The 56,254-nt window shown below is 63.4% G+C and carries 56 protein-coding genes and 1 tRNA gene; 42 read left to right on the top strand and 15 right to left on the bottom strand.

What is annotated here, in order from left to right:
• Positions 1–53 precede the first annotated feature (53 nt).
• Positions 54–443, bottom strand: coding sequence for a helix-turn-helix transcriptional regulator (locus IBJ82_RS30365; RefSeq protein WP_194829425.1), 390 nt, complete (start codon positions 441–443; stop codon positions 54–56).
• A 379-nt stretch (positions 444–822) separates the two neighbouring features.
• Here IBJ82_RS30365 and IBJ82_RS30360 point away from each other — a divergent pair, with 379 nt between their 5' ends.
• From IBJ82_RS30360 to IBJ82_RS34925, 28 genes are all read left to right on the top strand, one after another.
• On the top strand, positions 823–1,515 hold the full coding sequence (locus IBJ82_RS30360; RefSeq protein ID WP_194829424.1) for a hypothetical protein: 693 nt from the start codon (positions 823–825) through the stop codon (positions 1,513–1,515).
• A 751-nt stretch (positions 1,516–2,266) separates the two neighbouring features.
• The gene (locus tag IBJ82_RS30355) at positions 2,267–2,836 is read left to right on the top strand and encodes an ImmA/IrrE family metallo-endopeptidase (protein WP_194829423.1); all 570 of its coding nucleotides are present in this window, start codon (positions 2,267–2,269) and stop codon (positions 2,834–2,836) included.
• A 275-nt stretch (positions 2,837–3,111) separates the two neighbouring features.
• Positions 3,112–3,879: a PE-PPE domain-containing protein gene (locus tag IBJ82_RS30350; RefSeq protein WP_194829422.1), complete on the top strand. Its 768-nt coding sequence runs from the start codon at positions 3,112–3,114 to the stop codon at positions 3,877–3,879.
• Positions 3,880–3,911: 32 nt separating this feature from the next.
• Positions 3,912–4,142, top strand: coding sequence for a hypothetical protein (locus IBJ82_RS30345; RefSeq protein ID WP_194829421.1), 231 nt, complete (start codon positions 3,912–3,914; stop codon positions 4,140–4,142).
• 19 nt (positions 4,143–4,161) lie between these two features.
• Positions 4,162–4,416, top strand: a complete 255-nt coding sequence (locus IBJ82_RS30340) for a hypothetical protein (RefSeq protein WP_194829420.1) — start codon at positions 4,162–4,164, stop codon at positions 4,414–4,416.
• Between the two features lie 229 nt (positions 4,417–4,645).
• Positions 4,646–5,422: an N-acetylmuramoyl-L-alanine amidase gene (locus tag IBJ82_RS30335; RefSeq protein WP_194829419.1), complete on the top strand. Its 777-nt coding sequence runs from the start codon at positions 4,646–4,648 to the stop codon at positions 5,420–5,422.
• 167 nt (positions 5,423–5,589) lie between these two features.
• Entirely contained in the window at positions 5,590–6,201 is a 612-nt protein-coding gene (locus IBJ82_RS30330; protein WP_194829418.1) for a hypothetical protein, read from the top strand.
• Between the two features lie 572 nt (positions 6,202–6,773).
• On the top strand, positions 6,774–8,960 hold the full coding sequence (locus IBJ82_RS30325) for a hypothetical protein (protein ID WP_194829417.1): 2,187 nt from the start codon (positions 6,774–6,776) through the stop codon (positions 8,958–8,960).
• 1,015 nt (positions 8,961–9,975) lie between these two features.
• Positions 9,976–10,839: an immunity 49 family protein gene (locus tag IBJ82_RS30320; RefSeq protein ID WP_194829416.1), complete on the top strand. Its 864-nt coding sequence runs from the start codon at positions 9,976–9,978 to the stop codon at positions 10,837–10,839.
• Between the two features lie 91 nt (positions 10,840–10,930).
• The gene (locus IBJ82_RS30315) at positions 10,931–11,413 is read left to right on the top strand and encodes a hypothetical protein (RefSeq protein ID WP_194829415.1); all 483 of its coding nucleotides are present in this window, start codon (positions 10,931–10,933) and stop codon (positions 11,411–11,413) included.
• Positions 11,414–11,484: 71 nt separating this feature from the next.
• Positions 11,485–12,072, top strand: coding sequence for a hypothetical protein (locus IBJ82_RS30310; protein ID WP_194829414.1), 588 nt, complete (start codon positions 11,485–11,487; stop codon positions 12,070–12,072).
• A gap of 110 nt (positions 12,073–12,182) precedes the next feature.
• Complete coding sequence (locus tag IBJ82_RS30305; protein ID WP_194829413.1) at positions 12,183–12,473, top strand: hypothetical protein; 291 nt, start codon at positions 12,183–12,185, stop codon at positions 12,471–12,473.
• A gap of 74 nt (positions 12,474–12,547) precedes the next feature.
• Positions 12,548–12,850 carry a DUF5361 domain-containing protein gene (locus tag IBJ82_RS30300; protein ID WP_194829412.1) on the top strand — a complete coding sequence of 101 codons (303 nt, stop codon included), beginning with the start codon at positions 12,548–12,550 and terminating at the stop codon, positions 12,848–12,850.
• Positions 12,851–12,945: 95 nt separating this feature from the next.
• A complete protein-coding gene (locus IBJ82_RS30295) occupies positions 12,946–15,099 on the top strand; it encodes a hypothetical protein (RefSeq protein WP_194829411.1) in 2,154 nt (717 codons plus the stop codon).
• A complete protein-coding gene (locus IBJ82_RS30290; RefSeq protein ID WP_228537900.1) occupies positions 15,096–15,992 on the top strand; it encodes a phage tail protein in 897 nt (298 codons plus the stop codon). Before IBJ82_RS30295 ends, IBJ82_RS30290 begins: the two co-directional genes overlap by 4 nt.
• Before the next feature lie 654 nt (positions 15,993–16,646).
• A complete protein-coding gene (locus IBJ82_RS30285) occupies positions 16,647–18,683 on the top strand; it encodes a hypothetical protein (protein ID WP_194829410.1) in 2,037 nt (678 codons plus the stop codon).
• Between the two features lie 772 nt (positions 18,684–19,455).
• Positions 19,456–19,743 (top strand): hypothetical protein, encoded by a 288-nt coding sequence (locus tag IBJ82_RS30280; protein ID WP_194829409.1) that lies wholly within the window; start codon positions 19,456–19,458, stop codon positions 19,741–19,743.
• Between the two features lie 55 nt (positions 19,744–19,798).
• The gene (locus tag IBJ82_RS30275) at positions 19,799–20,218 is read left to right on the top strand and encodes a hypothetical protein (protein WP_194829408.1); all 420 of its coding nucleotides are present in this window, start codon (positions 19,799–19,801) and stop codon (positions 20,216–20,218) included.
• 48 nt (positions 20,219–20,266) lie between these two features.
• Positions 20,267–20,821 (top strand): hypothetical protein, encoded by a 555-nt coding sequence (locus IBJ82_RS30270; protein WP_194829407.1) that lies wholly within the window; start codon positions 20,267–20,269, stop codon positions 20,819–20,821.
• 79 nt (positions 20,822–20,900) lie between these two features.
• The gene (locus tag IBJ82_RS30265; RefSeq protein WP_228537899.1) at positions 20,901–22,454 is read left to right on the top strand and encodes a phage tail protein; all 1,554 of its coding nucleotides are present in this window, start codon (positions 20,901–20,903) and stop codon (positions 22,452–22,454) included.
• Positions 22,455–22,480: 26 nt separating this feature from the next.
• Complete coding sequence (locus IBJ82_RS30260) at positions 22,481–23,536, top strand: hypothetical protein (RefSeq protein WP_194829406.1); 1,056 nt, start codon at positions 22,481–22,483, stop codon at positions 23,534–23,536.
• A gap of 213 nt (positions 23,537–23,749) precedes the next feature.
• Positions 23,750–24,619: a hypothetical protein gene (locus tag IBJ82_RS30255; protein ID WP_194829405.1), complete on the top strand. Its 870-nt coding sequence runs from the start codon at positions 23,750–23,752 to the stop codon at positions 24,617–24,619.
• Positions 24,616–25,656 carry a hypothetical protein gene (locus IBJ82_RS30250; protein WP_194829404.1) on the top strand — a complete coding sequence of 347 codons (1,041 nt, stop codon included), beginning with the start codon at positions 24,616–24,618 and terminating at the stop codon, positions 25,654–25,656. The genes IBJ82_RS30255 and IBJ82_RS30250 overlap by 4 nt, the downstream gene beginning before the upstream one ends.
• 38 nt (positions 25,657–25,694) lie before the next feature.
• Complete coding sequence (locus tag IBJ82_RS30245) at positions 25,695–26,978, top strand: hypothetical protein (protein ID WP_194829403.1); 1,284 nt, start codon at positions 25,695–25,697, stop codon at positions 26,976–26,978.
• Complete coding sequence (locus IBJ82_RS30240) at positions 26,978–27,205, top strand: hypothetical protein (protein ID WP_194829402.1); 228 nt, start codon at positions 26,978–26,980, stop codon at positions 27,203–27,205. Before IBJ82_RS30245 ends, IBJ82_RS30240 begins: the two co-directional genes overlap by 1 nt.
• A 3-nt stretch (positions 27,206–27,208) precedes the next feature.
• The gene (locus IBJ82_RS30235; RefSeq protein WP_194829401.1) at positions 27,209–27,646 is read left to right on the top strand and encodes a hypothetical protein; all 438 of its coding nucleotides are present in this window, start codon (positions 27,209–27,211) and stop codon (positions 27,644–27,646) included.
• Positions 27,647–27,757: 111 nt separating this feature from the next.
• Positions 27,758–28,327: a hypothetical protein gene (locus IBJ82_RS30230; RefSeq protein WP_194829400.1), complete on the top strand. Its 570-nt coding sequence runs from the start codon at positions 27,758–27,760 to the stop codon at positions 28,325–28,327.
• A 538-nt stretch (positions 28,328–28,865) separates the two neighbouring features.
• Positions 28,866–29,384 (top strand): carbohydrate-binding protein, encoded by a 519-nt coding sequence (locus IBJ82_RS34925; protein ID WP_228537898.1) that lies wholly within the window; start codon positions 28,866–28,868, stop codon positions 29,382–29,384.
• 85 nt (positions 29,385–29,469) lie between these two features.
• On the opposite strand, the gene IBJ82_RS30220 is transcribed toward IBJ82_RS34925, so the two are convergent.
• Positions 29,470–30,051 carry a cysteine hydrolase family protein gene (locus IBJ82_RS30220; RefSeq protein ID WP_194829399.1) on the bottom strand — a complete coding sequence of 194 codons (582 nt, stop codon included), beginning with the start codon at positions 30,049–30,051 and terminating at the stop codon, positions 29,470–29,472.
• A 74-nt stretch (positions 30,052–30,125) separates the two neighbouring features.
• Here IBJ82_RS30220 and IBJ82_RS30215 point away from each other — a divergent pair, with 74 nt between their 5' ends.
• Entirely contained in the window at positions 30,126–31,100 is a 975-nt protein-coding gene (locus IBJ82_RS30215; protein WP_370585546.1) for a GlxA family transcriptional regulator, read from the top strand.
• A 168-nt stretch (positions 31,101–31,268) separates the two neighbouring features.
• On the opposite strand, the gene IBJ82_RS30210 is transcribed toward IBJ82_RS30215, so the two are convergent.
• Both IBJ82_RS30210 and IBJ82_RS30205 read right to left on the bottom strand, forming a co-directional pair.
• Positions 31,269–31,637: a hypothetical protein gene (locus IBJ82_RS30210; protein ID WP_194829397.1), complete on the bottom strand. Its 369-nt coding sequence runs from the start codon at positions 31,635–31,637 to the stop codon at positions 31,269–31,271.
• A gap of 8 nt (positions 31,638–31,645) precedes the next feature.
• Positions 31,646–32,095: a hypothetical protein gene (locus IBJ82_RS30205; RefSeq protein ID WP_194829396.1), complete on the bottom strand. Its 450-nt coding sequence runs from the start codon at positions 32,093–32,095 to the stop codon at positions 31,646–31,648.
• Between the two features lie 153 nt (positions 32,096–32,248).
• Between IBJ82_RS30205 and IBJ82_RS30200 the strand changes: the two genes are divergently transcribed.
• Positions 32,249–32,512 carry a hypothetical protein gene (locus tag IBJ82_RS30200; protein ID WP_194829395.1) on the top strand — a complete coding sequence of 88 codons (264 nt, stop codon included), beginning with the start codon at positions 32,249–32,251 and terminating at the stop codon, positions 32,510–32,512.
• Positions 32,513–32,566: 54 nt separating this feature from the next.
• Here the strand turns inward: IBJ82_RS30200 and IBJ82_RS30195 are convergent, their stop codons facing one another.
• On the bottom strand, positions 32,567–33,280 hold the full coding sequence (locus tag IBJ82_RS30195; RefSeq protein ID WP_194829394.1) for a helix-turn-helix domain-containing protein: 714 nt from the start codon (positions 33,278–33,280) through the stop codon (positions 32,567–32,569).
• Positions 33,281–33,636: 356 nt separating this feature from the next.
• Positions 33,637–35,472 carry an acyl-CoA dehydrogenase gene (locus tag IBJ82_RS30190; RefSeq protein WP_194829393.1) on the bottom strand — a complete coding sequence of 612 codons (1,836 nt, stop codon included), beginning with the start codon at positions 35,470–35,472 and terminating at the stop codon, positions 33,637–33,639.
• A 220-nt stretch (positions 35,473–35,692) separates the two neighbouring features.
• Here IBJ82_RS30190 and IBJ82_RS30185 point away from each other — a divergent pair, with 220 nt between their 5' ends.
• Positions 35,693–36,280 carry an alpha/beta family hydrolase gene (locus IBJ82_RS30185; protein WP_370585545.1) on the top strand — a complete coding sequence of 196 codons (588 nt, stop codon included), beginning with the start codon at positions 35,693–35,695 and terminating at the stop codon, positions 36,278–36,280.
• On the opposite strand, the gene IBJ82_RS30180 is transcribed toward IBJ82_RS30185, so the two are convergent.
• The 3 genes from IBJ82_RS30180 to IBJ82_RS30170 all read right to left on the bottom strand — a co-directional run bounded on the left by IBJ82_RS30180 (position 36,281) and on the right by IBJ82_RS30170 (position 39,005).
• On the bottom strand, positions 36,281–36,952 hold the full coding sequence (locus IBJ82_RS30180) for a bifunctional 2-polyprenyl-6-hydroxyphenol methylase/3-demethylubiquinol 3-O-methyltransferase UbiG (RefSeq protein ID WP_194829391.1): 672 nt from the start codon (positions 36,950–36,952) through the stop codon (positions 36,281–36,283). It lies immediately after the preceding gene.
• A 28-nt stretch (positions 36,953–36,980) separates the two neighbouring features.
• Complete coding sequence (locus tag IBJ82_RS30175) at positions 36,981–38,087, bottom strand: DUF4185 domain-containing protein (protein WP_194829390.1); 1,107 nt, start codon at positions 38,085–38,087, stop codon at positions 36,981–36,983.
• A 168-nt stretch (positions 38,088–38,255) separates the two neighbouring features.
• Complete coding sequence (locus IBJ82_RS30170) at positions 38,256–39,005, bottom strand: crotonase/enoyl-CoA hydratase family protein (protein ID WP_194829389.1); 750 nt, start codon at positions 39,003–39,005, stop codon at positions 38,256–38,258.
• A 114-nt stretch (positions 39,006–39,119) separates the two neighbouring features.
• On the opposite strand from IBJ82_RS30170, the gene IBJ82_RS30165 reads away from it, so the two are divergent.
• From IBJ82_RS30165 to IBJ82_RS30145, 5 genes are all read left to right on the top strand, one after another.
• Positions 39,120–39,437 (top strand): hypothetical protein, encoded by a 318-nt coding sequence (locus tag IBJ82_RS30165; RefSeq protein WP_194829388.1) that lies wholly within the window; start codon positions 39,120–39,122, stop codon positions 39,435–39,437.
• A 93-nt stretch (positions 39,438–39,530) separates the two neighbouring features.
• On the top strand, positions 39,531–40,646 hold the full coding sequence (sfnG, locus tag IBJ82_RS30160; RefSeq protein ID WP_194829387.1) for a dimethylsulfone monooxygenase SfnG: 1,116 nt from the start codon (positions 39,531–39,533) through the stop codon (positions 40,644–40,646).
• Positions 40,646–41,920 carry an SfnB family sulfur acquisition oxidoreductase gene (locus IBJ82_RS30155; protein WP_194829386.1) on the top strand — a complete coding sequence of 425 codons (1,275 nt, stop codon included), beginning with the start codon at positions 40,646–40,648 and terminating at the stop codon, positions 41,918–41,920. Before sfnG ends, IBJ82_RS30155 begins: the two co-directional genes overlap by 1 nt.
• A gap of 27 nt (positions 41,921–41,947) precedes the next feature.
• The gene (locus IBJ82_RS30150) at positions 41,948–42,475 is read left to right on the top strand and encodes an NADPH-dependent FMN reductase (protein WP_194829385.1); all 528 of its coding nucleotides are present in this window, start codon (positions 41,948–41,950) and stop codon (positions 42,473–42,475) included.
• Positions 42,468–42,965, top strand: coding sequence for a flavin reductase family protein (locus IBJ82_RS30145; protein WP_194829384.1), 498 nt, complete (start codon positions 42,468–42,470; stop codon positions 42,963–42,965). The genes IBJ82_RS30150 and IBJ82_RS30145 overlap by 8 nt, the downstream gene beginning before the upstream one ends.
• 58 nt (positions 42,966–43,023) lie before the next feature.
• On the opposite strand, the gene IBJ82_RS30140 is transcribed toward IBJ82_RS30145, so the two are convergent.
• Entirely contained in the window at positions 43,024–43,869 is an 846-nt protein-coding gene (locus IBJ82_RS30140) for a CPBP family intramembrane glutamic endopeptidase (RefSeq protein ID WP_194829383.1), read from the bottom strand.
• Positions 43,870–44,019: 150 nt separating this feature from the next.
• Positions 44,020–44,090: transfer RNA gene (locus IBJ82_RS30135), tRNA-Gly, on the bottom strand.
• Positions 44,091–44,252: 162 nt separating this feature from the next.
• Between IBJ82_RS30135 and dcd the strand changes: the two genes are divergently transcribed.
• Positions 44,253–44,852: a dCTP deaminase gene (dcd, locus tag IBJ82_RS30130; RefSeq protein ID WP_056823535.1), complete on the top strand. Its 600-nt coding sequence runs from the start codon at positions 44,253–44,255 to the stop codon at positions 44,850–44,852.
• Here dcd and IBJ82_RS30125 read toward each other — a convergent pair.
• On the bottom strand, positions 44,771–45,280 hold the full coding sequence (locus tag IBJ82_RS30125) for a hypothetical protein (RefSeq protein WP_370585544.1): 510 nt from the start codon (positions 45,278–45,280) through the stop codon (positions 44,771–44,773). The genes dcd and IBJ82_RS30125 overlap by 82 nt on opposite strands.
• Before the next feature lie 202 nt (positions 45,281–45,482).
• On the opposite strand from IBJ82_RS30125, the gene IBJ82_RS30120 reads away from it, so the two are divergent.
• The 3 genes from IBJ82_RS30120 to IBJ82_RS30110 all read left to right on the top strand — a co-directional run bounded on the left by IBJ82_RS30120 (position 45,483) and on the right by IBJ82_RS30110 (position 49,745).
• Positions 45,483–46,742, top strand: coding sequence for a DNA-binding transcriptional regulator (locus IBJ82_RS30120; RefSeq protein ID WP_082844197.1), 1,260 nt, complete (start codon positions 45,483–45,485; stop codon positions 46,740–46,742).
• A 60-nt stretch (positions 46,743–46,802) separates the two neighbouring features.
• Positions 46,803–48,056, top strand: coding sequence for a pyridoxal phosphate-dependent aminotransferase (locus IBJ82_RS30115; RefSeq protein WP_062987837.1), 1,254 nt, complete (start codon positions 46,803–46,805; stop codon positions 48,054–48,056).
• Between the two features lie 414 nt (positions 48,057–48,470).
• Entirely contained in the window at positions 48,471–49,745 is a 1,275-nt protein-coding gene (locus IBJ82_RS30110) for a YibE/F family protein (RefSeq protein ID WP_194829382.1), read from the top strand.
• Between the two features lie 72 nt (positions 49,746–49,817).
• Here IBJ82_RS30110 and IBJ82_RS30105 read toward each other — a convergent pair whose 3' ends face one another.
• Both IBJ82_RS30105 and IBJ82_RS30100 read right to left on the bottom strand, forming a co-directional pair.
• Positions 49,818–51,176, bottom strand: coding sequence for an Hsp70 family protein (locus IBJ82_RS30105; RefSeq protein ID WP_228537897.1), 1,359 nt, complete (start codon positions 51,174–51,176; stop codon positions 49,818–49,820).
• Between the two features lie 90 nt (positions 51,177–51,266).
• Entirely contained in the window at positions 51,267–52,589 is a 1,323-nt protein-coding gene (locus IBJ82_RS30100) for a UDP-glucose/GDP-mannose dehydrogenase family protein (RefSeq protein WP_194829381.1), read from the bottom strand.
• Positions 52,590–52,842: 253 nt separating this feature from the next.
• Between IBJ82_RS30100 and IBJ82_RS30095 the strand changes: the two genes are divergently transcribed.
• The gene (locus IBJ82_RS30095) at positions 52,843–53,367 is read left to right on the top strand and encodes a YdcF family protein (protein ID WP_194829380.1); all 525 of its coding nucleotides are present in this window, start codon (positions 52,843–52,845) and stop codon (positions 53,365–53,367) included.
• 83 nt (positions 53,368–53,450) lie between these two features.
• Here the strand turns inward: IBJ82_RS30095 and IBJ82_RS30090 are convergent, their stop codons facing one another.
• The gene (locus IBJ82_RS30090) at positions 53,451–54,209 is read right to left on the bottom strand and encodes a hypothetical protein (protein WP_228537896.1); all 759 of its coding nucleotides are present in this window, start codon (positions 54,207–54,209) and stop codon (positions 53,451–53,453) included.
• A gap of 457 nt (positions 54,210–54,666) precedes the next feature.
• Between IBJ82_RS30090 and IBJ82_RS30085 the strand changes: the two genes are divergently transcribed.
• A partial coding sequence (locus IBJ82_RS30085; protein WP_194829379.1) for a (Fe-S)-binding protein occupies positions 54,667–56,254 on the top strand: 1,588 nt, incomplete at its 3' end.

Genomic DNA, 56,254 nt, shown 5'->3' with positions numbered 1-56,254 from the left:
GCATCACCCTGGCGACGAATGCCCCGCCGTGAGCGGGGCATTCGTCGTTCGGCTCAGCTGTGTCTGGCAGCCCGAAGACCGTTGACGTAAGCGGCGACGATCCGCAGATCCCCTTCGGAGAGCCCGGAAAGATCGACGATTCCCTCGGCGGGCTGTGGCCGCGCCGACTCGGTCTCGACCGGGTCCAACCCGGCCTGCGTCAGCAGCGGCTCGGCATCGAGCCCGACCGCCTCCGCCATGGCCTGCAATGTTTCGGCCGTGGTGCTGGCCTGGACCTTCCGGCCGCGCTTGTACTGGGTGCCGTTCTCGACCTGCGTCCACAGACTGGTACTGATTCGGGCTGCTTTCGCGGCGCGGTCCATCGACATCTCGCGCTCCTTGCGAGCAAGCCGCAGGGTGGCGCTGACCTCGGACGGGACCACCGCGCTCCGTTGTCTCACCATACATCGAGGGTAGCAGATTGTTTGCACTGATGCATGAAGTGTATGCAGTCATCGGATGCGAACTTGCGAATCGAGCCTCGCGGCATCCTATAAACCGTAACAGAGCTCGACGAATTTGTTTGTGCGAACTGGCAACTGGGTAAGGCAGTTCGTCGCTTCGGCTTGACAGTCGGGTTGCAACAACGTTGCATACAACGTGTGTTTGATTGTGGGTCCCAGTAGGAGCCACTCCTCGACACCGCCCCGGGCGCGCCCCTCATTTCGGTCGCGTAGCAGGGTACGACCGGGGCTCCGGCCCGCTATCGACCGAAGGAGCAAGTACATGGGCACAAACGATGCCGTTACGGCGTCGAACCGCATGCGGGAGGATTCATGCGGCGTGACCCCATTGGACAGGTGGGCCGACGACAATCACCTGTACCTGGATCGAGAAACTGCGCGCGATCTGGCCCGGATGCTCGGTGACATCCCCGACCTGGCCGAGGACCTGTCGGATGCTCGCACGCGCCAAACCCGATTCGGCACAGTGGATTACCGGACGCGCAACGGCGCACGGGAACAGCGACTCCCGTTCAACCCGGCCGCCGCTCGCGCGGCGGACCATCTCCAGTCGGTCTTGGTGGCGTGGGTTCGGTTGGTCTGCGAACAGCGTGGTGTCACCTACGGCGGGGCCGCGAGCATCAGCGGTCTGGCGGAATGGTTGCAGCGCAACATCGTTGCGCTGGCAATGACAGAAGGTGTGGAGACCGCGCCCGCTGAGATCGCCGCCGCGATCGAGGCCGCGGAGACAGTTGTGTGTCCGCCGGCCGAGATCGCGGCCGCCGACGCCGACCTGGTCCTGCGCGCCAGGGCCGTCCGCCTCCACGCCGCCGCCATCGGCAAGCTCGCGGAGGAGATGGGCGATGGATACCGCAACCTCACTGCCCGGCGCGTGCGCACGCTCCGCAAGGCAGGCCTGATCACCCCGGTTCCGGGACCGTGGGCGGCAGACTGGCCTGAATTGTTCGTTGTCGGAGAGGTTTTGGATGCGCACCGCGCCCTCCCGGCGCGGCTACGGGCGAAAGATGCATAGCGAACAGAGTGACCCAGCGGGGCGTCGGCAGATCATTGCCGGCGCCCCGCTGGCGTTGTCGGCACCACGAATCGGTCGGATGAGAGCGCTCAAAAGGCTTAGGCCACTGCCTGTTCGGGCCCGATCTGGACACGACATTGCTCGAAATATGCACTCCTACCTGCGATTCAGCTGAATCTGAAAGTGTGAGTTGACAAGTTGTGCCGCATGACGCAAACTAGTGCCAGCGGGATTTCGCGTGCCCAAAAGTAGTTCAGAGCCGCGAGATTCGATACCGACGAGTGTCGGGCCCCGCAGATCCTGACTGAGACTCGGTTCACGTCGACGCTAGAATGAGCGCGTGCTCTCGACCGAGAGTTTCTACATTTCGGCTGCTGGGTGAGGTTCTTCTTGTGTCAGATGCATTCGATGCATTAACCCCCGACGACGCCGGTAGGCCGAGCGGGGAGAGGTCTACTCGTGAAGGCGGCGGGCGGCCTCGGGTAGACAACTCGATACCAGGTGGAAGCAGCCGCGTCGGCCACGTCGACCTCTCCGACATCTGTGTGGAAGACCTCCAAGTCGTCGCTGGTGCGGTGGATCGTTGGCGTTCGCTCCGGCCGCCGACCAATGTGACGCGTCCCACCACTCGGTGACCTGACACACGGCATCTGACACCGTCGGGGTGGTGACGATGCGACGGGTTGTGGTCAGTTCCGAGTTGTGAGAGTTGTGTGTTGCCATGGGTGATGAAGGTGAGTCGGATGCTTCGATGCCTGACCGACAAGATATCGCGGTGCAGCGTAATGGGTTCAATGCCCAGGAATCTGCGTTCAACCAAGGAATCCGGGTCGATTCGGCCGTGGTCTTCGACTTCGTGTCGTATTGGTCGGTAGCCGACCGCGCGGTCCTCATCCAAGCGGACCTGTCCGGTCATGTACGAAATGAAGTCATCGCCCATGCCGTCGCCCACATCGAGATGGCCGAATCACGCGAACTAGCGGCAGCACTCGACGGCCAGCGGTGGCGCGGGCGGATCGAGATGCAGGTTCACGACGTTGTCGCACACCGCCTCATCCCCGTCGCCGACCTGCGTGACGCCCTGGAGGTCGTCGACAACCTCACCGATCTCGCGGCGCTCCTGGGTGTCACCGAGTTCCTGCTCGGGTGGCGATTACAGCACCTGGCGAACGAGGAGTTCGCCGTGATTCCGGTACACCTGCTCGACCGCCTGGGTTGGTTGCCCGGGATGCCGTCGGAATACCCCTACCGGTGCTTGTGGCCGACGTCCAGCTCCGGCGAGATGCTTCGCCAGCTGGCGCCCGGCCGACACCACCGATAGTCAAGTCCTACTAAGCCCTCGTTCCGTGAAAACGGCACGGGGGCTTTGTCGTTGGCGCTCACGGCCGACGTCGAACTCATGCGGCAAGCCCCCGGACGCGAACACTTTCATCCTGCGGGTTCAGAGCCCGCCGCATGCCCGCCCCTGACGCGCCCGTCTCCCACAGCTCTCTGTGGTCGAAAGGCGTTGTCGCAGCGCAGGGGCGCATCGGTCCCGCTCCGGAGGAGCACTTCTCCGGAGCGGGACCTCAACCCACGTCCCAGAGAGGTAAGAACATGTCATTGTGGTCTCCGAAAGGATCGCCCCGCACGATCGATGTACTCGTGGTCGGCGGAACCTGGAATCCTGGCGGCGACGGCGTCACCGGTGCCTTCACCGACGCACTGAACAAGGCGATGTTCACCGCTCGGATGGTCCCGTATCCCGCCGACTACGGGTCGCACGTCAGTTACTCCGAGAGCGTCGCCGAAGGCAAACGTGCTCTGCTGGGCGCCATCGACCGATCGCCGAATCCGGTGGTGTTGGCGGGGTATTCGCAGGGTGCGGCCGTTGCCGGTGACCTCGCAGCGGAGATCGGGCGAGGCGAACATCCCGGTCGTGAGGTGATCGCCTGCGCGCTGATCGCCGATCCACGCAGGCCGGCGGGCAAGTACCTCGGCGACACCGATCCCGGCGGCTACGGCGTGGTCGGTGAGCGACCGATCGACGGTATCCCTGCCTATTGGGCGGCGGCGCCCGGTGATCCCATCACCGCCCTACCCGCGGGCAATCCCTTGCGGACCATCGCGGATCTGAGCGCCTTCTTCAGCTTCGCCAGCGCGAACTCGGCGATCCGATGGGCGCAGCGAATGCTCGACACCGCGACTCGAAAGCAATTGCAGCGCTGGTGGTCTCCCTCGAACTGGAGCCACTGGACCGGAGCTGTCGCCTACGCCCGTGGCTACCTGTTCGACGGCAGGCACACCAGTGACTACGTCCGCTACGGCCACGCCCGCGCACTTGCCCAGGCACTGAACCGCGATGTCGCCGAAGGGCGCATCTGACCCCCGCGAAAACCTTTGGGAAGGAACACATCATGAGAATCAGCAAAACCCCAGAGCCCGCGCTGGTCCGGTCGGTCCTCGTCGCTGTCACTGGTGTCCTCGCGTGTCTGCTCGGCCGCGAGATCGATGCCGCCTGGATCGAAACACTGCTCACCCTTTACGGATTGGCGACGCCGCTGATCGCGGGCGCCCTCATCAGGCCGGCTGTTACCCCGGTGACCGGATCGGTGGGTGAACCGGATGGCATCGTGGTTAAGCCCTGAACTCGTACAAGCGACCGGCATGGCTCTTGCCACCGTCATCGGCGCGGTGACAGCGTGGCAGGCCCGCGAAGTCGTTAAGTTGCGTGAGCGGGTGGTCGCGCTCGAGGAACAGGCCGCTGACGATCACCTCCGTTTCCGCGATGCGATACGCCTGATCCGCGCACTTCAGCGCCACATCGACGAACTACTCGGCTTCCTGCGCCTGCACGTCCCAGGCATGGAGCCCCCGGTGGCGGACTACAAGATCCCCGCCACCCTCCAAGAAGAAATCTGACGGCGACTACGCCGTTCCCGAACTGCATGCGGTCGGCCCCCGGAGAACACTCGATACGGTGCGGGATTCGAGCCCGCCGCATGCCGCGCTCCTGAAGCGCGGAGTCTCCCGCAGGTGGTCTGCGGTCGTAGACGTCGCCGCTGCATCAGGAGTGACGGTCCCGCCCTCGGCGCTTCCCCTCGTCCACGAGGGCGGGACCCCGAACTTTCACTCACACAAGGAGATACCAATGGGTTGGACAGGAGACCCGGTATGGCTGGCCGACGTGCTGCGCGCTGCCGGGCTGGACGTCATCGAACACGAGGGCTGGCGCGACCGAGGCCACGGCGACTTCCGTGACCTGCGCGGCGTGCTCTGCCACCACACCGCGGGCGGCGGCAAGAACGACTGGCGCATTGTCCAAGACGGCCGCGCCGACCTCCCCGGCCCGCTGGCCCAACTGGTCCTCGAACGTGACGGCACCTTCCGCGTGATCGCCGCAGGCGTCTGCTGGCACGCGGGCCGCGGCTCTTGGCCCGGCTGGCCCACCGACAACGCCAACTACCACGTGATCGGCATCGAAGCCGTCTCCCGCGGCGACGGAACCGACTGGACCCCAGCACAACTCGACGCCTACAAGCGCGGCTGCGCGGCCATCCTGGCCCGCATCGGCCACGACGCCGAGGACTGCGTGGCCCACCGCGAGTACTCCCACGAAGGAAAAATCGACCCCGCCGGCATCGACATGGACGAGTTCCGTTGCGAAGTGCAGGCATTCATCGACGGAGAGGACGCTCCAATGAGCGCATCCGAAGTAGCCCAGATCCAGGATTTCATCACCGCGTTCTGCGGCCCGATCGGCACCGATGTCAAAGACATCCGCGAGCAGCTGTGCGGTAGCCAGCAGCGCGATGCGGGCATGTTCGCGGGCTGGGAACAGCTCGACGGGATGACCGTGGTCGACACCCTGGCCGACATCCTGGACCGCCTGAAGGCCCTCGAATCCCTGGCACCTGAGAGGAGGTGAATTTCATGCTTCCCGTCCTGCTCGAACTGCTCGAACTGGCCGCGCTGCTCGCCCCGGTGATCCTGCCGCTGCTCGGCCTGTCCTAACTCCACACCCGCAACCACGCACCGGCCCGGCCAGCAGGCACGGGCCTTTTTCATGCCCAAAAGCTCGGGAGGCTCCACCACATGTCCGGCAAGGAAATCATCGGCTCGGTCGACTTCGGCACCAACGAAACGTCGCCTCCGGAATACGTCCAGACCGAATCCGGACAGCTGGTCACTCCCGAGTTTCTGGCGTTCCTCCAGCAGACCCTGTCCGGCAAGCTCGCCGAACCAGACCACAATGACGAGCTCGACCCCCAGGTTCGCGCACTGGCAGAAGAACTCTCGGTCATCCACCTCCCCGAATGGACCAGCCCCGTCGGCCGCAAGCTGGCCGAACCGACCGTCACTTCGATCAAGCAGGCAACCCGGGTCGCCGAGTATCTCATCAAGCGCGGTGTACGCGTGCACGTCGAACTCGAGGAGATCAGGTGGGTTCCGACCCCAGCCGGTGCACCGGGTGCGTTCGACACTGGCGCTCACATCACCCCTGATGCCGAGGGCAACTGGCCGACCCCTGATGCCGAGGAGTTCTACGACTTCGACGAGATCTCAGTGAAGCAGGTCGAGGGAAGCGCTTGGTACGCGACGCATCCCCGCGGGATCGCGTGTGAGGGGAAGACGAAGTCGGAGGCGTATGCGGCGATGGTCGCCGAGCTGCGCCGCCGGATTGATGATGCCGGGGGGGCGAAATGACCGTCGCGTCCGACTGGGTGACTGCCGGTGCCGCATGGCGCGCTTCTCTGACACCGATTGGCGCCGAATCGACGGCTGATCAGGATCGTCAGCCCCGGGTCGTCGACATCAACTCGATGACGCCTGCTGCCGCTGCGCGTGCTTACAGCCGTGTCCTGGCAGGTCGTCAACTGCTGGACACCACCAGCGACTCGACTGCCCAGCAGATTGCTGGACCCAGGATCTTGACCCCGCCAGAATTCAATCCGCGCTACTCAGAGCTAACAGGCAATGAATCGCCGCAAGGCGATGTCTCACCGCCACCACCCCCGGTTACGCAACCATCGCCTACCCCATCACTGCCCTCGACAACCACTCCCACACCGCAGGCCAATACCCCACTGGGAGTAGTTCCCGAGTCGTCATCGCCGATCCCCGCGCCGTCTACGGGTACGGAAGGTAGTGGTCCGCTCTTCGATCGCCCTGACATTTCAGGAAAGAAGGAGGGCGACAGTTGGACCGTAGTACGCGACGGATTCACTCACACGTACACCATTCCAGTCGGTAACGGGAACAAGAGTGTAGACCAGCAAGTGACCCGTGATGATGTTCTGATCGGAAATTCGCGAGTTGCCTACGGAGAGGACGGCGGAGCGCAGCAGTGGGTCGACGTGGTCGGTAGCGCCTCAGTCTATGCCGACCAGGATTCCGCGAACTCGAACCAGTACACACAGGTTTTCAATAGCGGTTCTCCCACATCCGGGACTCCGGACAATGTTCTAGGGACATTGCCCGACTTGAAGACGACATTCACGCTGGTTGACAATGGAGTTCCGGTCGGGAGCCTCGAACAAATTGACGCCGAGCCCGGCCTATATCACACGGCGTACATCAACAAAGATGGCGATATCTCAGTTTGGCGTACCAACGAGACTGAGCAAGGTGGACTGGTAACCAACCCGATAAATTATCTAGACCACACCGGTCGCGGTTGGTACGGCGGAATCCTGTCTGGTGGACCGTTGTGGGAGGTTACACCGAAACTCGATGGTTCGAGCCTATTCACGAATACTGAACTAACAAATAGCGGAACTCACGTTCGAGTCTGGGACCCAGGCAATGAAACCAGGTCGGACAAGTTCTACTCGAATTCTGGGACAGGAGGATATCTCGCCGCAACCAACGCGAACGGAACGACAATTGACGGCGACGACGGGTCGCATACGCGATACGACCGCCTGGGCAAATTAATTGAATCCCGAGGGCCCACTAAAAAGGATCCAAAACCGGATCTTCGCAGCAACTACGAGAGATTTACCTCCTTCAGTCGCGACGTTGCTACCGGATTCGAAGCTGCATACAGCGAGACAAAAACAGGAATAATAGCACTCCTCGGCCAGCAGGACCGTGACGATGGCATCGCTGAAAACTGGCCTGGCGCTCCGAAACTTGCGTACCGACTCTGGGCGAGCGCTATGGATGGCAGCCTCAAAGATGCATGGCTTGGACTGGCGACGAGCGGCGTGGGAATCGGTGCGGGGTTGGCATTCACCGCGATAGATCTCGCAGCGATTTCAGTTGGCCAAGGAAGCTGGGGCCAACTGAGACGCGATATTTTGGGAACCGGAAATGAAGTGTCGATCTTTGCGATCGGTGCCGACTGGACGCAAGCTGGCGAAGCGCCAGGCGAGACCATTGGGCGCGGATTGTTCGGATCCATGCTTCTACTGGGTCCCAAGGGAATACATACGGCAACAGGGAGAATGCCTCCTCCTAGTACGATAAACGCCGCCTTGCAGACCGCCGCAAATACTGCGCTTCGGAACTCATCAGCCGGCCTAGGTAAAATAGGGCGGTACTTCGGTGAGCCTGCCCTCGATGTAGCAAACGTACGCAGCTTCCCGTCGGCGGCTCGTGTAACTGGACCGATAAGTTTCGCTGCCGATGTTGGCGGCGCACGCGCTGGTGTGGGACCAGGGCGCACCGCGAATGTCGATCCGAATCCGACACCAGGTCCAGCGCACGAATCTGCGCCAAGTTCGCGCGTCGCCGAACCGGCACCACTGCTACCCGGAGAGATGGTCAGCTCAGGGGCAAGGGATGCTGCTGGCTCTGAGCGCGTAGTGGCCACGGAGAGTTCTGCGACGGTCGCAGACGGCGCGGATCGCACGATATCGAGTCGTTCATCGCCGCTAATCTATCTGCCGGAGGTTGTGCCAACTGGATATCCTCTTGTTGTGCCCGGCAATGATGCAATACTACCGGGTGGCGTAGTACTATTTGACGCTCTGCCCAGAAAGAATACAAATGGCACGGTGGACTTCTACCCGGACCTTCGAGGTGATCCTCTTGCTGCCATAGCAGTATTGGATGTGCCTGCAGTATATGAAAAGTCCGGTATAGGAAATAAGAAGCCGGTGGGATTCATAGACGGAATCGACCATCGGAGCCACATGATTCCCGAGTCTGGCGTACAGAATGCGGCTGATGTCAACGTCCCGGAAAATTCGATAGCTGAACACGGAAGTTTGAACATGGGCCCTAAGCGGCGATGGGAGAACGCGGCGAAGCGGTACGCAATTTCGCATCCCGGAGTGGTTATGGTCAGTGTGGTGCTAGATCGTGATCTAATTACCAGACGCCCGATCCGTGTCCGGCATTCGCTAGTCGACCCGACTGGTCGGGAAGTCGAAGGTTTCACGGTTGTCATGTACAATTCTATCGCGCCAGGTCGTGCGAAAGTAGTCACAGTTCCGCCCAATCCGGTGTACCCGAAGTGATTATTCAGCGAACAGGACCGGGAGAACACTGCAATGCCAGGCATGTCACTTGATCGACACGGCGAAATTGACGTCGCACTTGGGAGGTCCATCTTGGTCGAGATGTCGGCGGCGGACGTTATTGCCGAGTTGGACGTCAGTGTCGACGATAATGGGCACTATCGAATTTCGCTGAAGTCGTCGAGTCAGCCCTTCATTTTTCCGTCCGATGAAACACTCTCTCTCGTCGGCGAACTAGTGGACCTGCATAAAGAGTTCAATACGAATCTGAAGCATGTCCGTTATTTGTATTCAAAGTTGTCCACTGGGCAGTGGAAAATGGAGTCGGGGTTTGATTATGGTACACAATAGGTCGATTTTCTGTGGACGGAGAAATGCTGAATAATTGAACTTTGGTCGATTATCTTTCGGTGGAACTCGCCGCGGTATCTGATACCGCGATTGTGGTCAGCCGGGTCCCGGATCCGCGTCCGACATGGTGCGAGTTACCAGAAACGACCCGAAAAGCCTGATTCGATGTTGAGGATCGGGAGGGGCGTCGTAGCACTCAGCTGATTCACGATCATCTTCGTGTTTTTCTCGAATGCAGCGATGACGCCGGACCGTTGCACGAAAGGCTCTAGGGCGGCCGTATATCGTGCCAGGAGATAAAGTAGCCAACTGTGAGCTCATAAGCGCAATTGTCAGATTACTGTTCTCCGTGAACGATTTCGCGCGAAATGGGAATACTATCGCACAGGCCATAAAATCGAAGAGAACCGAGCGTCTCGATGCCGCCAAATGGTCTCGTCTTAGGAGCTCGGCATTCCACTGGCGGTGGAGATTTTGTGAAAATGAGCGGATTGCGAGTATGGAGATGATGGGGAGTTATGTGCAACACTATTATACGGACACGACGGAGTTCTGATCGATAATTACGGGAAGACAAATTGATACTTTACCGCCGATGCGCTGCGAGGCTCACAGTGGCTCAAGGATGCGTCAGTTCGATATCTAGAGGGTGGAGAAGTCTCTCGTGAACCAGGTGTCAATTGAACGCACGGGCATCGAGCCGAAAGCTGTCATCGATGGCATTCGGTGTCTTGACGAACAGATTGCGGATTGCTTGGTTGACATTGACCATAATCCACGGTCTATTATAGAGCTTCCTTCTCTGTTGTTGTCGCGGCTATGTCACGTGCTTGCATTGGAACCTCAGGACTGGACTGAAGCGGAACGTGTTGCATTAGAAGTGCTCGATGCGTACGAGTTACTCATTTCTGCGGTTGACTCCTACCGTAAGAATAATCTCGTGGGAAAAGATATCCAGCCGGACCGTAAAGTCGCCCGATCGCGGTCGGGCGATAGTAGTCTCGACCATGTTGCGATGACGCCAGCGGACTTCTTCAACGCATTCTGGACCGCAGTAATACTCGGCGATACGAGGCGATTGAATCTTTTGGTGCAAATTCCGGTCGAGCATTTCATCGCGCCGAATGTTGAAGCCGATGAGTTCCTCTACAAATGGATAGAAGCGCTACAGTGCATCCAGGGTGGAGACACTCGGTGGGCTCAATTGTTTGGAGATGCGATATGGCTCTCCCATCCGCAGCGGGCACCTGTTGCCGACAGTGATTCTCTTCACTATCTTCTCTATCCGCCGATAGAACTGTTTCATACGCTTGTCACCGGCACTGAAGAGCAGTTCAATCTCGATCTTGAGGATGCTCTCGTTCGACACGACTGCTATTGGGGCTCCGAGGGCGAGCGCAAGCTCGATCCGGAAGGGTGGGTTTCACTACCCTTGACGGCTATTGCATGTATGGCGCTCAGTAAGGGTTACACGGTTGTGCCCGAATCTGGTTATCTGCCATTGGCGCTGGGGTTGGAGAAGGGGTAGCAGGTTAATTAAGTGCTGGAGCACTACTAAAGGCCATCTATACCTTCTGCCTACGTAGATATCCCGATCGGTCGACCGGTCGGGATTTTTCATGCCTAAATCTTGGCTCAAATCAAATTTTTCTCAAGGACTTGACATGAATGAAAGAATACTGTTTCCTGATATCGAACAAACTTTGGTTGGTTACCTGACAACGCAACTCGCTGCGATATCCGAGACCGCGACTGTGGTCAGCCGTGTCCCGGATCCGCGTCCGACGCGGATGGTGCGAGTGACCAGAAACGACCGAAAAGCCCGAGTCGACGTCGAGGATCGCGAGGGGCGCCGTAGCGCTCAGCTGATTCTCGATCGTCCTCGTGTTGTTCTCGAATGCACCGATGACGCCGGCGCGGCGGCAAACCTTGCCGCGCTCGTGCGTTCGATCCTGAGTGCGGCCGCTCCCGGCTATCTGGGCACCGTGTGGTGCGACCAGGTCGAGGACGCCGGCATGGAGAACGACACCGATCCGGTGACAGCCGCTCCGCGGTACACACTTGTCGCCGACCTGATTGTGCGAGGCTCTGTCCTCGCCTGACTCCGATCCGGAGTCGAACTGAAGTACCCATCCCGAGGGCCTGCGCAACAATCCCAAGGGAGATAACAACAATGGCTCTGCCTTCCAGCAATTTCATCGGCGCCGGTACCCCGAACCTGGCCGTTTCCGGCGGTGTCCTGGTGGCGCCGCTCAACACCACCCTGCCGACCACCGCGGCCGGCACCATCGCCCCCGCCTTCAAGGCCCTGGGCTATGTGTCCGAAGACGGCATCGAGTCGCTCGGTGAGCGCAAGGTCGAGACAGTCAAGGACTGGAACGCCGACATCATCGCCCAGCTGCAGACCGAGCACTCGGTCCGCTTCGGCCTCACCCTGTACGCGGTGTGGGACCAGGATGTGCTCAGCGAGATCTTCGGTGAGAACAACGTGACCGCCACCGCGGCCACCTCCACCTCGGGCAAGCTGATCAACGTCCGGGAGACCGGCGTGGTTCTGCCGCGTCGCTCGTGGGTCTTCGACATGAAGACCGAGGACAAGAAGCTCCGCATCGTGCTGCCGAACGCCAAGATCTCCTCGATCACCGAGAAGAAGTTCGTTTCCAACGAACTGGCCGGCTTCACGATCAACGTCGAGGCATTCAAGGACGATTCCGGTATCAAGGCGTACCGCTACCTGGATGACGGTCTCAAGACTGCCTGATTAAAAGCCCCCAATGGCGGCGGGTAAAACACCTATGCGCAGGCCCGCCCGCCGCCGTTGGGCCCTTCCTATTTTCAAAACTCAGATTCAAACGAAAGGGTCTGCTACCCATGACTTCTCCTGCTGCTCCCATCAAGATCGCTCAGCCCGCAGTCGTGAAAACCGACTTCACCTACACCGTCGACGGCGCGGAAATCGTGTTGCCGTCGCTGTCCTACCTCAAGCCCGGCCTCGTGCGCCGGATCCGTCGCCTCGGCGATGTCGACGCGATGTACACCCTGCTCGAGCTGAGCCTGACCCCCGAGGCGCTGGCCGCGCTCGACGAGATGGATCCCGACGCCTACCACCAGCTGCTCGAGGCGTGGCGCGCGCACTCGGGGCTGAGCCTGGGGGAATCCTAAGCCTCGACGCTCTTCTCGAAGAGTACAGCGAGGCAATCGAATACGACCTGATCGTCCTGGGGCTCCGGTTACGGATGCTCGGCACCGACGCACTCGATTGGGCCGACCTGCGATCGATCGTGAAGCACCTGCCGCTCGAGTCGGCGTTGCTTCGGGTGATGCACCCGGAAGGGAGTCGATGGCAGACCGCTGAGCATCTGTTGGCAGATGTCGCCGACAGCCTTCGATGGTTGGCGTGGGCCCGGACCGACGACGGCCGACGCGGGCGCAACATGCCCGAGCCGATCGTTCGCCCTGGCAGGAAGTCGAATCGTGAACGAGTCGGCACGGCAACGGAACTCGACCAGATGAACGACTTCCTCGGCTGGGACGCCTAGGTGGCTGCAGCCCCGGAGCGGTCGAACGCAGAAAGTGGATACCAATTGTGAAGAAGAAACGCCCAACGGCGATGACATTGCCGGACGTTCTTGCGATGACCACGAGCGGCACACCGGCTCCGGGAAAGCGGATCAGGCTGCCGAGCGGGGCCGTCTGGGAAGGCGGCTCCGGCGGCGGCACCGCCACGATCACCCTGCCCGAAGAGAACCCGGTCACCCTCGGTGAGGATGGCCGAATTCCGCCGAACAGCCTGATCGGGGCCGGTTTGCTCGGTGTGCTGGCCGACGTGCTCGGCACTGCGCCAGGCGCAATCGCCGAGCGGGTAGCGGGACAGGCATTGGACCTGCTTCGCCCCGACACGGACGCGGTTGATACCAAGACCCGATTGATCAAGTTTTCCTCGAAGACGACGCTGCTCAATCCAGCGAAGTCTGATCCCGGCTACGTAGTTGAAAATAGCGGTGCACCTGCGGGTTACGCGGGTGGTGGCTCGGTTCGCGGTCCCGGGACCGGCAGTAGTGATTCGATCCTGGCTCGGCTGTCCAACGGTGAGTTCGTGGTCAACGCCGCCGCGACGGCCGGTGCGCTGCCGCTGCTGGAAGCGATCAACTCCGGCTGGGTTCCTTCAGCTGGATACCTGGCGGGCATGCTTCCTGGCTTCGCTTCCGGCGGCCTGGTCGGCGACTCCGGGATGGGTGATCCGCAGAAGTGGCGCGATCTACTCGGGACCGGGTTGATCGCCGATGTGATCGGCGGCATCGGCGGTGCGGCAATCAATGCCGCTGGTACCGCGGGTGCGGCGCTCGGTGGGGCCTTGGCTCCGGTGTTGGGCGCGGGCGGGCTGTTCGGTCGGCGTGCGCCTGAACCTATGAAGGTCGATCTGGGCGCCAACTCGCCGTTCACCGGCGATGGACCGCCGATCGCTGCCTCGCTGAACGTAGAACCGCAGGGGCTCTTGGGCGCGATGCCCGCATTCGCCCAGGAGTCGACTTCGTCTGCCCAGGGTTCCACGGCTCCGCTATCGGCACTCTCCGAGGCGTTGTCCGCGGGGATCGTCGCGTCGGCGACGGAAGCCGGTGGCCGGGTCGGTGCGGCGTTGGGTGCGGCTATCGCGCCTGCTCTCGGACCGGCGGGGCAGTTGGCGCCGGAAATCGGCGAGCAGCTCGGGCAGACGATCGGGTCTCGGTTCGGTGGTGGGTTCGCGGCGTCTATGTCGTTGAAGTCCGCGATCGGAGCGATGCCGACAGACGGCTCAGACCTGTCCTCGGGCGGCAGCGCCGGTGGTTCGGTCGCACCGGGTGGTGCGTCGCCGATGACGCCGACGGGCTTCGGCGGTGGCGACGGTGGTTCGAGTAGTGGTTCGAACAGCGTTGTTGTCACCGGCGGGTCCGGTGGTGGTTCGAGCACGATGTATGTGCCCAATGGCGCCGGTGGATATTCGGCTGTCGGGCCATCCACGACGCCGCGTACGCCAAGCCTGAGTGAGGGTCTCAAAGGCACGAGCCTTGCCGACCCCACGCATTTCACAACGTACGGCGGAGCCGACTACATCGACCGCGGATCGATCGTCGGTAGCGAGCTGGCGAAGAACTTCGGTGAGTCGCTGGGCCTCAGCGACACCACAGCCCTGCGTGAAGCCGGTTCTACGGTCGGTGCGCTGGCCGGAGCCCTCGGCATCCCGTCCATCTCCAACGCACTCTCAGCCGACGGTGAGCTCGCCAAGCAGCTCGGGATCAATTCCGACAGTGAATTCTTCGTACCGTTCGAACAGCAAAAGGCGTTCGATAACGACGAAGGGTCGAACCTCACAGCTGGCATTCAAGGCTTCCTTTCCGGTAACTCTTCGGGTGGTCTGGTCAAAGGCATCACCGGTGCGGCGAAGGGCGTGGCACAGGACTTGGCGGGTCAGGCGGGCAGCTTCATCGGCGCTGGCCTCGGTACCGCTATCGCTGGCCCAGCCGGCGCTGCGGTCGGTAGCGTGCTCGGATCTCTCATCGGATCGACGGTGGCAGGCAAGGCGGTCGACCTGGTCGCCAAACCAGTCGAATGGTTGGCAAGCACCGCGAAGGAAGTCGTCGGAACCGGCTTCGGTCTGACGGACTTGGCCGACGGCGTCGGCGGACACACCGCCCGCGGCGACATCTTCAACTTCAACGGCATGGACCCCAAGAGCGTCGCGATGTCCATCGCCCGCGTCCAGCGCCGCCAAACGTTTGCGCAACAACGCGGAGGAGGGCTCGGGCGATGATCCACCAGATGCTCACTACACAAGACACCAAGATCGTGGTGTGGGACAACAACGGCCGAGTCTGGCATCTTGCGGGCCCGAACGCCGGACGTGAGGGTGTAAGGCTCTCGGCGCAAACAGGTTTCATGTTCGCGCCGGTTCAGCTGCTCGCCACCGAAGGTGCCCGCCAGGACGGTGCTACCTTCGCCCGGTCGGTCCGCTGGAAGAAAGAGTGGGACTTTCTCGCCATCATCTCCACCGCTTCGGGCGCGCAGGAGTCCAACCCGGTTCGTGAGTTTCTCGCCGTGCACGACGCGTGGTTCCGCGGCTGGTCCACCGACAAGCCCGTGACGGTCGGCTATTTCACCCGGCACCAGGGCTGGCGTTTCCAGCAGTTCCAGCTCGACACCGCCCCTGAACCCTCGGGCGACATCGATCCGGCGCGCAACGGCTTCGCTATGTACAAGATGTCGGCGACCGCGATGGATCCGCTCGAGCGGCACTTCGACGAAACCATGGTGTGGACGAACGCTTCCGGTGTGGGCGAGGGCATTCTGCGCCTGCGCAATGCGGCGGATCAGCCGGCCTGGCCGCGGTACACGATGAACGGCCCCGGCCGTTGGTCGATTCTCGACCCGGCCGAGGGTCTGGACCAGCCGCGCATGGTCCAGACTCCGCGTCTGATCGCAGGCCAAACCCTGCGTATCGACACCCATCCGCGCCATCGCACCGCCCGCCTCTACACCGAGGGCAACACGGCCGGCGTGAATGTCTGGGGCCAGCTCGCCGGCCGTCGCTGGCTCGCCTCGCTTGACCCGTGGGCCAGCACCGACATTGTGGTGCAGGTCGAAGACGGGACCACCGATTCGAGCATCATCGGGGCCGTGACGCCGAGGTCATCGCGACCGTTCTGATCGCGTCTGCCAACTGAACATCGATCGAGAGAGAGCCCAATCCCTTTGCGGGGATTGGGCTCTCTCGATTTCTTAGGAGGTATCGCGATGGTGGTACCAGAGCCTTTCGTGGCCTATGACCACACCCAATTCTCCGAATGGCTAGCGTCGTTGACTCCGTTGGGAGCCGAGTCCAACTCGGGGTCCGTCCGGCAACCGCGGGTGCACAACCTGAATGGGATGACAGCGGCTTCTGCGTCGCGCGCATACGAGCGAGTGCTCGGGGTTCGTGACATGGATGGACGTTCCCGAGACGGTGTTCAGACGGCACAGTTCGTCGATGGGCCGCTCTCGGGTCCGGGTATGCCGGAAATCCCAGGTCTGACGACGGGCAACCCGAGATTATCGGATAAGCCGCCGGTGCTGCCGGATCTACCGCCTGTGCCGCAACCCGCTGCTCCAGCACCCGTACAGACGCAGCCCGTACCCCAACAGACACAGGTCGCACCCGTTCAGGCGCAGCCCGCACCCACAGTTGGGCCGACAAACTCCTCGGCGCCGTCCGGGACAACCACCCAGGAGTCGGAACCGACAACGGTCCAGAACGCGCCGCCGACACCCATACCGGCGACCCCGGTAAGTCAGCCCTCGTCTCTGACCAGCCTGATGCTCGGTGTGCAACAGCCGAGCGCCGCACAAACCATGTACCAAGGTCTGCCCGATGTCGTAAACTTCGCACAGAACGCCCCGGTGAATCCTGGTGATTCGACGAGCTTTGCGGGAGTCGCCACCGTCACCATCGGTGGAGACCATACGCGTATCACGGATACCCACAATTCCATTACCGGTGATGGTCAAACGATGGTCCGCGATAAGTTCGGCGCGCTGGTATCTGTAAAGACCTCCGAAATTGTTCCTGGTACCGGTGGGTTGACCCGAGATGCCACTATTGTCGACCGGCTCGGCGTTTCCCAAGTGCGAATTGTCGACGACGGGTACGGAAATCGCATCACTTGGACCGCAAACCCCGATGGTTCGCATTCTGTTCACTACAGCAGCACCAACATTATCGTAGTCGAACCGGCTCCGGGCTCGTCATTGCCTGCCCAGATCATTCAGTTGAGTCCGGATGGGCAAAGCGGCCATGTAATCATGTCGCACAGCAATGGCGAGACCAGCACTGCGGACTTTGGTCCTGGTGTGTTCGGTGCGCCGGTCACCAAGTACACCAGAAGTGACGGGACTTCGGTTGAGGTACTGACAGTTCCTGGACGAACTAAAAGCCAGCCAGTCAGCATCGTGAACGACGCGATGGGCAACCGGGCAGTGGTACAGCCAGACGGTACGACAACTCCGGTAGATAGATACAACACGGCTATCGGCGGTCCAAGCTACGGCAACAAATTCGACCCTTCGAATGCTACGTGGATCCCCGATCCAATTACCAGTCGAGGGCCTATGGTCCGAGTTCCCGATGGGACCTCGATCCAGAAATGGCATGGTCGAAAGCCCGATGGATCCAAGTATGAATTTGATGCTTATTTCGACGAGCAGGGAAATCTCAGAGGTATCGGCGGCGGTGATTCCACAGGGATCAAGTACACGTCCTACAGTTCCATAGACGGAATATACGTCCCGACCGACACGATCAACCTCGACGCCGGAAACGCGATAGATAACCGGCAACTTGTCTACGACGCGGTCATGATCGCATTCGGTGTCCCCGAGCTGGCGTTCCTCGGTACACGACTCGGTGTCGGACTCGGTAGCAGGTACTTCGGGAGCCGACTCGCCGGCCAGGGCGCGTCTCTGACCGGACGCGAACTCGCGATAGCCGGATTGGGCGCAGGCGATGCCCTTACGGGTCTCACGGGCGGAGCAACAGCGGCCAAGAACCTAACTCTCCCATCCTCGACTCCCCAAGTCCGGAGACCGCCGGTGCCCGCCGTGCCAAGCGCCCGCCCGCCATTAACGAACGCACGGCAGAATCGTCCTGCAGCACCCAGTTCGGGGCATCCAGTTCGACATCCTATAGAGACGAATTCTCGGTCATCAGTGGCTAATGGGCTAAAGCCATTTCCATCGGGACACAGTCCGCGGGGGTACTCCTGGCAATCAGTTGCTGGCCCGGCGCAAGCATCCGGGGCTCGTCCGTTTGCATCGATGTTGCGGGGACAGCTGGAGATAATTGGCGCAACACAATCGTTCCCACGAAGCCTGAATCTTCCAGCTGGGTTTAGGCAAATTTCGGGGAAGATTGCGAATGCCGTGCGTCTAACCGGTCCTCCAAATCTATTGCGTGGCGCTCCTGACCCGTCTAACATATTCCAACTTGAGCGGCGTACAAAGAATATCGGCAGCTTCGCAGAGCTGTCTGTGCCGATGCAAAAGAAGTCTGTAGTGGAGGCTGCTCGACGTGCGGGAGTCCTGCTTGACGGTGTGAATGTGAAGATAATCAGAGATCCTGAGCTTATAGGGAGGGGCCTTTATGGGCATACTCCAAACGGCAGGCAGATAACGCTGTATCCGGATGCGTTTACCGATATGGAAACTCTGGTGGTTACGATTGGGCATGAGCGTACGCACGTGTTCCAGTGGAGACTTTACGGACGAAAGCCTACGAACAGTCTAGAAGGTGACGCATGGGAACGAGCCGCGTATGCTGTAGAAGATCAGTTCTGGGCCTACTATAAAGGGGTGAAATTGCGGTGAAAATGGATAAGTATCGCGAAACATGGACTCGTCTACTAGTGCAAATTATTGATGGAGAATCCGCTGCATCGAAAGAGTGTCCAACTTGTGAAGAGGCATGTCTAGAATATCGATTCGTCGGTCTCGAAGAAGGTAGGCTGGGTTACGTTCTATTTTGGTGTAATTCTTGTTTGAATGGTATATCGGTTTCGAGAATGAGGGCTCCGCTGCATATGAAGATTTGGCCAATGGGAGACGCTAATTCAACTCGAGGAGTTCCAAATTTTCATCGCTATGACTAGTTGTTGTCGGTCATGAGGTTGTTGACCGCCAAGGCGGAGGCGGCTTGGAGTTCTGACTAAAAGCTGTGCGAATGACGGAATTGGGCTGCCGGATCGAGGATTCTACTAATCATGGAGTAGGCCGTCAGATCGCGAGTCAGTTACGTACTATTCCGGGTGGCGCTACAATTAGAGCAGAGGTCTTGAAATGGTAGGATCGGTGCTCGCTGACGTCGCAAGCAAAGTGAATACTGTTAGGAATGCAAGCGTGGATGATCCGGTTGCACTTTCTAGATTTCCACCAGGCAGAGAATTGGACACCATGCAGATCATCGACGCGTACCGCGAAGAGATGCGTCGCAGTGTTGACGGCGGAGATGCGCCAGCGTCGACGCTTGCGGTGCTGGAAGGTCTGCGCATGCCTACATCGTTGATCGAATTCTATCGGATCACGAGTGGCCCTACTGTGAGCGGGCTAAAGTATAGGTAGCCGATTTGCTAAAGGTGACATTATGGATGAGGGCGGTGAGGTTTACAGAATAGAGGAACACTGGATCAACGTTGGAATTACGGGCAATGACACCTTTCTGTTGAACTTGATCACTGGTGAAGTCATGCTCTCGGATCAGTATTTCTGGCGGTATGGCGAAGTGAATCGCTCTCGAATTGTGGCACCGGACATGCTTACGTTCTTAAACGATTACCTATTCGGTGTCAAGTATGCTGAATTGGTGGATCTATCCGAGTTGGAGGATCCGGGAGGTTGGTACGCAACCCTGACTGCGAACGGATGGGCATGAGGGTGTCGGTTCCGGTTAGAGTCCTAGGTGAAATGAGAGGACAAACATGGGGCGTATGATAGACATCGACTTCCGTTTTGGACAGCCTGTTGCGGCGATTGAATTGATCCAGTCGCTTCTGAAATCGAGGGTGTCGTTGATCGATGACGGGACGATCAGGTTTCATCTGACCGACGACTTCGATTGGGAAACTCGGCCCGAAGCCGATATCGATGAGGTTATCGGAAATCTCCAGATGCATGCCGAAGCTGGCGATACGGTAGGGGTTGACGTGCATTTCGATGGCTCGTCGATTGGCGGGACGTTGCTGGTTCCAGCGGAATCGACGGTCGTGTATTTCATACTGCCGGCTGATCGAACACTGATCAAAAACCTTGAGTTCACTGACTTTAGTTGGTATCTTGCGAGAATAATTCCGTCGTTCAGTGAACATGGTATGACGGGATTCGAGTGCCACGATTTCTATCCAAAGTGATAGCCAGTTATGGGGATCCCAAAGCGGTAGTTCCGAAGAGGTAGAGAATTGAGCCACTGTGAGTTCGATGTCAACGATCTGATGGGCGTGGTCATCGCTGACTTGGGGTTGGCGCTCGAGCTCGATCGCAGCGGCTCGGCCGAGCACGACACTCGGGTTGACGCTTTCCACCGTGCGATGGAGGGCGTCGTGCGGGTGGAGTGTGGTGCTCGCATTAGTGAACAAGAGATCGCTCCGTTAGCAGACCTCCGGCATGAAATTGCTGATCTGGTAAGAGCGAATAGTCGGACTATGACTTATTACCTGATGAATTCTCATTATCGAGCGACATCGGTGATCATCGACGGGTGGCGTAATTCGAGCATTCGGCGTTCCGCTATTCAATTTCTTCTCGAAGACTATCCAGGAGTGCACGATTTCCTGGAAGAGGATGGCGCTGATCTGATCGACGAGATCGATACTGTGTTGCGGGATCATGCTGACGAAGTCGCTCCGATCCCGAAGCATGTGATTCCCGAGGAAATTCCTGAGTCACATTGGTGGTGGTGGGAGCCTTCGGCCAGTCCCGCCTACGCGGAGCACGCGCGACAGATACTCGAATAGCACCACTGTCCGGACGTAACCCAACCCGAAATCGGGTTGGGTTTTTTTGTACCCAAAAACAAGTGAAAGGTGGTGGAGGATGGGTGTTTGGGACCCGCACGCGGAATCGCGGCGGATGGATGAGATGTTTCGGGTCGAGCAGGATGATGCTCGGGATCAAGAGGTTCTGGTTCGGTACTGGGACAAGGACATGCAGGAGGTGGGGGAGGAGCGGAGTTACCTGTCGTTGCAGGTGAGTTTTCCGCGGAACTCGGCCGGCGGGTTGAAGATGATCTGTCCGCGGGACATGGTGCACTTCGACCACCTGTTCGGCAATCATGCCGATACGACGTTGCCGATCACCGTGAACACCAGGGGTTTTCGGTGGGACGGCTACATCACCAAGGCGTCGATCGTCCGGGACGACAACGGGGTCGAGACTGTGGACATCGAGGCGATTCACGCCTGGAACCACATCTCCACCATCTGCTGCTGGGCGAGTCCATTCGCGCCGGTGCTGGCCCAATTCCCGCGCCACCATATCCTGTTCGGTCCGGTGCGGACGCTGGTGACGACCTATCTCACGATGAATCTGATGCGGCTGCAGGGGAATACAACGTTCCCGATCGCGGTCGTACCGGTTGATCCGCGCACTGATACCAGTCGGTGGAGCGCGGCATCAGCCCGATTCGACATGGCGGACAAGCTGTTCCAGCCGATGCTCGAGGATTCGGGCGTCATGTTGACGGCGCGCTTCTTCCTGCCCGGTGAGGACGAACAGCCTGCGCCGGAGTGGTTCTACCTCGACAAACCGACTGTGGTTCTCGAGACGGTGGACAAATCCGGTGTCACCGGGCCAACTGGTTCGTTGCTGGACGGGATCATCTCGTGGTTCGAGGAATTCGCCGACGACGGCATCACGCCGATGCGGTACCCGAAGTTCGATTCGACCACGGAGTACGAGGCGGTTTATGGAACGCCGGGGAAGTTCGGCACCATGCGGAATCTGCCGTGGGTGTGGTACTTCGAAGGTGAGTACTCCGGGATCGGCGCGTCCGAGGTAGCGCTGCACAAACCCACCGCGACCGACATCATCGTCGGCGGTCGCTCTCCGGGCTGGGTCAACGCGGGTATCGAGATGGCGATCAAGGCGCTGCTGTCGTTGATCGGTCTGGACTGGCTCTATCGTGGCCAGCTCGACGATGTGTTCCTGGCCTGGATGGTCTATCGGGATATGGAGCGCGTGGGCCAGGCCGGCCCGTACGCCTTCCGCGAGCTGTACATCACCGGTAGCGATAAGGCGTTCACCCTCGATGGGTTCGTCGCCGCTCGGCAGGGATTGCACCTGACCCGTGGCTACACCAGCCACAAAGTGACGATCCAGGACAACGCTCCCTATCTGATCGGCCGCGACTTCGGCGTTGGCGATCAGATCGGTTTCGCGATGGATCAGAAGGTGTTCACCGACTTCGTCACCGAACTCACCTTCACTGACGACCGCGAAACGCCGGCGAGCTGGCAGATCACCGTCGGCGACGGCTCCGACGAAGAGGACTCCGTCGTGAAGGCGTGGCAGCGGCTGGGCCGCGTGGCGTCGGCGGTCAAGGACCTGTCGACGGATGTAGGTGCCGACATGGACCTGCTCATCTTCTGAGGCAGTTCGAAACAAAGGAGAATTCAATGGGAGACATCAGTTTTCCCGCGCGGCTACGTGCTTATCGTCGGACCGATATCGACGGGTTGCCGCTGCTGACAGCGGAGGTCGAGCTGGCAGCGGAGGTGGCGGAGCTGCCACTCCCCGGCGGTCCGGCCGGCATCGCGGGTGTGCGTGGACGTCCGCGGGCATCGTTTCGCAAGATGGGTGCGCTGTCCAACAGTGCGGGGCGTCCGTCGGGGCTCGGTCCGGAAGATCGGGGCCAGTGGTGGCACCGGCTCGACGACAACGGCATGGATGTGTGGACCGGTGCGGGATGGGTGCACTCGGTCGACGCCGTCGGGCCGACCGGCCCTGCGGGGGAGGCCAACACCATCACGGTCCTGGACACCCTTCATAGGCCGGCACTGACCGAACCAGCATTGGAGTTCCTCGGCAGTGCTCCTGACCAGCAGCTGCGGGCGACGGTGCCCGCCGGGCTGCCCGGCCAGGTCGGGCCACCTGGCGAGTCCGGCACTATCACCGAAGCAGACGACTACGAAGACGCCAGCGGACCTGGTCACGGCGGTGTATTCGCCTACGACCGCGCCACTCGGCGATTCCGATCGACGCCCGCACCGTTGGGAGCCGGCCCGTGGGGCTGGTACCAGGAGGATTTCGCTGCGGAACGAATCGAGGCGGCCAGCCGGGTCGAAGCCGGCACGTTCGCGATCCCGGCCCAGCCGTTCCGGTGGCGACCGCAGGTGTACGGGCACATCTACGCGCACTCCAACACCACGAGCCAAGGTGCGGAGGTGACGGTGCGACTGGGAAGTTCGCAGGGGCCGATCGTGGCAACCGGCATCGCCTTCGGTGTCGGGTCTCCCGGTGCCTGGATGTACGTGCCGGTCTTCCCCTGCTTGCGTGACGGCACGACCACCCGAGTGCTTTCGCCCACGTCGGACTTTGCGACTGTTCCCGCCGGCCAGCCGGCGACCCTCGTTGTGTCGGTCGAGCGAGTCGGCACCGGTCCCAGCTCCGACAAGGTCGGGTTCAGTCCTACGAGGGCATCGATCATTGCTTTTGCCGAGCCCACGGAATGAGATGAAATGACTTCGGTAGGAAACTATTTCGACGACACCTTGGTTCGGGGGGTGGACGAAGGAGTCGGTACTCCCGGACTCGTCCAGGCGCTCCATGGAACGCCACGTGACGGCAGCCTCGAGCTGACGACCGGCGCCATCGGACCGCAGGGCCCTGAGGGTGAACCCGCGCGTCAGTTCCGTTGGGAAGGTGACATCGCGGACCAGGCCGCATTGACCGCCCTCACCGCGAAGCTGAACAGTGCCCATGCGGGCAAAGCGTGGCGGGTGCTTTCGACCGGTGGGCTCGCGTACTGGAACGGGACGGGGCTGGACACCTTCCCCGATGCCTTCGGTGCGCTGGGTTCGGATGGTCCGTCGTGCTCGGTGTCGATCGGCAGTGTGACCACCGGACCGGTTGGCACCGATCTGCAGGTGACGGTCACCGGTGCAGCGCCTGACATTGTTCTGGATCTTGTTGTGCCGCGCGGCATTATGGGAAGCAAGGGCCCCGACGGCGGCCCCGGCCCGATCCGCCAGGCCACGGATTACGCCGATGGTGCGCATCCCGACGGGGCTGTGCCTGTTTGGAACGCGACGACGAGTAAGTGGTCGGGGCGAGCGTACCCGGGGCTGCGTGGACCGTGGACGATCGTCGAGGACCGAGCGTGGAACGACGGTCCCGGCTTCGCGTCCTCACAGTCGGGCGTTTCAGCTGCGTCGATCGTTGTGGCGCAACTTCAGGTACCCGCCCAAGACACCGACTGGCGCCCGATGATCACCGGTGGTGTCGTTCTCCGTCCGCTGGAGAATTTTGACCAGTTCAGCACGCGGATCGACGCCGAGGTCCGGATCGGATCGGCAACAGGGCAGATCGTCGCGTTGGGGAGTGGCTTCGTGACCGGCGTCCAGACGCGAGTTCGGTTCCAGCCGCATCTTGCGACCCGGAACGTGACTCCCGCGAGCACCGTGGGCGTCATCGCGGCAGGTCAGGCGGTGACGCTCGTCGTGGTTGTGCGTCGTGGTGCCGGCTCGGCCAACTACGACTATCAGATGGCCGACGCGCAGATCGTGTGCACGGCCCGACCCGTGGGGGTGCTGTGAACAGCGAAGACGTGACGACCGTGTACGACCAGGACGTCATGGTCACCATGCGCGGCGTGGCGGACTCGGTCGGCTTGCCGTACACCGTCAATCCGGTCGAAGTCGTCGACCGGGAAGTGCTGATCGAACTGCGCGAAGGACCCGCTGGCCCGCCAGGACCGGTGGGCGCTGCGGCGTGGCCGTGGGCTTGGCAGGGGGATGTAAGCGACGCCGCCGCGCTGACAGCGCTCGGCCTCACCACCGCTGACGCCCGCAAAGCCTGGCGTGTGGTTTCCGAGAATGCGATCTACTACTGGACCGGCACCGAGTTCATTGCCTTCGACGATGCGTTCCGGCAGCCGGGACGGCGCGGCGGGGTGAATGCGCTCACCGGTATCGGTCTGGCCGGTGCGTCCGGGTCCGCTGCCACGGCCCGCGTCCTGGGTTCAGCGCCTAACCAGCAGCTCGAGATCACCTTTCCCCGTGGCCCCCAGGGGGAACCGGGTGACCCCGGTGGCGCTGGGAAAATCTCTGACGCCTCCGATGTGCTGGTCACCGAAGACCAACCGCTCGGCCAGGGCTATGTCCTGGGCTTCGACAGCGCGACCGGGAAGTTCCGGCCGATCCCCTCACCCCGTCTGCGCGGTCCGTGGACGATCGGCAACAACCAGTTCCTCACCGCGCAGAATCTGAAGGAGGAGACCAAGGTTTTGGCGGCTATCACGATCCCGGCCCAACCGAATGCGTGGCGGCCGTGGATCGAGGGTGCTGTTGGCGTCGCGTCCGAGACACCGACTCGGTGCGATGTCACGGTGCGCATCGGTGCGCCGGACGGCGCTGTGGTTGCCCAGGGTTGGGGACATTGGGTCGCGCGATTCGCGCATGTACTGATCTCGCCCGGTTTCGACTATCCGGTCATGCCCGGTGCCCAAATCGGGATCGTGGCGGCCAATCAGACCGCAACCCTCTACGTCGTTGCGTCCCGAGCAGAAGGCAGCGGGACGTACACGGTCAACGGCAACTACTCCCACCTGCAGGTTCGTGCGTTGCCGGCTTGATCCGGCGCACCCCGCAATACTCCGAAAGGTACTGAGCCATGGCTGATCTGCCTCCGCTCGACTACGGCAAGGTCGTCGGGCGATTCCTCGCCAACGTGATCGACGGCCCCGACCTGGGCGATCTGCCCGAGTTTCCACCCCTCAACGGCACCATCACCTTCGCCGCGGACGCACCCAAGGTGCTCGTCCGTGACGCGCAGCCCGCACCCGCGACCTATGTGCAGCTCCCGCAGCACTACGAATGCCAGCTTGACGAGTTCGGCTATCTGACCTGGCGTGGCAAGCGCGGCGTGCGACTGGTCGCGCCCGGCGCGGCGACGAACCCGACCGAGTGGACTTGGCGTGTCTCGTTCGACCTGTCCTACGACGGCGAACGAATTCCGATGGATCCCTTCAGTTTCCACGTTCCTCGATATGTGGCGGGACCAGACCCCGAGAACCCCGATGTCGGCTCGACCGGTCTGGTCGATCTGACACTCGCCGCACCCGTGCCTACTACGTCCGGCAACGCGGTGGTTGTGGGACCTGCGGGGCACGGAATTCAGATCGACGGCCAGTCCGAAACGTATGGGCAGCTCCCGTCGTCCCCTCCGGACGGCAGTCAGTACATCGTCAAAACCGATGGGCTGCTGTACATCTACCGAGCCGGTACCGGCTGGACGGCGAACGGTCAGGGTATCGTCGTACGGGGGCCCGCCGGCACAACGTTGTGGAGCGGCATCTCCGGTAAACCGACCACATTCGCTCCGATCATCGGTGATTCCGCAACCACCGCGGTCGCCGGTGACGATCCGCGTTTGTCCAATGCCCGCACGCCGGTATCGCACACCCATCCGATCGGCCAGGTGACCGGTACCAGTGCCACTGTCGGCACTTTGCTGGGCGCCGCCGATGCGGCGGCAGTACGCACGGTCATCGCGGCCGTGTCCGACACCGACTCGCGGCTGACGAACGCCCGCACCCCTACCACGGCCGGTCAGGCGTACGACATCGCCGTCAAGGCGCATATCGGTGCGCGTGTTGTCGGCGCCGGCAACACCATTCCCGAAGGTATGCGTATCGAACGGGCACTGACCGTGTCCAAGGTGACCTATCGCGGCGAGACCGCGGGCACCGGCAACCTGATCGTCGAACTGCGGAAGAACGGCGTCGCTGTCGCGGGTACCTCGGCGACCATTGCCGCAGCGAACCATGCGCTGGACAGCAGCGTCACCGGCTCCTGGAGTTTCGCCGCGGGTGACCGGGTGACGGTTCACGTCACCACGGCCGACAGTCCTGCCGGAAAGGGTTTGCAGGCGAGTCTGGCGGGGGTGACTGTGTGATGCCGACGGTATTTCTCGGTGGCCCTGTGGTGCTGTGGACACCGCTCGAAACCAGCCCGGAGCCGGAAAGTCCCGACGGGACCCCGTATTGGCAGAGTCCGGAATCCGGCTATCCCGGTGCGATCGTCGAACAACCCACCGACCCTGAGCCGGACCCCGGTACCGAAGCTCCGACAGATCCTGTCGAACCGGATCCGGTCGGTCCCGAGGCGACGGGTGGTGAGTAGGCGATGCCTCATGTCTTCGCCGGAATCGGCGCCATGTTGCCGGCGGGTATGACCAAGGACAGCCCCTCCAGTTCGATGGGCACCACCACCGAATGGACTGTGGTACCCGCGTGGACCGCCGACACCACTAACTATCCCGGCTCCGTGGTGGCCGATGGGGGTCTGCAAGTCCAATCGAACAATGGCAGTGCTCAACTGACATGTGCGGTGGTCTTCGCCGGCGGCACATTGTCAGGCAACTATCAAGCTCGGCTGCGAATCGGCACAACGGTTGTTGCCACCAGTGCAGTAGTGGCTGGAACCAGCGGCACGATGACCATGAGCGCAACCGTGCCGGTGAGCGCGGGTGACATCGTGCTGGTCGAAACACAGACCAGTATCCAGAGTACTTGGCGAGCAACAGTTTCCGGAGGCGCAGGTACCTACGTTCGAGTCAGCTGACGAGTCAACGCGGTACGGCATCGTCCGAACTACATCCGAATATTCAGCGAGGGGGCTCAGACCCGGATGGTCTGGGCTCCCTCGCTATTCGACCACCAAGAAAGTTCAGCCATGCAGAAGACCCTGACTGTCGTCGCCGCCACTGGTGGCGCCGAGTTCTACATTCCAGGATTCGTCAAGATCGATGCTATGCGGCAGACCGGCCGTTTCGGCCACGCTTCCGAGTACGACGTCGTAGTCGACGACCAGGTACTCGACGAGGTATCCGTGGTCTCGATCGGCAACTCTTCCGATATGCCGGCGGATCAGTTCCCCGGCAACATTCCGCTCGGCAAAGCTTTCCTCGGAGATAGCCCCAGCTACGCGTATTACACCGCTAATCCGGCTCCGTCATGGAACGTCGAAAAGACTGTGGTGATCAGCGGACGAGCCTGGGGAATCGAGGCATACATCAAGGGCTTCGTGGCCATCGACGCCATCCACCCACGAGGTGACTGGGACCGCCAGGATGTTGTCGTGCGGTACCGACCCAACGATGCTGCGCTGCACAAGATCACGGTGTCGACAACCGCGCCGGATCGTGAGCTGCCGGAAAATGGCGTCGACCTCGGTGTGGTCTGGCTGGACGACATTGCCCGCTACGCGCGCTACACCGACGAGATCATCACCTCGACCCCGTAACTCTTTGCCAGGCTCGGCCGGTTCGCGCTCGCCGTGTGCTCGGCGGCTTGGTCGGCTTGCCGCCCGGCTCTGAACCTACTTCTGAAGTCGTTGTCTACAACACGTACTGGGAGGTTCCGAGCAACGCGATGGCAGGCGAAGAGGCTTATCTGATCCGCCGCGGCGTTCTGCCCGACCCTGCCGTCGGCAGTCCCGGTGAGCCGACGTCGTCCGCGGGCGTTTGCAGGACGTCGCGTAGCTGATCGGCCCGCACCCTTGAACAGGGTGCAGGCCGTTTCGCCGTTTGTGCGGCTCCACGAACGCGGATCCGGTGAGATCTCGCCTCGGGCCGGATGAGGAGTGTTCTGGCTCGCGGTCTGCGTAGTGCTCGGCTGGCATCCGATGATGTGATGTCGACAGTATGGCTAAAATGTTGGGACACAACGGATTTCGACGTCCAGTAGAGCATATGTGTGTAATACTCTGCAGTTGGCCGCGCATCAGTGGCTGACCGGGGGACGGAATTGGTCCACCGCTGTGTGAACATAGGGATAGCAACTTGAAGACATCACACCTGCGGCGCATCAGCGTCGGCGTCATCGGGGCATCGGCTGTGGCGGTGGCGGCGCTGACGGCCACGTCCGCGCAGGCAAACCCCATCACCATGACGGTTTCTGGCACCGAACACTATGTGAACAGCACTTACACGCTCACCATTCAGTGTGATGTTCGGTCGACTGTCGCTGTGATCGACAACGGCGAAGTCGTCAGCGGAACTCCGACCCCGCCGGACGCCAACAATGTGGCTGTCGCGCAATGGACTCCGACGACAACCGGCGTGCACACGCTCGTGGCGGAAGGTTGCATGGATTCCACGCAGACCAACACGCCGATTCAGATCACCGTCACGGTGATGGACGCGGCGCCCGTCACGCCGACCTGGCAGTTGAATGGCACCTATAAGGTCGGCGATATCGTCACCTACGAAGGAGCGAAGTACCAGTGTCGTCAGGCGCACACTGCCTACGCGCCCAACTGGACTCCGCCGAATACTCCGGCGCTCTGGCAGCAGCTCTGACGACTGTCTGTAATTGATCGGCCCGTACTCCTGATCGGAGTGCGGGCCGTTTTGTCATTTCTACTGAAAGAAGGCTCGACGAGGGCTAATCGGTGAGGTGGGCGGGGGAGTCGACGACGATGCCGTAGAGGTCGGTGATGGTGGCCAGGGCGCTGGCGTGGAGCTGGTCGGCGGGGACTTCGCCGAGGGGGCGGGTGGCGCAGGCGTTGGCGACCACGGTGGGGATGTTGCCTCGGAGGAAGGCTCCTTCGGTGGTGAAGGTGACGCACATGTGGGACATGAAGCCGGCGATGATGAGGTTGGTGTTGCCTGCGGCGTCGACCAATTCGGCGAGGTCGGTGTTCACGAAGGCGTTGGGGACGGATTTGACGACGGTGGGTTCGTCGGGGGTTGGGGATAGCTGGGGATGGATTCGGCCGATGTCGGTGGTGATGTCGTAGGGGGTGTCCTTGCCGCCGTCGTTGATGACGTGGATGACGGGGGTACCTGCTGCCCTGGCCGCGGAGAGGAGTTCGGCGGCTGCGTCGAGGGCGGGTTCCCAGCCGGTCAGCTCCATGACGCCCTGGGTGTAGGTGTTCTGGTAGTCGACCAGGATCAGGGTGGAGTTGGTCAGGGAGGCGGGGGTCTCGTCGAAGCCGTTGAGTTCGCGCAGGGTTGTGGAGGTCATGGGATCCACGGTATGGACGCCGCGTTGTGTCGGCAATGTCATGTAACCTGCAGATTCGGACATGGAGGTTGTGTGTGACTGAGCGGCTCGTGGTGATCGTGCTCTTCGACGGGGTGGATCTGCTCGATGTCACGGGGCCGCCGGAGGTCTTCTCGTTGTTGCAGCGGGAGATGGTGGAGCCGACGGGGTACCGGGTGGTGTTGGCCGCCGAGTCGATGGCGCCGGTTACTACCTCCGCGGGGGTGCGGATTCTGCCGGATGTGACATTCGCCGAGGTGGGGCCGGCCGACACGGTGGTGGTGCCGGGGGCGGTAGAGACGGACAGTCACCGACGGGTCAGCGCGGTGGTCGATCCGGGGGTGGTCGCGGCGGTGTCGCGGTTGGCCGAGGGGGCTCGGCGGGTGGCTTCGGTGTGCGTCGGTGCGCATATTCTGGCGGCCGCAGGGCTGCTCGACGGGAAGCGGGCGACCACGCATTGGTCGACGGCGCAGCAATTGGCCGCCGAGCATCCAAAGGTCATCGTCGATGCGGATCCGATCTACATTCGCGACGAAAACATCTGGACGGGTGCGGGACTCACGGCTTGTCTGGATCTCACGCTGGCATTGGTGGCCGATGATTTCGGGGACGAATTGGCGTTGCGGGTTGCTCGCCAGTTGGTGATGTATCTGAAACGACCGAGTGGGCAGAGTCAGTTCAGTGTCTCGCTCGAGCCGGTGTCGACCACGCGGCGGATCGAGGATGTGCGGCACTACATCGCGCGCAATATCGCGAATCCGCTCACGGTGACCGACCTCGCCGAGCAGGTCCATGTCAGTGATCGCCAGCTCACGCGGATCTTTCGCACCGAACTCGGGATGACGCCTGCGGCCTATATCGAGTCGGCGCGGGTGGAGGTGGCGCGGCATCGGCTCGAGACGAGCGACGAAACGCTCCAACGGATCGCTGCCGCTTGCGGTTTCAACACGATCGATACTCTCGCTCGCGCCTTCCGCCGCCAGCTCGATACGACCCCCAACGAGTACCGCCGACGTTTTCGTATCGGGTGACTCACTATGATCTCGGTCGGGACATTGTCGGTGATGATTTGAGCTACAAGGGGTTTCATATGGGAACGGGTATCGCCGAGGAATGGCCGACGGGGTCGGCGACGACGACGCTCTGGGGGCTGACGTCGCTCCTGCAGCTGTTGGTGAGCGGGTCGGGGTCCTGAAACATCACCGATAGTTCTTGCCACTGTCCGTCTCGTTCGGGTGACCGAGCGTGACGAGCATGAGGTGCACGGTTCCGCCGCCTGATGAGTCGCGCGCGACCGCATACCAAATGCGGCCACCGTCGGTGATCTTGTACTGCCATCGTTCGAACGTTTCGCCTCCGATGGTCACCTTGTTCAGGTCGCCGCGAAGCGGGTAGCACCGGTCGCAGCGCTCCTGCGGGCTACGGGTGAGGAAGTCCCACGCATCAACCAGGGCGTTGCGCGCGGTAGCGCGCGCATCGACCCAGCCTTTCTCTGCTTCGCGTGTTGCGAAACGAATCTCGAACTCGACCTTCTTCAGTGGGCGCGAGACAGCACGGTTTTTGGACAAGTCGCGCCCTACGGCCTTTCGACAACAGGGCCGTCGCTATCGATCCAGGTCAGGTCCCCGTCGCCCGATCGTGGCAGACCCGCCGCGTATGCCTCGGCAGTTCCGGTCCAGCTCTGGACGCACTGCAGGAGGCGGGTGTACTCGCCCAGTTCCGCGGCGCTCCAGATCAACTCCGCCACTTCGGCGATGAAGTCGGCTCGCTCGTTCGCGCTGAGCGCATCTATCCAAGCGAAGGTGTCGGCAACAGCCTCGGCGACATTGCCTTGTCGACGAACCGCAGCGCGCATCAGTCGGCTGGCCAACGCGATACCCGCGTCTTGACGATCCAGGTGGCCGGCCCGCATCAGGATCAGGTCCTCGGCGTCGCGGCGGGTAATCCGGACGATGCCGTCCCCGGCCTTCTCCACCACGTCTTTCGGATGGCGGAGTAGCTCGGTGAAGGTAGCGGTAGTGCTCATAAAACCAGGCTACACCTACATCTGATGTTTATCAGATGTCTGCGACAAGCTTGTCTTGCCCCCTTTCATCGGTCTCCCGCCCTGGGTTGGTCCGCTGTTAAACATCTTGTGCGGCGGAAATCCGTGGCAAATCTGAATAACGAGGGGTTCACAATGAGCAAGATTCGTGTCTTCGGTGTGGCTATGGCTGCGGCGGCGAGCATTGCCGTGCTCGGTGCGGGTACGGCGTCGGCGGAAGAGCCTGCCCCCAGCACCGGATCGTCGGAGCAGCTGGCCGCGATCCTGGCCTCGCTGACCTCGGGGTCGGGCGAGGAAGCCGAGGACGTCGTCGAGGAAGAGGCCGAGACCGGGTCGGCCGATGGTCTCGCCGCGCTGCTGGAGCAGTTGACGTCCGGGTCGGGCGAGGCTGCCGAGTAACTCCTGAGGAATCGCGGGCCCCTGTCGTCGCGGCGACGGGGGCTTCGCTGTGTGTCATCGAACGGGGATCAGGCGGTACAGCCACCACGGGCGGCTGGGGAACGCGGGGTCGTAGATGCGCAGCATCATGCGCCGCTCCAGGCCGCTGCTGCGTTCGCGCAGGCGCAGGTGGCGCCGCGCGATGTCCTGCGGGCGAACTTCGCTGGTCCACACCGGATCCCAGTCGGGAGAATCGCTGCACGCCGCGGTGATGGCGGTGACGCGCTGGGTGGGGGCGAGCGGGGCGAGCATGCGGAAGGCGTGGACCAGGAGCTGGGCTTCGGTGGTCCAGTCGAGGTAGACCTTCTTCGCCACGGGGTTGAGGAACATCCACTCGAGCATGTTCACGCCGGCGCCGAGGCCGGGGAACAGGCGCTGGTAGTCGGAGTTCGCCGCGAGCATGTCCATGGTGGGGAAGCGGGCGAAGCAGGCGGGGTGGGTGAGGCTGGCCAGGTCGGCGAGATCTTCGGCCGAGGGGGTCGTGGGCGCGGTGCCGGATTCGATGGCGGGCAGGCCGCGGACCAGGATGTGTTTGCGATACCACTGGGGCACCTCGAGGCTGTCGAAAAGTCGTTGCAGCATAGCGGGATTCGGGACGAGTGCCCCGGATTCGATCTGGCTGATGAGAAGTGGCGCGAGCTGGGTGCGGGTGGCGAGTTCGCCCCGCGCGAGCCCCGCGGCCAGCCGCCGTTCGCGCAAATACACACTGAGCGCAGTGCTTTCAACCATCCCAACCCCCGAGCCTCACCCCGACCGACGGTAGATCCCAGGGTACGCCGAGTGGGTAGCCGGATGGCGGGGAACCGCGACCGCCGAGCCCGTCAGCGCGCTGGTTTCAGGTGCTCACCGCGTCGAAGGAGGACTGAGCGGGCATGTTCGCTCGGCGTTCACCTCGTCAAGGTTGTAGGTAACCATTCCGTGATAGGAATGGCCGACCCACTTCGAAGGAGATTTTCATGGATGGCCTGATGTACTTCCTCACGACGCTCGCTGCACTCTCCAGCGGCTCCGCATAGAGGCAGAGACAGAAAACGGGCCGGAGCTGAATGCTCCGGCCCGTTTTACGTGGATCAGGTGAAGAAACCTCAGAAGGCGGCTTCGTCCAGGTCCATGATGTCGTTGTCCAGGTTGGCGAGGATCGCGCGGGTGGCGGTCAGCTCGGGCAGGACGTTGCGGGCGAAGAACTGCCCGGAGGCGACCTTGCCGGTGTAGAAGGCGACGTCGGAGCCGGTGGCGCCGTTGTCGAGGGCGGCGAGGGCGATCTCGGCCTGGTTCAGCAGCATCCAGCCGATGAACAGGTCGCCGACGGCCATCAGGAAACGCACCGAACCCAGGCCGACCTTGTACAGCTCGGTCGGCTGCTCCTGCGCGGCCATCAGGTGGCCGGTCAGGGTGGCGGCCATGGCCTGTACGTCCTCGAGCGCGGTGGCGAGCTGCTTGCGCTCGCCCTTGAGGCGCTCGTTGGCGGAGTCCGAGTCCAGGAACTTCTGGATCTGGCCCGCCACGTGGGCCAGGGCCACACCGCGGTCACGCGCGATCTTGCGGAAGAAGAAGTCCTGCGCCTGGATGGCGGTGGTGCCCTCGTAGAGGGAGTCGATCTTCGCGTCGCGGATGTACTGCTCGATCGGGTAGTCCTGCAGGAAGCCCGAGCCTCCGAAGGTCTGCAGCGAATCGGTCAGGTACTGGTAGGCGCGCTCGGAGCCGACACCCTTGACGATCGGGAGCAGCAGGTCGTTCACGCGGAACGCGACGTCGGAGTCCGCACCCGAGACGACCTCGGCGATTTCCGGGTTCTGGTGCGCGGCGGTGTAGAGGTAGATCGCGCGCAGGCCCTCGGCGTATGCCTTCTGGGTGGCCAGCGAACGACGCACGTCCGGGTGGTGGGTGATGGTCACGCGGGGCGCGGCCTTGTCGGTCATCTGGGTCAGGTCGGCACCCTGGACGCGGGTCTTGGCGTACTCCAGCGCGTTCAGGTAACCGGTCGACAGGGTCGCGATGGCCTTGGTGCCCACCATCATGCGAGCGTTCTCGATGACGTCGAACATCTGCGCGATGCCGTTGTGCACCTCGCCGACCAGCCAGCCCTTGGCGGGAACGCCGTGGCCACCGAAGGTGAGCTCACAGGTGGTCGAGGCCTTGATGCCCATCTTGTGCTCGACGTTGGTGACGAACACACCGTTGCGGTCGCCGTAGGTCTCGGTGTCGAAGTCGAAGTGGGTCTTCGGGACGTAGAACAGCGACAGGCCCTTGGTGCCCGGTCCGGCGCCCTCGGGGCGAGCCAGCACCAGGTGCATGATGTTCTCGAACATGTCGTCGGAGTCGGCCGAGGTGATGAAGCGCTTGACACCCTCGATGTGCCAGGTGCCGTCTTCCTGCTTGATCGCCTTGGTGCGACCGGCGCCGACGTCGGAACCGGCATCCGGCTCGGTCAGCACCATGGTGGCGCCCCAGTTGCGGTCGGCGATCTTGGCCGCCCACTTCTTCTGCTCGTCGGTGCCGTTGTTGAAGAACACCTGCGCGAAGCCGGCGCCCGCGGCGTACATCTGGATGGGCGGGTTGGCGCCGAGCACCATCTCCGACAGGGCCCACGCGATGGCGGACGGGGCGCCGAGGCCACCGAGTTCCTCGTTCAACGGAACCTTGGCCCATTCGCCGTCTTCGAGCGCCTTGTAGGACTTCTTGAAGGACTCGGGCAGCTTGACGGTGTGGGTGTTCGGGTCGAACACGGGCGGGTTGCGGTCCGCGTCGGCGAAGGACTCGGCCAGCGGGCCCTCGGCCAGGCGGCGGACTTCGGAGAGCATTTCCTTGACGGTGTCGGTGTCCAGGTCGCCGAAGGCGCCTGCGTCGAGCACCTTGTCGATGCCGAGAACCTCGAAGAGGTTGAACTCGAGGTCGCGAACGTTTGCCTTGTAGTGGCCCATGTGACTACTCACTCTCCGTTGAGTTCTGGTGCGGTCGGTGGTGTGCCGTTCCCGCCCGTCGCCGGTTTTCCGCATGCTACTCGCGGGTAACTTATCCATCATATTACCGGTGGGTAATGGCTTCGGCAAAGGGGTAGGCGGCAATGTGATGTGGAAAACACGCGCGGGTGCGGAAACGTTGCTCGCCGCGACCTCGGGGCTACCGTGAGATGTGCGCATCGTGACGACTGTGGGACCGGCCGAAATCGAGCTCGACGAGGTGCGTGATCCAGCGTTCCTGCTGGTGATCACGCACGGGGCCGGTGGCGGCGTCGATGCCAAAGATATTCTGGCCGTGCGTGATTCGGCCGTCGAAGCGGGCGGGGCGGTAGCTCGGGTGGTGCAGCCCTATCGGGTTGCCGGTGGGCGAGCGCCGGGGAACGCGGACAAGCAGGATCAGGCCTGGCGCGAGATCGTGGCGGTGTTGCGGGCGAGATTTCCCGGAGTGCCGGTTGTTCAGGGGGGTCGCAGCAACGGCGCGCGAGTCGCGTGTCGCACAGCCGTGGACGTCGGGGCGAGGGGCGTCATCGCGCTATCGTTCCCTCTGCATCCGCCGGGCAAGCCGGAGAAGACCAGGCGGGATGAACTGCTGGCGACCGGAGATATCGAGGTCGTGGTGATCAACGGGGGAAGTGACCCGTTCGGGGTGCCCGACGCCGCGGACGCCGCCGAAGTGCGGGTGATTCCCAAGCAAGCGCACTCGTTCCGCACCGGATTCGACGTCATCGCGGCGACCGTGACCCCCTGGTTCGCCCGCTGGGCGCAGTGATCAGTCGGTGGATTCGGGGAGCGGGCATTCGGCGATCAGTAGGGAATCGATCGCGTCGACACCCTCGGTGGGGCGGAAGACCTCATTCGCGAGGGAGATGGTGATGTCGTCGCGGGCCAGGTCTGCTCGCAGGTCTTCGGGGGAGAAGAGGATCTGCGCTTCCTGGGGGCCGCCGTAGCCGTCGGTGATGTTGCGGGTGGCATGACCGAGGACCAGGAGCATGCCGCCGGGGGCGAGCATGTCGGACAGTTGGTGCAGCAGGGTGCGGCGCTCGTCGGCGGGGAGGTGGACGAAGACCATCAGGATCAGTTCGAAGGGGCCGGTGATCTCGGCGGCTTCGAGGTCGGTGATGTCGGCTGTTTGCCAGTGCACCCTGGAACGGACCGAGCGCGACAGGCGAGCGGCGACGGTTCTGCCCTTGTCGATCCCGACCTGGGAGAAGTCGACGGCGGTCACCTCCCAGCCGTGGGTAGCCAGCCAGAGTGCGTGGCGGCCCTCGCCGCAGGCCAGGTCGAGAGCCCTCGGGAGCGCCGGCGCCACCCCTGAATCATCGGGGAGCAGGGGGATTCTGCGGTCGAGGCCGTACACATGTTCGACGACGGTGCTGTTCGGCGGTGCGCCCCAAACCAATTCACTCTGCGCATACCGCGCATCCCAATCCGCCGCGTCCATGTGTCGAGTGTAGGACCGGCGAACGATGTCAGAGCGTGGTGCGCATCAATACGACGTTGTACTGGGTGTGGATGGTTGTCATGAAGTACAGGTCGCGGCCGGTTTGGTACGGGAAGATCGACGGGGCGTAGGCGGTGGGGAGTTCGCGCGCATCGATGAGCACCTCCGGGGCGCTCCACGGGCCAACCGGTGAGGACGCGCGGCGCATCACCACGGAGTTGAACGGGTCGGTGGTGAGGGAGATGAACTGGCCGAGGTATTCGTTGTACATCACCGAGAGTTCGCCGACGCCGCCCATGATGGGGGCCGCCGCGTTCACGTCGTTGAGCTTCCAGTCGTGGCCGTCCCAGTACTCGTAGGCGGCGAGGTTTTCGATCTGGGCTTCGGGGACGCGGGCGATGAAGGCCTCGTTGTTGCGGCCGGCGCGGGTGCCGTATTCGTAGACGAAGCCGCCGTCCTTCACGAAGCTGTTCATCTGGAAGTTGGCGTTGCCACCCTCGTCGGGACGGCGGGTGTGGCCGAGATCGGCCCAGGTCTCGCCGTTGTCGGCCGAGGCGGCGAGGCCGGAGAAGCTCGTGGTCCATTCACCGGGGGCGTCCCAGGTCTTCACCGACATCAGCGACATGTACTGCACGCCGTTGGCCGAGATACCCGCGGTGGGGATGCGGCTGATCTCGAGGAAGGGGATCTTGGGGCTGGGGATCAGGTCGCGTGCCTGGCCGATGACATCGCGCACGACACTGTTGAACATGACCCCGTCGGCCGGGTTCTGGTCGTGGCTGCGGACCAGGATGTTGGAGCGCCACGCCCAGGTACTGCCCGCGAGCAGGTTGGGGAAGCCGATGCCCGCGGTGTCGCCGAAGGCGGTGAGCATCTCGCCGCGCCCGTTGTCCCACATGATGCCGAGGTCGGTGCCGAGAACGTTGTAGTTCTGGGTGTTGTTGGGGCTGGCCATGCCCGTGACCTGGAACACCGCCTGGGTGCGCCCGTGCAGGACGGGCAGGCCATGGGTGCCGTTGAGGACGGGAATCGGGTTGATGGCGTTCGGGTTCGCCACGGCGGGAGGCGCGGCGCTCACGAGCAAGGCCGTAGTACCTGCGAGTGCGGACAGCAGGATGGATCCGGTCTTGTTCACAGGTGTTCGAGCCTCCGGGTCGGGCCGAAATCCGGGAACGTCGCGGCTTTTCCGTCACGTACCACTGGTTCGGCTGGTCAGCGAATCGAAGCGATGCTAACAGCCGCTAACAGTGATATGCGGTACATACGTTGGGTAGCCGACATGAATTTGCAGGTGGATTGCTTGTCAGTCGCTACTACTCATGGCCTTACGCAGGAGCAATGGCAGTTGGGCCAACCGCTCGGCGGCGAAGGTCGCACGGGAACCGCGGTGCCACGAGCGGTCGAACAGGTGCTTGGCGGCGGCCACAGCGTCGCGGTCGCGGGCCGTGACGCGGTCGGCGAGGGCCTGCGCGGCCTTCACCGGGTCGTCGGCGACGTCGGTGATCAGGCCGATCCGGAGCGCGTAGTCGGCGTCGATCGAGTCGGCGGTCATCGCCAGCAGCTTGGCCTGGTCGATGCCGATGAGCTGTGACAACGTGGCCGGGCCCGTCATATCGGGAATCAGGCCGTGGGCGACTTCCATGACCGAGAATTCGGCCGTGGGGGCGGCGATCCGGAAGTCGGCGGCCAGTGCGATCTGGAGGCCGCCGCCGAAGCAGCGCCCGTGGACCGCGGCGATCACCGGGACGTCGAGTCGGCGCCAGGCCCAACAGGCTTCCTGGAAGGTATTGGTGCCGCGCAGGGGCCGCGGGAGGAATTCTTTGACGATAGCCACCGGATTGCGAGTGGCGGCGGCGATATCGAGTCCGCTACTGAAACTCGGCCCGTTTCCGGTGAGGATCACGGCGCGGGTTGTCTTGTGGTCGGCCACTTTTCGAGCCGCCTCGACAAGATCGCGAAGCATTTCCAGGGTGAGCCCGTTGTGTTTGCCGGGCCTGTTCAATTCGGCATAGGCGAGGTCGTTGTCGAAGCGGACGGTGATGTGGTCTCCCATATCACTATCTTACTCGTGAGTCAGTTCGAGTGGGTGGCCACGCGGACGATGGTGCGGCATGATCCGAACCGCATCGCGCGTCGTCGATGCGCGACGATCGAGAGGACTCACCGAATGCGGATCTGTCTGATGGCCGCGGCGCTGCTCGCGCTGCCCGTGCTGGCGGCCTGCGGCAGTGACGACGAGGCACCTGCGGTTACCCAGGCCGAGCTGTCGAAGTCGTTGCAGGACAAGGGGTTGAGCAATCCCGCGCTGGCCGACTGTGCCGCGCAGGTGTTCCTCGACTCCGGGATGTCGCAGGACGGGCTGCGGGTGATGGTGTCGAACGCGCAGTCCGACGATCCGGCCAAGCTGCTCAGCGAGGGCGACGCGGCCAAGGTGAGCTCGGCGCAGTCGAAGATCGCCGCGGATTGCGTGCGCGTGGGGAGCTGATCGGAGCCCGTATCGATCGCGTCGATTCAAACCCTCGTCGGGGTCGGCTGCCGGTGTTGCACTGGAACAGCCGACGACGAGGAGGAACTGCCCGTGACCACGGAGAGAATCGCCGACCAGGTCTCGTTCGCCTACTGGGTACCCAACGTCAGTGGCGGGCTGGTGACCAGCGATATCGAGCAGCGCACCAGCTGGGATTTCGACTACAACAAGAAGCTCGCCCAGACCGCGGAGCGCAACGGTTTCGACTACGCGCTCACCCAGGTGCGCTACACCGCTTCCTACGGCGCCGAGTTCCAGCACGAGTCGACCTCGTTCAGCCTCGCGCTGCTGGCCGCCACCGAGCGGCTCAAGGTGATCGCCGCCATCCATCCTGGACTGTGGCATCCCGCGGTGCTGGCCAAGTTCGGTGCCACGGCCGACCACCTGTCCGGCGGTCGGTTCGCGATCAACGTGGTGTCGGGCTGGTTCGCCGGTGAGTTCAAGGCGCTGGGCGAGCCGTGGCTCGAACACGACGAGCGGTACCGGCGCAGCGCCGAGTTCCTCGAGGTGATCCGCAAGATCTGGACCGAGGACGCGGTGAACTACGGCGGCGACTTCTACCGGATCCGCGACTTCACCTTGAAGCCGAAGCCGCTCAACACCCCCGAACGGCCCAATCCCGAACTGTTCCAAGGTGGTAACTCCACGGCGGCCCGACGCAACGGTGGCCGCCACGCGGACTGGTACTTCTCCAACGGCAAGGACTTCGGCGGCGTCACAGAGCAATTGGACGATCTGCGCGAGGTCGCCAGGGACAACGATCGCGAGGTGAAGTTCGGGCTCAACGGGTTCATCATCGCCCGCGATACCGAGAAGGAAGCGCGCGACACCTTGCGCGAGATCGTCGAGAAGGCGAACAAGCCTGCGGTGCAAGGCTTTCGGGACGCGGTGCAGCAGGCGGGCGCGTCCACCGGTGATCGCAAGGGCATGTGGGCCGATTCCACCTTCGAGGATCTGGTCCAGTACAACGACGGCTTCCGGACGGGGCTCATCGGCACGCCCGAGCAGATCGCCGAGCGGATCGTGGCCTACCGGGCGCTCGGCGTCGACCTGATCCTGGCCGGGTTCCTGCACTTCCAGGAAGAGGTCGAATACTTCGGCGCCAAGGTGCTGCCGCTGGTGCGTGAACTGGAGGCCGCCGCGACGCCGGTCGCGGCGGGACGCTGATGACAGTGGTGACCGCTGAGCGGATCGCCACGGCCGACCAGGCGGTGCGGATCGCGGCCGAGTTGGCCGAGGCGTTCGCCGCGGGCGCCGCCGACCGTGATCTTTCGCGTCGGCTGCCGCACGAGGAGCTGGATCAGCTCTCGGCCAGTGGATTGCTCGCGATCACCGTGCCCGCCGAATTCGGTGGCGCCGACCTGCCGCCGAGCGTGGTCGCCGAAGTAGTGCGGATCCTGGCCGCGGCCGATCCGAATATCGCGCAGGTGCCGCACAGTCACTTCGTGTATCTGAACCTGTTGCGGCTGGCGGGAACTCGGGCGCAGCGGCGGGACTACTTCGGCAAGGTGCTCGCGGGTGCGCGGATCGCCAACGCGCAGTCCGAACGCAGTGGGGCGACGGTTGCCGAGATCGCGACGGTGCTGCGGCCTGTCGATGGTGCCGTCGGCGATCCCGGCGGTGCTCGGCGGTTCGTCGTAGAGGGGACGAAGTTCTATTGCACAGGGTCGCTGTTCGCCGATGTGCTCGCGGTGTTGACCAGACTCGATGATCCGCAAGGCATTTCGGGCCTGGAGCCGGGGGAGTACGTGGCTTTCGTGCCCGCGCTCGAGCCGGGCGTGCGGATCGTCGACGACTGGGATGCGCTGGGGCAGAGGACAACCGGCAGCGGCACGGTCGAGTTCGACGCGGTGGAGGTCGGGCATGAGCAGCTGGTCTCGCGGGCGTCCGCGGTCAACGCGCCCACCGGCTACGGCGCGTTCGCGCAGCTCCTGCACGCCGCCATCGACGCGGGTATCGCACGCGGTGCTCTACAGGCGGCGGCGGAGTTCGTCCGGACGCGCAGTAGGCCCTGGTTCGAGGCCCAGGTAGCGAATGCGGCCGACGACCCGCTCGTCGTGCAGCGGTTCGGCGAACTGGCTGTTGCCGTCGCGGCCGCTGAATCGACGCTGATCGTCGCGGGTGCGGCGGTCGACGCGGCGGTGCGGTCCGGGGTGATCGCGGAGGGCGAGGATCCGGAGGCGCACCTCGAGAGCGCGGGCGCGCGGGCATCGATCGCCGTCGCGACGGCCAAGATCCTCGCCGACCGTGCTGCGAACGAGGTGGCCGCGGCGATATTCGAAGTGGGCGGCACCCGCAGCGCCGCGTCCGAGCACCGGCTCGACCATTTCTGGCGCAACGCGCGCACCCACACGCTGCACGACCCGGTTCGCTGGAAATACCAGCACATCGGACGAGCCGTTCTGCACCACCGACCGCCGCCGCTGCACGGCGTCATCTAGAACCACCACGCGAGACAAGGACAGCCCATGACAGTGACGGTCGTCGTCGGAAACCCGAAACCCGCTTCGCGCACCCTCGCCGCGGCGGTGCAGGTCGCGCGGGCACTTCGCCCTGATGCCGAGCCGCAAGTGATCGACCTGGTCACCCTCGGGCCCGGCCTGCTCGGCTGGGGTGACCCGGCGGTGACGGCGGCCGCGCAGACCGTCGCGACCTCCGAACTCGTCGTGTTCGCCAGCCCGACCTTCAAAGCCACCTATACCGGGCTGCTGAAGCTGTTCCTCGAACAGTTCGACGGCGGTACCGGGTTGGCCGGTGTGGTGACCGTGCCGGTAATGCTCGGCGCGGGTCCGACCCACGCGCTCGCACCCGATCTGCTGCTCAAGCCCGTGCTGGTGGAAATCGGTGGCACCGCCGCGCTGCCCGGGCTCTATCTGTCCGACCGGACTTTCGGTGCGGACGGCGTCATCGAGGAATACGCCCGGCGATGGGGACCCGTCGTCGCGGCACTGACAGACCCGGCCGTGCGGCCGGTGGAGGCAACGAATCATGCATGAGCTCTTGGACTTTCCCGCCGACGGCAACGGCTTACGTCGCGCCTTCGCCAACTTCCCCAGCGGGGTGGTGGCCGTGTGCGCCGAGATCGACGGCGTCCCACACGGTTTGGCGGTGAGTACTTTCGTGCCCGTCTCCCTCGATCCGCCGCTCGTCTCGTTCTGCGTGCAGAACTCGTCGTCGACCTGGCCCAAGCTGGCAGGCGCTGGCCACCTCGGCCTGAGTCTGCTCGGTACCGACCAGCAGGCCGCGGCCAAGGCGCTCGGCGCCCGCAACGGCGACCGCTTCCGCGAGACCGCCCTGCACCGGGGTACCGGCGAGGCGGTGTTCATCGACGGCGCGACGGCCTGGATCGAAGGGGTGCCGGAAACGCAGGTCAGCGCAGGCGATCATCTCGTGGTGATCCTGCGCGTGAATCGTGTCGCCGCACGGGAGGACATCGATCCACTGGTGTTCCACGGCAGCAAGTTCCGCACTCTGCACACGGGCTGAACCCCGCCGCGACGACGAAGGCTCCGCATCGATCGATCCGGAGCCTTTGTCGTACCGCTCAGGACGGGCGCTGATCCGTCACTCGGCCGCGGACGAAGAGCACGAGCACGTAACCGCTGATGATCACCAGCATGGTGAACAGGCCCGCGGCTTGGAGGAAACCGCCCGAGGACGCGTCGGCGGCGACCTCGTCGACGCCGCCGGTGGCGAGCATCGTGGTCGGGTCGGTCAAGCCGTGCATCACCATCGCACCCAGCAGGAAACCGGTCACCCGCATCGTCAGATACATCAGTACGCCGAAGGAGAAGGTGTAGAGGACGGTGGGGCCCACGACCGTGATCGACTGCCCGCTCAGCAGATTCATGCTGTGCGACAGCGCGAAGGCGAGCGAGGTCACGGCCGCGACCACCAACTCACCGTGGCCCCCGTCGCGCAGCATCTTGACCCCGAACCCGCGGTAGGTCAGTTCCTCGACGAAGCCGATCAGTAATCCGGTGGCGAGCAAGAGCGCGACGACGTCGGCCTGATGCCGGCCCCAATCGATCCCGAGCACGCGCAGCACGATCGGCGTCGCGACGATCACCGGTGCGATCCACATCCACTTCGAACGGTAGATGGGCTGTCGGCCGAACATCTCCTGGTTCCAGCCCAGATACGCGGAGAACGCCGCCAGGACAACGCCTCCGATGAGCAGCGGCGCGGTGACCTGGAGAAACACACTGCCCAAGCTGCTCAGCAGATCGTCGTCGATGTAGTGCCCGCCGACGTGGCCGATCACGAAGCCGGAGCCGAGGTAGATCACGAGATAGACGACGAGGAAGGCGAGGAATCGCCAGAATCCGCCGCGATTCATGAAGCCCCGCAGTCCGCGTTGTTCCCGCGACACAGGCACCGTATCGGTCATTTCGACTCCAGCTCTATCGGGCAAGGCTGAGCCTGTCCACGGTAGGTGATGCGTCTTCCGACAGTGGGGATTTCGCCAGCGAGTCAGGTTCGCGGCGATCTGTCATAGAAAGAACGAAAGACCCCAGGTGACCTGGGGTCTTCGTTGTTGAGCCGATGACGGGAATCGAACCCGCGCCATCTGCTTGGGAAGCAGAAGTTCTACCATTGAACTACATCGGCAGTGCGCTGTTGGGCGCGTTCGCGACTCTATCAGACCTCTGGCCGTGCGAGGCAAGGGTTGGTGCGTCTGCGCTCTTGGCCGGTGGGCAGGCGAGGGCGCTCGCTGAACGGAGCCGCAGGGGTGCGGGTCCGACCTGGGGTGCAGCTGCCTACACTGGGCCGGTGCTGCTCTCCGATCGTGACATCAGGGCCGAGATCGCCGCGGGGCGGCTCGGCGTCGAACCGATGCTCGAGTCGATGGTTCAGCCGTCGAGTATCGACGTGCGTCTCGACGGGCTGTTCCGGGTGTTCGACAACAGTCGCTACACCCATATCGATCCGGCGCAGCAGCAGGACGAGCTGACCAGCCTGGTGGAGCCGAAGCCGGGGGAGCCGTTCGTGCTGCATCCGGGGGAGTTCGTGCTGGGGTCGACGCTCGAGGTGTGCTCGCTGCCCGACGATCTGGCTGGGCGGCTGGAGGGCAAGTCGAGTCTGGGGCGGCTCGGGCTGCTCACGCATTCGACGGCGGGTTTCATCGATCCGGGGTTCAGTGGGCACATCACCCTGGAGCTGTCGAACGTGGCGAATCTGCCGATCACGCTGTGGCCGGGGATGAAGATCGGGCAGCTGTGCCTGATCCGGTTGTCGAGCCCGGCCGAGCACCCGTACGGCAGTGCGAAAGCCGGGTCGAAGTACCAGAATCAGAGGGGGCCGACGCCGTCGCGGTCGTACCTCAATTTTCCCCTGTCGCCCGATTCTTTGAGCGCGGTCGAGACGCGCTGAGGGCCTGCCGCCACCGCGATACGCAGCACCAGCGACAGGGCGGGCAGGGTGTCGCCGCCACCGGACGGCGGGCGCACCCAGTGGCAACCCTCGCGGCTCCAGCGACCCAGATTGGTCGGCAGCATCACGGCGCTGCCGATGCCGGGGATATCGATGTCGAGCCCCGCGAGCTCGGCGGCCTCTTCCTCGGAGGGCCGGGCGTCGGGTGCGGCGAGCACGCTCCAGCGGATCTGACGTGCCAGCACCGGACCCTCACAGCGTTGCTCACGCAGCGCCATGAGCACCTTCTCGGCGCGCGTGGTCGGCAGATGCACCACGCAGAGCCGGTCGGTGATCGGCAGCATCACAAAGCCACCGCGCTCGCGGACGGGTAGCCGGAATTCGCGCTGGTAACACTGCACCCAGTCGTCGACAGTTCTGGCTTCCACGCTTCCAGAATCCCGCATACGAGAGGGCCTGACCACTGCCCCGCACCGCCCTTTCACTGCCTCTGGCAACCGATTCCGCGAACTTGTGGTGTGTCTCACTGTCACGCTCGTACTCTGGAGGGAGTTGTTCGTCGGATGAGGTGACGCCGTGGTCGGAGAGTGGACAGGGAGAGAGGCCAGAGCTCTTCGCGATGCCAAACGAATGAGCATCCGGGAGTTCGCGGCTCATCTCGGTGTGCACGAACGACTGGTGTCGAAATGGGAGGCCGGTGGGGTGCGGGTGCGCCCACGTCCGGTGAACCAGGCGGCGCTCGATACGTCACTGGCTCGCTCCGATGATGTTGTGCGCGCGCGATTCTCGACCCTGCTGGCGCCCGCGGGTGATGCTGACCTGCTCGCGTTCGTCGATGCGGGAACTGTTAAAGGTGCTGTCCCCGAGGTGTTGTCGGAGAGGGAGTTGATCATGGCGGCTGCGCACGAGGCCAGCGAACACGCGGCCGCCGCGGAGGGCACGAACGTGGGGGCGACGACGTTGGCCCAGCTCGACGCCGACGTCCGGCGCATCGCCAACGAATACGTTCATGCCGCACCGGCGCCGATGATGGTGGAGATGCTGCGGGTGCGCAGGCGGGTGTACCGACTACTCGACGGGCAGCAGAAGCCGGTCGACACCAGCCACCTATATCTGCTGGCCGGTACGTTGTCGGGGCTGTTGGCCAACGCGAGTACCGACCTCGGCTATCTCGATGCCGCGGGCGAACAGATCAGGGCCGCTTGGGCTTACGCGGAACTGAGCGGGCACAACGGGTTGCGTGCGTGGACCCGCGGCATGCACGCGCTGATCGAGAACTGGTCCGACCGGCCGCGCAACGCCGTCCAATTGGCCCGCAGCGGACAGGAATTCGCCGGCCCGGGGCTGGGGCGGGTGCGGTTGCTCAATATCGAGGCAAGGGTGTGGGCACGGCTCGGCAGCGATGCCGAGACCGACCGGTGCCTGCGCGCGGCCGAAGTGGCGGCCGGTGACCGTCGCGACGAGCTGCACGACGAGATCGGCGGGGTGTTCGGGTTCGGCCCACCCAAGGCCGCCTACTACGCGGGCGCCACCTGCATCCAGCTCGGCCGCGCCGAACAGGCACTTGCCGCTACCGAACGCGCCATCACCCTCTACTCGAGCGGCCCGCCGCTACAACGTTCCTACGGCGCCGAATCGCTGGCCCGCGTCGACAACGCGGCCGCCCACCTCATCAACGGCAGCATCGACGGCGCCGCCGACGCCTTACGTCCGGTCCTCGACCTTCCCGAGGACAAACGCATCGCCCAGCTGAGCGAGCGCCTCGTGGGCCTGCGCCGCCGCATCGCCGCCCCGACTTATCGCGACGCGGTGGAAGCGCGTGGACTCGACGAACGCATCGAAGAATTCTGTGTAGCGACCGCCGCGCTTGCCAGCCACCCGCGACCGTAGAGGGCTGTCACCAGGCACAAGGCGACCGTGCGACCAAATGAGGTTGCGCAGGATGGCAACATGGGACCGGTGAGTCCTCAATCGCCGCATGTGCCCCCGCGCGTTCTCGAGCAGTCGACCAAACTGCAGAACGTGGTCTACGAGATCCGTGGGCCGGTTCACGCGCAGGCAGCACGCCTGGAGGCCGAGGGCCACCGCATTCTCAAGCTCAACATCGGCAACCCGGCCCCCTTCGGGTTCGAGGCGCCCGATGTGATCATGCGCGACATCATCGCCGCTCTGCCCTATGCCCAGGGGTACTCCGAGTCCAAGGGCATCCTGTCGGCGCGGCGCGCGATCGTGACCCGCTACGAGCTGGTGCCCGGCTTCCCCGAGCTCGATGTGGACGACGTCTACCTCGGCAACGGGGTGTCCGAGCTGATCACCGTCACCATGCAGGCCCTGCTCGACAACGGCGACGAGGTGCTGATCCCGGCGCCCGACTACCCGCTGTGGACGGCCATGACCAGCCTGGCCGGCGGTACTCCGGTGCACTACCTGTGTGACGAGGAGAACGGCTGGCAGCCCGATATCGCCGATATCGAGTCGAAGATCACCGACAAGACCAAGGCCCTGTTGGTGATCAACCCGAACAATCCGACGGGTGCGGTGTACTCGACGGAGGTGTTGCAGCAGATCGTCGACCTGGCGCGCAAGCACCGGCTGTTGCTGCTGGCCGACGAGATCTACGACAAGATCCTCTACGACGACGCCAAGCACATCTCGCTGGCCTCGCTCGCCCCCGACCTGCTGTGCCTGACATTCAACGGCCTGTCGAAGGCGTATCGGGTGGCCGGTTACCGCTCGGGTTGGCTGGCGATCACCGGGCCCAAGGAGCACGCGGCCGGTTTCCTCGAGGGCATCGATCTGCTCGCGTCCTCGCGACTGTGCCCGAACGTGCCCGCTCAGCACGCCATCCAGGTGGCGCTCGGTGGACATCAGAGCATCGAGGATCTGATCCTGCCCGGCGGGCGGCTGCTCGAGCAGCGCGATGTGGCGTGGGAGCGGCTCAACATGATCCCGGGTGTGTCGTGCGTGAAGCCGCGTGGCGCGCTGTACGCGTTCCCGCGGTTGGATCCGAATGTGCACGAGATCCACGACGACGGAAAGCTCGTGCTGGATCTGCTGTTGCAGGAGAAGATCCTGATGGTGCAGGGGACCGGGTTCAACTGGCCTGCGAACGACCATCTGCGGATCGTGACGTTGCCGTGGGCGCGAGATCTGGCCGTGGCGATCGAGCGATTCGGCAACTTCCTGTCCAGCTACCGTCAGTAGCGATACAGTCGGCGCTCACTTGTAAGGGCTTTGACCAGTGAGTTTTCGGACCTCTGGCCAGGATGGGCATCCTGGTATCGCAGGGAAAACAGACTGTGAGTTCGGAATGTTGGATGTTATGAAGATCTACTAGTGCAAAAGTCCATCTTTTGTGTACAGTAGACCTCGGCGCTTCGGCGCCCTGGCCCGGTTGTCTACCCCCCCTGGACAACCGAGAGCCTTAAGGTATGCGCGCCTACCCCCCTGGGCGCCTACCTCCGGCGGCGGAGACACCCCCCTGCTCTCCGCCGCCGCACAAACCCGCCTCCCCGGGCCTAGGTCAGACCTAGGCTCGGGGAGGTTTTTGTCTGCGGCCGGGGGTCGGATTGGTGTTGCGAGGGTGTTATTGAAAACCGCAGCCTTTAAGCTCTGGGCGTGAGCGAGCATCATCACCATCATCACGACCATTCCGGGCCGATAGCCATCAGTGACACCGCGGCGAAGGTTGTTGTCGGGCTGTTGGCGATCATCGGGGTGGTGGTGTTGGTCGCGACGGTGTTTCTGTGGCCGAGCGCACAGCACGTCGAGATTCCGTTGCCGATGCAGACCATGTCCGGTGGGGCGGTGCAGACCGAGGCCGGAACCGTTGTCATGCAGGACATCGGGGCCTGCGGGAGCCCGTCGATCGGGAAGGTGTTCGAGGACAAGCCGGAACCGCCGCGGGTCGCCGCGTATACGTGTCAGCGCAGCATCATCGACATCAGGTCGGGGCCCGACGAGGGCAAGAAGACGCTGTTCGAGATCGCGCCGGGGCCGGGGCAGCCCGATCTGCAGGCGGGCGACAACATTCGGGTGGTGCGGGCCGCGGATCCGGCCGGAATCACCATGTACGGGTTCGAGGACTACGCGCGCGGGCTGCCGTTGACCTTGATCGTGCTCGCGTTCGTCGTGGTGATCTGTGTGGTCGCGCGGTGGCGGGGTTTCCGGGCGCTGGTCGGGTTGTGTTTCGCCTTCGGTGTGGTGGTGATGTTCCTGTTGCCCGCGCTGCTCGACGGGAAGTCGGCGATTCCGGTGGCGCTGGTGTCGGGGGCGCTGATTCTCTACGTGGTGCTCTATCTCGCGCACGGGGTGAATCTGCGGACCAGTTCGGCGTTGCTCGGGACGCTCGCATCGATGGTGCTGGCGGCGGTGCTGTCGTGGGTGGCGATCGAGGCCACCCATCTCACCGGGCTGTCCGAGGAACAGAACACCAACGTGGCCACCTACATTCAGCACGTGAGCATCACCGGGCTGCTGCTGGCGGGGTTCATCATCGGATCGCTCGGTGTGCTCAACGACGTGACCATCACGCAGGCTTCGGCGGCCTTCGAACTCGCCGCGCTCGACGAAGGCGCGACGCGGCGGGAGATCTTCACCGCGGCCATGCGGGTGGGGCGCGACCACATCGCCAGCACGGTCTACACGCTCGTGCTCGCCTATGCCGGTGGAGCGCTGCCGCTGCTGCTGCTGTTCAGCGTGGCAGGGCGGTCGATCACCGATGTGCTGACCGGAGACGCGGTGGCCATCGAGATCACACGATCGGCGGTGGGCGGTATCGCGCTGGCGTTGTCGGTGCCGTTGACGACGATGATCGCGGTGATGTTGGCACGGCCGTTCGGTGCGAAGCAGACCGCGGTGGCGCCCGCGCGGGCCAAGCACGCTCGGAACTGATCCTGTTCGGACGCCGGACCAGTTCGCGGAATTCGGTTCGGCGAGCTGGACGGTGTCCGGCAGGAGTTCGGGCTACTGACCGGCAGGTGGGAAGCCGGGGAGGAGCACCGGGGGCAGAGTGGGCAGCACCACCGGGGGCAGACCAGGGACCACAGTGAAGGTGTTGGGGCCCTGTGATGGTGGCGCGTCGGTGGTTTCCTCGACCCGGCGCGGATTGACCGGTGGCGCCGCGACGGTTTCGTGTTGGGCCTCGGTGGTCGCGGCCGGGGCCGCCGACGGGCCGACTGCGCTGGGGCGCGGGGGCGTGGTCGCGGGGACGGCCTGCGAACCATCGCTCGACGAACCGCGCTCGAGTACTTCGGGACCGTAGCCGAGGCCGAGCCCGATCGCGGCGACGACCACCAGCGAACTCACCGTCAGCACCGCCACATTCAGTTCGCGGCGGGAATGAGCCCGGTTGGTGAGTGCGCTGAGCGGGCGGCGGCCACGGGTGGGCGCGGTGAGCCAGGCAGGGGTCGTGTCGTCGTGTTCGTCCATCGGAACCGGCGCCGGAGCGGCGGGCGCCTGCTGGACCTGGGCGGGGCGGGCGAGCAGCGCGGCGCCGCGGGCGAGCGCGGTCTCCGGCTCGGCCGGCACGATCACCGGCACGCCGATCGTGCGCTCGAGCACGCGCGCGATCAACGGAATCCGGGCGCCACCACCGAGAACCATGACGGCCTGCACCGGATGCTGCGCGCGGATGATGACATCGCGGGTCATCCGGGCCGACGACTCGATGGCCAGCATCATCAGCGCTTCGAAGTTCTCCTGCGTGAGCAGAACCAGGCCCTGCTCGCTGGGCAACGCCACCGCATTGCTGTTGGACAGCTGCTCCTTGGCGGCCCGGCACAGCGCGTCGAGGGCGGCAAGGCCCGCAGGGTCGGCCGGATGCGCGATCCGGCCCGAGGCGATCTGCTGCTCTCTGATCAGCGAATCCAGGTAGTCGCCGCTGATGTCGCTGATCCGCTCGCACTGGTACACATCGCTGGTGCGGGCGTTGATCACGCTCACCGTGAGACCCGAACTGCCCAGGTCGTAGACGGCCAGCGTGGACACATCGCGCATATCGCTGGTGGCGTGGGCGAAGTGCACGGCGGCAACGGCTTCGGGCACGAGCTGGTAGTTGGTGAGCTGGCGTCGTGCCATCGCGGCGCGCACCGCCCTGGCCTGCGGCTCGCTGCGGAAGGTGATGGTGGTGGCGGCGATCTCGGGCGATGCGGCCAGTGTGGCGGCGATCGCGTCGGCGGCGGTCTCCTCGGCCCGCTGTTCGGGCATGGGGATCGATTGCTGGTCGAACGAATACGGCGGGACGGAACCGTGTGGGCCACCGTGCTGCGGACGCGCGAGGCGCACCGTCCCGGCCCCCACCGAAATTCCCAGAACCGAACTCATCCGCTGCCCATCTCGTCCGTGCTGCACGACATACGAGGACTGCGATAACGCGGACCGAAATCCGCTCCAGCCCCCGCTTGGCTCGTTACTCTACGGGGTGCCGAGTCCGGCGTATACCCACCCGGCCGCACGCCAGGTTGCGCTGTCCAAGCAGTTGCGACCGTCGATGATCGAACGGGACCGTACCACCGGGTCGAGGTCGGCCGGGGTCAATGCGGTGAATTCGTTCCACTCGGTAAGGACCAGCACCACGTCGGCGCGATCACACGCCTCCGAGACCGAGGTGGCGTAGTTCAACGTGGGGAACACGCGGCGCGAATTCTCCACGGCCTTGGGGTCGTACACGGTGACCACGGCACCGTGCAGCTGGATCATTCCCGCCACATTCAGGGCCGGTGAATCGCGCACATCGTCGGATTCGGGCTTGAAGGCCGCGCCGAGGACTGCCACGTTCGCACCCAGCAGGGAACCGCCGCAGGCGCGGGCGGCCATGTCGACGACCTTCGTGCGGCGGCGCATATTGATGTTGTCGACCTCGCGCAGGAACGCGACGGCGTGATCGGCGCCGAGTTCGCCCGAGCGTGCCATGAAGGCGCGGATGTCCTTGGGTAAGCAGCCGCCACCGAAACCGAGTCCGGCATTGAGGAATCGGCGGCCGATGCGGGCGTCGTAGCCGAGGGCGTCGGCCAGCATGGTGACGTCGGCGCCGGTGGCCTCACAGACCTCCGAGACGGCGTTGATGAACGAGATCTTCGTCGCCAGAAAGGCATTCGCCGAGACCTTCACCAGTTCGGCGGTGGCCAGGTCGGTGAGCAGGAAGGGGATCTCGGCGGCGATGAGGTCGGCGTAGATCTCGCGGATGTGCTCCTCTACCCAAGCCGAGCGTTCGCGAGCATGGTCGAGACCGAGTACGAGGCGATCGGGGCGCAGGGTGTCCTGAACCGCGAAACCCTCGCGCAAGAACTCAGGATTCCAGGCGACCTCGACGTCGACCTTCGCTTGCTCGCGGGCCCGAACGCCGAGGGCGGCGGCGGTTCCCACCGGCACCGTGGACTTGCCGACGATCATCGCCGGGCGTTCCAGCATCGGGGCGAGCGTATCCACCACCGCGTGCACGTATTTCAGATCGGCGCCGTACTCGCCCTTCTTCTGCGGTGTTCCGACACCGAGAAAGTGCACGTCGGCATGGGCCGCGGCATCTTCGTAGTCCGTGGTGAACCGTAGGCGGCCGGCGGCGAGGTTGCGTTGCAGCACTTCCTCGAGCCCCGGTTCGTAGAACGGCACCACACCATCGGCCAACTTGGCCACCTTGCCGGGATCGACGTCCACCCCGACCACGTCGTGTCCCAACTCGGCCATACACGCTGCATGCGTGGCCCCGAGGTACCCCGTTCCGAAGACTGTGCATCGCATAGTTCTGTTGGTAAGCGGTGCGCGTGGCTACGCCGCGTCAGCGAGGCAAGAGGGGGCGCAACATCTGGTGTACAGGGGGAAACGCCCGCGAGGGTGATCCGGGTGCGGGGCTCTCACCTGCGCAAATGAGAAAGTTGGTGGGTGCACGGTTCGGATCGTCGGTCTGCATTCGCAGCGAGCCGCTCGAGTGCGTGGGGGTTGGCATAATCGTGCGGGATCGCACGAATACGCCATCGCGGATGGAGCATTGACTATGCGTCGGGTCCTGTTCGCCACGGGTGGATTGCTGGTCGTGGTGTTGCTCGCGGTGGTCGCGCTGTGGCCGGTGTATGTCCGGCCGCGCACGGACGATCCGCAGGTCGCCGATGCGATTCTGATCCTCGGTGGGGCGCACGACGGCCGCGAACAACTAGGGCTGCGGTTGGCCGCGCAGGGGTACGCGCCGCGCATCCTGGTTTCCAACCCCTATGACCACAGTCCGATGGTGAATCGAATCTGCCACGGGGGCTACAGCTTCGAGGTGATCTGCTTCGACCCGAGTCCGCGCACGACCCTCGGTGAAGGCCGTGAACTGGCGCGCCTGGGTGCCGAGTGGGACCGCGTCATCGTGGTCACGTTCACTCCGCACGTCTCCCGCGCTCGCTACATCCTCGGAAAATGCTGGGACGGGGAGTTGCTGTTCGTCGATCCGGAGCCACATCTGTCGCCCGTGCGCTGGGCGTGGGACTACGTCTATCAGTCGGCGGGGTTCGTGAAGGCTTGGTTCGCCGAGTGCTGAGAGCGCCGTGATCGGCAATCGGGGACGCGAAAGGCCCCGCTCCGAAGAGCGGGGCCTGGCGGGGAAACTGGTGAGGAGGCCGATCAGTTGGCCGGAGCGGCCTGCGGAGCCGGAGCAGTGACTGCCTGCTGCTTTTCGGCCCACACCGAAGTGCCGTCCGCAGCCTGCATGACGTTCAGCAGTTCGATGCCGGCGACCATCATGGTCGGGCCACCGATAGCGATCATGCCGACGACGCCGCCGATGGCAGCGCCACCCACGATGCCACCCATGCACAGCGGAACCGAGAAGACACCGACGCCGACGATGCCGCCCGCGATGCAGCCCACGACCGCGCCGATGGCGGAACCGACGAAGGTGCCGATGGCGGTACCGATGCTGAACTTGCCGGCGAAGTCGTTGATCGCCTTCTGGTTCTCCTGCGCCGACGCGATCGGCGCCGCCTTCAGGACCGGCTTCACGCCGACCTGCTGGTTGGCGGCGATGTTGACGCCGGCAGGCTTCTCCGGGGTCAGCTCGAGCACGGTGGAGTCCTTGACGACCTCGGCCTTGGTCGGGACCTCCGCGCCGTTGAACGAGAACGCGATCGGCACGGCCACTACCACGTCACCGCGGGTGTCCTTGATCTCGGCGATCTTGGTCTTGGGGGCCTCAGGGGTCTCGCCGGCCTGCTCGACAATCGAGAAGGTGCCGTTCTTCACGGTGGCGACGACAGTCTTGTCGACGAGCTTGACCGAGTATTTGATGTCCTGCGGTGCCTCTTCGGCATGAGCAGTGCCCATGGCAACGGTCATCGCCCCGATAACCAGCGCGGCAGCCGCAGTGGTCCTACGGAAGTTCATTCAGGTTCCAATCCATCAGGTGTGGTGCGTAGTGCGATCGAGCGACACGCGAGACCCGTCAAGCAGGGCATCCCTATGAGATGTCCCCTACTTCTCCCCGAGCAGTGTGAAGACCGGCACAGCATGCAGAACAGCTGGAGCCTAATGTACTGAATCCCCTGAGGCCAGAAGGAATTTCGGTGGGCCTAGTAAGCCTGACCTTAGCTTCGCCGCAGTTCACGCACGGTTTACGGTGTTCAACAGTCGCTACGGGAACCCCGTGGCAAACAAATTTGTGATATTGCTCACAGGCAAACCACAGGTCAAGTCCCAGTAAACGAGGTCAGAGCGCAAAAGCCGATCCTATGGTGGACAGCGTTAGTTACTGGCCGGTAACTTAGTGGCGGTTACGATACGAGCAATCGGGCGAGGTCTCCTCGCTCAGAACCTCGTGTTGCCTCGAAAGAAAGGTCGCGACATGAATGCCCTGACTATCACGTTGGGCACGATTGGAGCTGTGCTCAGCCTGTTCTGTTGGGCGTCGTTTATCGGCGGCGCATGGAACATCGGCAAGGCAGTCACCATCGGCCAGACGGCCCCCGACCGTTGGCGACCGTTCTTCCCGCGGTTCAAGAACATGTTCATCGAGGTCGCGGCCCATACGCGGATGAACAAGTTCCGCACCGTCGGTTGGGCGCACTGGCTGGTCATGACCGGCTTCATCCTCGGCGCGATCCTGTGGTTCGAGGCCTACGGCCAGACCTTCGACGGCTCGTTCCACTGGCCGATCATCGGCAACTGGGCGATCTACCACCTCGTCGACGAGATTCTCGGCATCGGCACCGTGGTCGGTATCGGCGCGCTGATCATCATCCGCCAGCTGAACCACCCGCGGATTCCCGCGCGTCTGTCGCGTTTCAGCGGCTCCAAGATGGCCCCCGCCTATGTCATCGAGACGATCGTCTTGATGGAGGGCCTCGGCATGATCTTCGTCAAGGCGGGCAAGATCGCCACCTACGGACACGGGCACGCCGCCACCGACTTCTTCACCATGCAGATCGCGAAGCTGCTGCCCGCGAGCCCGACCATGGTGTCGATCTTCGCGTTCATCAAGCTGATGTCGGGCATGGCCTTCCTGTACCTGGTCGGCCGCAACATCACCTGGGGCGTGGCCTGGCACCGCTTCTCGGCCTTCTTCAACATCTACTTCAAGCGCAATGCCGACGGCAGCGTCGCGCTGGGTGCGGCCGCGCCGATGGTGTCCAACGGCAAGGTTCTCGACATGGAGAACGTCGACCCCGAGGTCGACACCCTGGGTGCGGGCCGCATGGAGGACTTCTCCTGGAAGGGCTGGCTCGACTTCTCCACCTGCACCGAGTGCGGTCGCTGCCAGTCGCAGTGCCCCGCCTGGAACACCGGTAAGCCGCTCTCGCCGAAGCTGCTGATCATGTCGCTGCGCGACCACGGTTACGCCGCCGCCCCGTACCTGCTGGCCGGTGGCCGCAAGGATGCCGGTGGCGACGAGGTCGGCCTGGTCGACGCCGACGGCAAGCCCGATGAGGCCGCGCTGGCCAAGATCCCCGAGGCCGCTCGTGCCGAGGCCGAGCGTCCGTTGGTCGGTGGCGAGGATGTCCACGGGATCATCGATCCCGAGGTGTTGTGGTCGTGCACGACCTGTGGTGCGTGTGTCGAGCAGTGCCCGGTCGATATCGAGCATGTCGATCACATCATCGATATGCGCCGCTACCAGGTATTGATCGAGTCGGAGTTCCCCTCCGAGCTCGCTGGTCTGTTCAAGAACCTGGAGAACAAGGGCAACCCGTGGGGTCAGAACTCCAAGGACCGCCTCAACTGGATCAAGGAAGTCGATTTCGACATCCCGGTCTTCGGTAAAGACGCTGACAGCTTCGACGGGTACGAGTACCTGTTCTGGGTCGGTTGTGCCGGTGCCTACGAGGACCGTGCGAAGAAGACCACCAAGGCCGTCGCCGAGTTGTTGGCGACCGCGGGCACGAAGTTCATGGTGTTGGGTGCGGAAGAGACCTGCACCGGTGACTCGGCTCGTC

It is taken from the genome of Nocardia sp. XZ_19_231 (assembly GCF_015355705.1).
GTDB classification, from domain to species: Bacteria; Actinomycetota; Actinomycetes; order Mycobacteriales; family Mycobacteriaceae; genus Nocardia; species Nocardia salmonicida.
This window is presented reverse-complemented; position numbering and strand designations above follow the sequence as displayed.

What these genes read in the sequence shown, in the direction of transcription:
- IBJ82_RS30365 (WP_194829425.1), bottom strand. Translation starts at nt 443, where the DNA reads ATGGTGAGACAACGGAGCGCGGTGGTCCCGTCCGAGGTCAGCGCCACC.
- IBJ82_RS30355 (WP_194829423.1), top strand. Translation starts at nt 2,267, where the DNA reads ATGCCTGACCGACAAGATATCGCGGTGCAGCGTAATGGGTTCAATGCC.
- IBJ82_RS30350 (WP_194829422.1), top strand. Translation starts at nt 3,112, where the DNA reads ATGTCATTGTGGTCTCCGAAAGGATCGCCCCGCACGATCGATGTACTC.
- IBJ82_RS30345 (WP_194829421.1), top strand. Translation starts at nt 3,912, where the DNA reads ATGAGAATCAGCAAAACCCCAGAGCCCGCGCTGGTCCGGTCGGTCCTC.
- IBJ82_RS30340 (WP_194829420.1), top strand. Translation starts at nt 4,162, where the DNA reads ATGGCTCTTGCCACCGTCATCGGCGCGGTGACAGCGTGGCAGGCCCGC.
- IBJ82_RS30335 (WP_194829419.1), top strand. Translation starts at nt 4,646, where the DNA reads ATGGGTTGGACAGGAGACCCGGTATGGCTGGCCGACGTGCTGCGCGCT.
- IBJ82_RS30330 (WP_194829418.1), top strand. Translation starts at nt 5,590, where the DNA reads ATGTCCGGCAAGGAAATCATCGGCTCGGTCGACTTCGGCACCAACGAA.
- IBJ82_RS30315 (WP_194829415.1), top strand. Translation starts at nt 10,931, where the DNA reads ATGCCTAAATCTTGGCTCAAATCAAATTTTTCTCAAGGACTTGACATG.
- IBJ82_RS30310 (WP_194829414.1), top strand. Translation starts at nt 11,485, where the DNA reads ATGGCTCTGCCTTCCAGCAATTTCATCGGCGCCGGTACCCCGAACCTG.
- IBJ82_RS30305 (WP_194829413.1), top strand. Translation starts at nt 12,183, where the DNA reads ATGACTTCTCCTGCTGCTCCCATCAAGATCGCTCAGCCCGCAGTCGTG.
- IBJ82_RS30300 (WP_194829412.1), top strand. Translation starts at nt 12,548, where the DNA reads ATGCTCGGCACCGACGCACTCGATTGGGCCGACCTGCGATCGATCGTG.
- IBJ82_RS30295 (WP_194829411.1), top strand. Translation starts at nt 12,946, where the DNA reads ATGACCACGAGCGGCACACCGGCTCCGGGAAAGCGGATCAGGCTGCCG.
- IBJ82_RS30290 (WP_228537900.1), top strand. Translation starts at nt 15,096, where the DNA reads ATGATCCACCAGATGCTCACTACACAAGACACCAAGATCGTGGTGTGG.
- IBJ82_RS30280 (WP_194829409.1), top strand. Translation starts at nt 19,456, where the DNA reads ATGGATGAGGGCGGTGAGGTTTACAGAATAGAGGAACACTGGATCAAC.
- IBJ82_RS30275 (WP_194829408.1), top strand. Translation starts at nt 19,799, where the DNA reads ATGATAGACATCGACTTCCGTTTTGGACAGCCTGTTGCGGCGATTGAA.
- IBJ82_RS30265 (WP_228537899.1), top strand. Translation starts at nt 20,901, where the DNA reads ATGGGTGTTTGGGACCCGCACGCGGAATCGCGGCGGATGGATGAGATG.
- IBJ82_RS30260 (WP_194829406.1), top strand. Translation starts at nt 22,481, where the DNA reads ATGGGAGACATCAGTTTTCCCGCGCGGCTACGTGCTTATCGTCGGACC.
- IBJ82_RS30245 (WP_194829403.1), top strand. Translation starts at nt 25,695, where the DNA reads ATGGCTGATCTGCCTCCGCTCGACTACGGCAAGGTCGTCGGGCGATTC.
- IBJ82_RS30240 (WP_194829402.1), top strand. Translation starts at nt 26,978, where the DNA reads ATGCCGACGGTATTTCTCGGTGGCCCTGTGGTGCTGTGGACACCGCTC.
- IBJ82_RS30235 (WP_194829401.1), top strand. Translation starts at nt 27,209, where the DNA reads ATGCCTCATGTCTTCGCCGGAATCGGCGCCATGTTGCCGGCGGGTATG.
- IBJ82_RS30230 (WP_194829400.1), top strand. Translation starts at nt 27,758, where the DNA reads ATGCAGAAGACCCTGACTGTCGTCGCCGCCACTGGTGGCGCCGAGTTC.
- IBJ82_RS30220 (WP_194829399.1), bottom strand. Translation starts at nt 30,051, where the DNA reads ATGACCTCCACAACCCTGCGCGAACTCAACGGCTTCGACGAGACCCCC.
- IBJ82_RS30205 (WP_194829396.1), bottom strand. Translation starts at nt 32,095, where the DNA reads ATGAGCACTACCGCTACCTTCACCGAGCTACTCCGCCATCCGAAAGAC.
- IBJ82_RS30200 (WP_194829395.1), top strand. Translation starts at nt 32,249, where the DNA reads ATGAGCAAGATTCGTGTCTTCGGTGTGGCTATGGCTGCGGCGGCGAGC.
- IBJ82_RS30195 (WP_194829394.1), bottom strand. Translation starts at nt 33,280, where the DNA reads ATGGTTGAAAGCACTGCGCTCAGTGTGTATTTGCGCGAACGGCGGCTG.
- IBJ82_RS30190 (WP_194829393.1), bottom strand. Translation starts at nt 35,472, where the DNA reads ATGGGCCACTACAAGGCAAACGTTCGCGACCTCGAGTTCAACCTCTTC.
- IBJ82_RS30180 (WP_194829391.1), bottom strand. Translation starts at nt 36,952, where the DNA reads ATGGACGCGGCGGATTGGGATGCGCGGTATGCGCAGAGTGAATTGGTT.
- IBJ82_RS30170 (WP_194829389.1), bottom strand. Translation starts at nt 39,005, where the DNA reads ATGGGAGACCACATCACCGTCCGCTTCGACAACGACCTCGCCTATGCC.
- IBJ82_RS30165 (WP_194829388.1), top strand. Translation starts at nt 39,120, where the DNA reads ATGCGGATCTGTCTGATGGCCGCGGCGCTGCTCGCGCTGCCCGTGCTG.
- IBJ82_RS30155 (WP_194829386.1), top strand. Translation starts at nt 40,646, where the DNA reads ATGACAGTGGTGACCGCTGAGCGGATCGCCACGGCCGACCAGGCGGTG.
- IBJ82_RS30150 (WP_194829385.1), top strand. Translation starts at nt 41,948, where the DNA reads ATGACAGTGACGGTCGTCGTCGGAAACCCGAAACCCGCTTCGCGCACC.
- IBJ82_RS30145 (WP_194829384.1), top strand. Translation starts at nt 42,468, where the DNA reads ATGCATGAGCTCTTGGACTTTCCCGCCGACGGCAACGGCTTACGTCGC.
- IBJ82_RS30140 (WP_194829383.1), bottom strand. Translation starts at nt 43,869, where the DNA reads ATGACCGATACGGTGCCTGTGTCGCGGGAACAACGCGGACTGCGGGGC.
- IBJ82_RS30120 (WP_082844197.1), top strand. Translation starts at nt 45,483, where the DNA reads ATGAGCATCCGGGAGTTCGCGGCTCATCTCGGTGTGCACGAACGACTG.
- IBJ82_RS30115 (WP_062987837.1), top strand. Translation starts at nt 46,803, where the DNA reads ATGGGACCGGTGAGTCCTCAATCGCCGCATGTGCCCCCGCGCGTTCTC.
- IBJ82_RS30105 (WP_228537897.1), bottom strand. Translation starts at nt 51,176, where the DNA reads ATGAGTTCGGTTCTGGGAATTTCGGTGGGGGCCGGGACGGTGCGCCTC.
- IBJ82_RS30100 (WP_194829381.1), bottom strand. Translation starts at nt 52,589, where the DNA reads ATGCGATGCACAGTCTTCGGAACGGGGTACCTCGGGGCCACGCATGCA.
- IBJ82_RS30095 (WP_194829380.1), top strand. Translation starts at nt 52,843, where the DNA reads ATGCGTCGGGTCCTGTTCGCCACGGGTGGATTGCTGGTCGTGGTGTTG.
- IBJ82_RS30090 (WP_228537896.1), bottom strand. Translation starts at nt 54,209, where the DNA reads ATGAACTTCCGTAGGACCACTGCGGCTGCCGCGCTGGTTATCGGGGCG.